The organism is Mesorhizobium sp. B1-1-6 (assembly GCF_006443035.1).
Lineage (GTDB): Bacteria > Pseudomonadota > Alphaproteobacteria > Rhizobiales > Rhizobiaceae > Mesorhizobium.
On sequence record NZ_VFWR01000003.1, the window covers coordinates 114403 to 171445 of the forward strand.

Below are 57043 nucleotides of genomic sequence, written 5' to 3' on the forward strand. Positions count from 1 at the left end.
AGACGCTGTCCAGGAAGGACATCTCGGAAGACCGCATCATCACCTCGATGGTCGGCCGTTCGCTCGACGACCGCTATCCGCCGCGCGAGCCCGATATCGGCGAGGTCGTGTTCGAGGTGAAGAACTGGTCGGTCTATCACCCGCTCCATGCCGAGCGGCAGGTGATCAAGGGCATCGACATCAATGTGCGCAAGGGCGAGGTGGTCGGCATTGCCGGGCTGATGGGCGCCGGGCGAACCGAATTCGCCATGAGCCTGTTCGGCCGCTCCTATGGGCGCCGCATCACCGGCGAGGTGCTGCTCAAGGGCAAGCCGATCGACGTCTCCTCTGTGAGCAGGGCGGTCGAACACGGCATTGCCTATGTGACCGAGGATCGCAAGACCTACGGCCTCAATCTCATCGACCATATCAAGCACAACATTACGCTGGCCAATCTCGGCGGCGTGTCGCGCCACAGCGTGATCGACGATTTGCGCGAGCTTGCCGTCGCCAACGACTATCGCAAGCAGACCAACATCCGCGCCTCCAGCGTCTATCAGATGACCGGCAATCTTTCCGGCGGCAACCAGCAGAAGGTGGTGCTGTCGAAATGGCTGTTCGCCGACCCGGAAGTGCTGATCCTGGACGAGCCGACGCGCGGCATCGATGTCGGCGCCAAATATGAAATCTATACGATCATCGCGCGCCTTGCGGCCGAAGGTAAGGCGATCGTGGTCATCTCGTCGGAAATGCCAGAACTGCTCGGCATCACCGACCGCATCTATGTCATGAACGAAGGCCGCATCGTCGGCGAAATGCCCGCGGCGGACGCAAGCCAAGAAAGAATAATGCGCGCCATCGTTCGGGGAGAAGGAAAAGCAGCATGAGCACGGAAAGCGCCCCCGCCCCGCAAAGCAACGTCGCCGAAGATGTAGGGCAGCGTCCACGCATCGCCGTATCGGCGCTGGCGACGAACCTGCGCGAATACGGCCTGATCCTGGCGCTGATCGCCATCATGGTGTTCTTCCAGTTCACCACCTCGGGAACGCTGTTCAAGCCGGTGAACCTGAGCAATCTGGTGCAGCAGAACTCCTTCATCATCGTGATGGCGCTCGGCATGCTGCTGGTCATCGTATCGGGTCATATCGACCTCAGCGTGGGGTCCGTGGCCGGCTTCATCGGCGCGCTGGCGGCGATGATGATGGTGATCTGGCCTCTCGGCATATTCAGCAACCCGCTGGTGGTCTCCATCGTCTGCCTGATCGTGGGCGGCCTCATCGGCGCGGCGCAAGGCTACTGGATCGCCTATCACCGAATACCGAGCTTCATCGTGACGCTGGCCGGCATGCTGATCTTCCGCGGCATCTGCCAGGCGCTGCTCGGCGGCGGATCTTCGGTCGGGCCGCTGCCGCCCGAGTTCAAGGCACTCAGCTCCGGCTTCATTCCAGATGTCATCGGACCGCTGACGCTGATCCCGCCAACGGTGAATGCAGCCGGCAAGACGATTATGGGCAGCGGCCTGACGCTGCACATGACGACGATCGTGCTGGGCCTGATCGCCGTGCTGGCCTATGCCTATTTCGGGCTGCGGACGCGACGCAAACGCGAACGCCACGGCTATGAGGCCGAGCCCTTTACCCTGTTCGTCATCAAGACGCTGGTCGGCAGCGCGCTGGCGCTGTTCCTGGTCTACCAGTTCGCCAGCTATCGGGGCCTGCCGGTGGTGCTGCTCGTCATGGGCCTGCTGATCTCGCTGTTCGTCTTCGTCACCAAGCGCATGACGATCGGCCGCCGCATCTATGCGATGGGCGGCAATGCCAAGGCCGCGCAGCTGTCGGGCATCAAGACCGAGCGCCTGACGCTTTACGTGTTCGTCAATATGGGCGTGCTGTCGGCGCTTGGCGGCCTGATCATCGCGGCACGCCTTGGCCAGGCCGTGCCGGCGGCAGGCCTCGGCAGCGAGCTCGACGTCATCGCCGCGGTGTTCATCGGCGGCGCCTCGGCGATGGGCGGCGTCGGTCAGGTCATCGGCGCGGTGGTCGGCGGCTTCATCATGGGCGTGATGAACAACGGCATGTCGATCATGGGCGTCAATGTCGACTGGCAGCAAGTGGTCAAGGGCCTGGTGCTGCTCGGCGCCGTGATCTTCGACGTCTACAACAAGAACAAGGCCTGAACAGGTTTCAGGCGAGGCAAGCAGGAGGCATACGGTCGCGGCGCTGCCGGCAATTCGCCGGCTTGAAGAAGTCCTTCAGGGACCGGGCTCGCGAGCGCAATCCGGACGACGAGTTCAACCCGCGGCACGGCCAGTCCGAGCCGCGCAGGTCAGGGTTTGCCAGAAGGCAGCCATGCCAAGATATGAGAGAGGACTGATCATGCTGATCTCGCAGATTCTCGACGACGCCGAGACCATCCGTGTCGTTGCACGCACGGGCGGCAAGACCCGGATCATCAACGGCGCACGCAGCGTCTATTCGCTGGCGATGGAAGCCGCTCGTACCGGCGTCGGCCTTGCCGCGTTGATCGAACGCAAGGGGCTCGGCGAGACCGTCGATCTCGACGCCGCCTACAAGAAGGGGCGGCTGCTGTCGCCGATCAATCATCCCGATCCGGCGCATCTGCATCTGACCGGCACGGGGCTAACGCATCTCGGCTCGGCGGCGACGCGCGATTCCATGCACAAGAAGCTCAGCACCGATGGCGAGGAGCAGCTCACCGATTCCATGAAGATGTTCCGCATGGGGCTGGAAGGCGGCAAACCCGCGAAAGGCCAGATCGGGGTGCAGCCGGAATGGTTCTACAAGGGCAATGGCACGATGGCCGTGGCGCCGGGTGCCGCGCTCCTGTCGCCGGCCTTCGCCAAGGATGCCGGCGAGGAGCCCGAGGTTGCCGGCATCTATGTCATCGGCGACGACGGCGCGCCGTTCCGGGTCGGCTTCACGCTGTCCAACGAATTTTCCGACCATGTGACCGAACGCGTGAACTACCTCTTTCTCGCCCATTCCAAGCTGCGCAACGCTTCCTTCGGACCGGAGATCCTGGTCGGCGACCTGCCCGCCGACATCAGGGGCTCCTCACGCATCTGGCGCGACAGCAAGTTGATGTGGGAAAAGCCGTTCCTGTCGGGCGAAGCGAACATGTCGCACACCATCGCCAATCTCGAACACCACCATTTCAAATATTCGGCTTTCCGCCAGCCGGGCGACGTGCATGTGCACATGTTCGGCACCGCGACCCTGTCCTTCGCCGACGGCATCAAGACCGAGGCCGGCGACGTGTTCGAGATCGAGGCCGGCGATTTCGGCCTGCCGCTGCGCAATCCGCTCGAAATCGAACAGCCGGTGAAGGTGGCGGTGAAGGCGCTCTGAGGGTGGCCATCATTTCCTTCTCCCCTGTGGGATCCGAAGGACGGGGCGAGACCCGTGGCTCGCCCCAGGGCAGTGGATCAACGCGCAGCGCCGAGACGGTTGAGGGGTGCTGGCCGGAGTGAGGCGTTGGCGTTCCCTGGAACACCCCTCATCCGACCTCGCTTCGCGAGGCCACCTTCTCCCACAAGGGGAGAAGGTAAGAAGCGTCTCAGATCTCAATAAATATCGAAATCGAAATACTTGTCCTGGATCTTCTTGTAGGTGCCGTCGGCGACGATGGCGTCAATGGCTGCGTTGAGCTTGTCGCGCAGCGCCGTATCCTCGAGGCGCACGGCAATGCCGGCTTCGGTCTCGGTGCCCTTGACGTCGCCGACCATCTTGCAGCAACCGTCGCTCGCCTTCTTCATCCAGTCCATCAGCACGAACTTGTCGGAAAGGACGGCATCGAGGCGGCCGTTCTGGAGATCGGTGATTGCCTCTTCCTGGGTCGGATAGAGCTTCGCTTCGGCGCCGGCCTTGCCATAGACGTCCTGGGCGTAGTTGGCCTGCGTGGTCGCCGCCTGGGCGCCGACCGTCTTGCCGGCGAGTGCCGCCGGTTCGGTCGAGGCGATGTCGCTGTCCTTCAGGGCGACGAGCGACAGCGGCGTCGTATAGTATTTGTGGGTGAACGCGACCTGCTTCTTGCGCTCCTCGGTGATGCTCATCGAAGCGATGATGGCGTCGAATTTCTTGGCCTGCAGCGCCGGGATGATGCCGTCCCAGTCCTGGGTGACGATCTCGCATTCGACCTTCATCTGCGCGCACAAGGCGTTGGCGATGTCGATGTCGAAGCCCTCGACCTTGCCGTCGGGCGTGATGGTGTTGAACGGCGGATAGGCTCCCTCGGTGCCGATCTTGATTTTCTCCGCCGCATGCGCCGACAGGGCGCCGGCACCAAGCGTCAGCATGGCGGCGGCCGCCGCCGATATGATCCATTTCGAAATCTGCATTTTCATTCCCCTTGAGCGCCGCCACGTCGGCGGCCGGCGAGGCAGCCAAGCATGGCGAGCCGGCGCAGGCAAGTATCTTGCCTGACGGTGATGAGCGTTCAGGGCGCGGCGCGAAAGTGCTTGGACAGCTTCAGGCCCTGCGCCTGGTAGTTCGAGCCGAGCTCGGTGCCGTAAAGCGCCTGCGGCCGCTTCAGCATATGCTCGTAGACCAGCCGGCCGACGATCTGGCCATGATCGAGGATGAACGGCACCTCATGGCTGCGCACTTCGAGCACGGCGCGGCTGCCGGTGCCGCCGGCCGCCGAATGGCCGAAACCCGGATCGAAGAAGCCGGCATAGTGGACACGGAACTCGCCCACCAGCGGATCGAAGGGCGTCATTTCGGCCGCGTAGAGCGGCGGCACATGCACCGCTTCCTGGCTGACGAGGATGTAGAACTCGTCCGGATCGAGCACCAGCTCGCCGGCGCCGCTCTTGTGGATCGGCTCCCAGAAGTCGACGATCTCCTGCGCCGCGCGTTTGTCGACATCGACCAGGCCGGTATGGTGCTTGCCGCGATAGCCGACCAGCCCGTCACTGTCGCCGTTGAGATCGATCGACAATGCGATGCCGCCGCCGGAGATGTTTGGCGGTTCGGTGGCGACCAGCATTTCGGCCCGGTGCAATTGATGCAACTCTGCTTCCGAGAGCAGCGCATTGCCGGTGCGGAAGCGTATCTGCGAAAGGCGCGAGCCGGCGCGCACGACGATCGGGAAGGTCCGTGGGCTGACTTCGAGATAGAGCGGACCATGATAGCCGGCGGCGATCTTGTCGAACTCGTGGCCGCGATCGGTCATCACGCGGGTGAAGATATCGAGCCGCCCGGTCGAGCTCTTGGGATTGGCGGACGCCGAAATTTCCGCCGGCAGCGCCAGGCTTTCGAGCAGGGGCACGATGTAGACGCAGCCGGTTTCCAGAACAGCGCCGTCGGCCAGGCTGATCTCGTGCAGCTTCAACCGGTCGAGTTTTTCACTGACCTTATGGTTGGGACCCGGCAGGAAGGACGCGCGCACCCGCCACGCCTTGTCGCCGAGCCTCAGATCAAGGCTGGCCGGCTGGATCTGGTCGGCGTCGAGCGCACGCGACGACTTCAGCGCGCCGGACTGGAACAGCGCCGCAATGTCCTGATCGGGAAGAATTCCTGTCTGCCGCAAAGTCTGGCTCCGCTCTGCTGGTACAAGTCTCTTAATGAAGCCGGCAATTGACGCAAGCGTGGCGCGGGTCTAAAGGGTCGTTATCCCGTGGTGATTTGGCCGGTCGGCTTGCAGCCACGTTAAACAAGTCGCTAAAGGACCGTCGGGCCGCAAGGCCGCATGGACCGGTTGCGACTTTTTCGCGGCCGGTTTTTTTGTGTTTGGATAGGACGATGACGAGCAAGACGCGCAACTGGAAGCCTCAGACCGCACTCGTGCATGGCGGGACTCTGCGTTCCGGCTTCGGTGAAACTTCCGAGGCGATGTACCTGACCCAGGGCTATGTCTATGAAACGGCCCAAGCCGCCGAAGCCCGCTTCAAGGGCGAGGAACCGGGCTTCATCTATTCGCGCTACGCCAATCCGACCGTCGACATGTTCGAGAAGCGCATGTGCGCGCTCGAAGGCGCCGAGGACGCGCGCGCCACCGCGTCCGGCATGGCGGCGGTGACGGCAGCACTCCTGTGCAGCGTCAAGGCCGGCGATCATATCGTTGCGGCGCGCGCCCTGTTCGGCTCCTGCCGCTGGGTGGTCGAGACGCTGGCGCCGCGCTACGGCATCGAGGCGACGCTGGTCGACGGCACCGACATCGCCAATTGGGAAAAGGCGGTTCGGCCCAACACCAAGCTGTTTTTCCTGGAAAGCCCGACCAACCCGACGCTTGAGGTGGTGGACATCGCCGCCGTCGCTTCGCTTGCCAATTCGATCGGCGCGCGGCTGGTCGTGGACAATGTCTTCGCCACGCCGCTGCAGCAGAAGCCGTTGCAGCTCGGCGCGCATATCGTGGTCTATTCGGCGACCAAGCACATCGATGGCCAGGGCCGATGTCTCGGCGGCGTCATTCTGTCGGACAAGAAGTGGATCGACGAGAACCTGCACGATTATTTCCGCCATACCGGCCCCAGCCTGTCGCCGTTCAATGCCTGGACGCTGCTGAAGGGCCTGGAAACGCTGCCGCTGCGCGTGCGCCAGCAGACGGAGAGCGCCGGCAAGATCGCCGATTTCCTGGCCGAGCAGCCGGAGATCGCCCGCGTGATCTATCCCGGGCGCGCCGACCATCCGCAGGCTGACGTCGTGAAGAAGCAGATGTCGGGCGGCTCCACCCTGATCTGCTTTGACGTCAAGGGCGGCAAGCAGGGTGCCTTCGCCTTGCAGAACGCGCTCGACATCGTCCTGATCTCGAACAATCTCGGTGACGCCAAAAGCCTGATCACCCATCCGGCGACGACGACGCACAAGAACCTCAGCGACGAAGCGCGCGCCGAGCTCGGCATCGGACCCGGCACGCTCAGGCTGTCGGTCGGGTTGGAAGATACCGACGATTTGCTGGACGACATCGCGCAGGCGTTGAAGGCCCGATGAGGACTGGTGGCAGACCGAGGATTACAGGCCTGCCGCTTTGCGCAACGCTTCGTTCATGCGCGTCTGCCAGCCATCACCACCGGCCCTGAAACGGTCGACAACATCGGCGTCGAGGCGCAACTGTACCGCACGTTTGGGTCGCGCAAGCGGCGGTCGGCCAACTTTGCGGCGCGAAGCGGCATCGGTCGGCTGCGCATCCGGATCGGCCTCGGCGGCGGCAGTGATCGCAGCATCTTCCTCGTCGGTCCTCGCGCCAAGCGCCTTTTTGGCGAGCCCCAAAGCATCAGCGCGCGACTGCTTTGGGGGAGTAGCCTCGCGGCGCACGATCGTCTTAGAGGTTTTCGACATAGTCCGTAATCTCCTGTCTCGTTGCCTTGCGTAGCGAAATTACGCGGATCGCATGGCTTCGCTCGACATAGACCATCACATAAACGCCAGCCTCGATCAGACCGATGGCAACAAGACGATCCTCGCCAAAATCCTCGCTGTCATCGAGCCGGATAACGGCATTGGCGAAATCGAAGGACGGAGCGATCGCGAAATCCACGCCATGCTTGGCCCTGTTTGTCTTTGCCTTGTTTCATCCCACTCGAACAGCATCGCCGTTGGGGCGCTCCATAGGTTATTTTATACACAAAAATAGAGCCTAGTTCAACAATTTTTGTATATACGATAACCTTCCTCGACATCAAGCTGAACCGCCGACATCAAGCGCGGGAGGGCGTCTCTTCGAGCTCGGCCGCCTTGGTGCCGATGGTCATGGCGTTGCCGCGCCAGTCGACGGCCCCGCCCAGCCAACCGCGCATCCAGATCGCCGGCAACATCAGGTCGCGTGCGATCATCGCGGTGACGATGCGCGGCGACAGATACCAGCCCTTTGCCGAGGCGAGCATGCATTCCGGCAGGTAGGCGAGCGCCAGCACGCAAAGCGCTGTCATGGGCAGGCTGACGCCGGCGCTGGCCGCGGCGATCAGCGCCAGCACGAGCGGAGCCGCCACGCCGGTCAGGATCTCGGGCGCGAAGAAGAGCGGAAAGGTGACGCGGCGCAGGCGCGCCCAGCGGGCCTGGCGCGACCAGATCTCGCCCGGCATGCGCTGCCCGAGCGGCTGCTCGAAGGGCGAAGCGACGAGATTGACGCGCAGGCCGAGCCTGTTGACCAGTTTGGTCGACGCGGCATCCTCCGCGATCTCGGCGGCGAGCGCACGGATGCCGCCATTGGCGTCGAGCATCTGCTTGTTCCACAACATGCTCTTGCCCTGGGCAAAGCCGAGGCCAAGCGCCTCGCCGGCATATTGCCAGCGCGCCTGCAGCGTGTTGAGGAAAGCGCATTCGACTTCTGCCCAGAAGCCGTCGGGCCGCGAACCGATCGGCGTCGAGCAAACCAGGCCGGTGTCCCGCCGCCATGCCGCCATCAGGTGCTGGACGTAGTCTTTCGGCATCAGCACGTTGGAATCGGCGAGAATGACCCAGTCGTGGCGCGCTGCCTCCCAGCCCTTGACGCAGTTGTTCAGTTTCGGGTTGGCGCTGACGCGGTCGTCGCCGGTGAGCAGGCGGGCCGGCACGGCTGGAAAGCGGGCAATCGCGGCGCGGATCGGCTTGACCGCGGGGTCGTCGGCATGGGCGACACAGAAGATCAGTTCGTAGCGCGGCCAGTCGAGCGAGAAAGCGCGCTCAAGCGTCTCATGGGTAAACGGCTCGACGCCGCGCGCCGGGATGACGATCGAGACAGGCAGCGGCTTGCCGGCCGGCGGCGCGATGGCGGCGCGCCGTTTCAGGCGCGAGCAGGCGAGCAGGATGCTGGCGAGATTTGAGGCGATGAGAGCGATCGAAAGCGAGCCGGTTATGAGAGCGAGTTCCATCGATATCCGGTCACTCCAGAAAACCCGGCCCGCTTGGCGGCCGTTTTCGACAGTTCGACAGAGCGCCCGAGTCGCCCGGCATTGCTGGTGCACACCATCATTGTCATGTGTCACTCAAATGACATTGTTTGTCGGCACCTGCCCTTCAGGGACAGCAACTCGGACGCGCACGGTTGATCGAACCGCAAAGAGCGCCGAATGTTCCACACCGGATTTGTTTTGGAGCCGCTCATGTACCGCGCCGTCACGCGCAACATCGAAGTGCAGGTCAGGCCGTTCTATCTCGAGGACCGCTCGGATCCTTCGGAAAACCGCTATGTCTGGGGCTACCAGATAACGATCGACAACCAGTCCGACGAATTCGTGCAGCTGTTGTCGCGCTATTGGCACATAACCGACGGCGCCGGCCGGGTCGAGGAAGTGCGAGGCGCCGGCGTGGTCGGCGATCAGCCCGAACTCAATCCCGGCGACAGCTATCAATACACGTCGGGCTGTCCGCTCTCGACGCCGTCGGGGATCATGGTCGGTCACTACACCATGCGCAACGAGCGGGGCGAGACATTCGACATCGCCATCCCCGCCTTCTCACTCGACCTGCCGGGGACAAGGCGGACGGTGAATTAGACCAGGCGAAATCGGCGACAGCGTCTTTCTCCCCGTCACTATACGGCGAGAAATGTCCGGCAGGACAATGAGCGGGCAGCGCCGCCCCTCATCCGCCCTTCGGGCACCTTCTCCCCGTAGAACGGGGAGAAGGTGGAACCCTACTGCGTCGTAAATTCCGCCGGGTCGAAGTCATATTGCGTCGAGCAGAACTCGCAGGCGACGTGGATCCCACCGTCCTCGGTGCTGTCCTTGATCTCCTGCGCGGAGAAGCCCTCGAGGATGCCGCGGATCTTGTCGCGGGAGCATGAGCACTGATCGGCGACGGGAACGCCGCCGAAGACGCGCACGCCATGCTCGTGGAACAGACGATAGAGCAGCCGCTCTGCGCCGATGGTCGGATCGATCAGTTCGGTCGGCTCGATGGTGCCGAGCAGCGCCAGCAATTCCTGCCAGGAATTGTCTGTGGGATCGTGGATCTCCTCGCGCGGATCGCCATCCCCGCCGGGCAGGTCAGGAACGCGCATGCGCTCGGAGGCCTGCGGCAGGAACTGCGCCAGGATGCCGCCCGCCCGCCACTGCTCGCGCGCGCCGCCGGGGCCGGGCGTCAAAAGCTTGGCGACCGAAAGCCGGAGATCGGTCGGGATCTGCTCCGACTGGCGGAAATAGGTGCGCGCGGCCTCTTCCAGGGTCTCGCCGTCGAGCTGGACGATGCCTTGGTAGCGTTGCGTGTGGGCACCTTGGTCGATGGTCAGCGCCAGCACACCGTTGCCGAGCAGCGTTTGCTGCGAGATCTCGCCGGCCGCAATCAGCGCCTCCAGCCGGTCGACATCGAAGCGCGCATAGGCACGCAGCGCCGAGGGCGTGGAAAAATCCGCGACCAGCATGTCGACAGGCCCGTCGGTGCGGGTCTGCAGGATGAACTTGCCCTCGAACTTGAGCGAGGTGCCTAGCAGCACCGTCAGCACACAGGCTTCCGCCAGCAACCGGGCGACCGGCTCGGGATAATCATGGCGGCCAAGGATCGCATCGAGCATCGGCCCGAGCTGAACGGTGCGGCCGCGCACATCGAGCGGGCCGACCTCGAAGGGCACCACGTGATCATCGCCGGCGTAACCGAATTCGCCGAGTTGGGGGTGATGTTCAGCCACTTGATGGGTTTCCAGCATGACAAAGCTCCAGGGCGCGGCCATGCCGCCCTTTGGGGAGCATGCGTCTAAACGCGCTTGATTTGCGTGATGCCGCGCAGATAGGCATCGCGCCTCCGGAGATCAAGTTCCCCGGCACGTCAAGCGCCAAGACACTTCAAGTCCACTTCAGGCCCCAAGACACCAGGCAAGCACGGCCTTCTGGGCGTGGAGCCGGTTCTCGGCCTCGTCGAAGACCACCGAATGTGGACCGTCGATGACCTCGTCGGTCACTTCCTCGCCGCGATGCGCCGGCAGGCAGTGCATGAACAGCGCGTCGGGCTTTGCCTTGGCCATCAGCTTGGCGTTGACCTGGTAGGGCGAAAACACGTTGTGGCCGCGGGCACGGTGCTCCTGGCCCATCGACACCCAGCAGTCGGTGACGACGCAGTCGGCCTGGTCGACGGCTTCCTCTGGCGAACGGGTAAAGGAGAGCTTGCCGCCATGTGCGGTTGACCAGTCGACGTGCTTCTGCGCCGGCTCGCTGCCTTCGGGCACCGCGACGTTGAGGTTGAAGCGGAACCGCGCCGAGGCTTCCAGCAGCGAATGCAGCACGTTGTTGCCGTCGCCAGTCCAGGCGATGGTCTTGCCGGCGACCGGACCGCGATGCTCCTCGAAGGTCATGATGTCGGCCATCAGCTGGCAAGGATGGGTATCGTCGGTGAGCCCGTTGATCACCGGGATGGTTGCATTCTCGGTCAGCTCCAGCAGCCGCTCATGCGAGGTGGTGCGGATCATGATGGCATCGACATAGCGCGACAGAACCTTGGCTGTGTCGGCGATGGTCTCGGACCGGCCGAGCTGCATCTCGGTGCCCGTCAGCATGATGGTCTCGCCGCCAAGCTGACGCATGCCGACATCGAAGGAGACGCGCGTGCGCGTCGACGGCTTGTCGAAGATCATCGCCAGCACCTTGCCTTCGAGCGGTTTAGAGCGCTCGCCCGCCTTGAGGCGCGCCTTGCGCTCCACCGCGTCGGTCAGCATGGAGCGCAGGTCGCCTTCTGAAACGGCGGAGAGGTCAGTGAAATGACGAAGTGACATCAGGAGCTTTCGAATTTACTTCGCGGCTTCAGCGGCAATTGCCTCGGACAGGGCCTTGGCGCCGGCGCGAATGCGCTCCAGCGCTTCATGGATCTCGCTGTCCGTGACGGTGAGCGGCGGCAGCAGGCGAATGACGTTGTCGCCGGCCGGAACCGCGAGCAGATGCTGGTCGCGCAGCGCCATGTTCACCTTGCCGTTGGGCATGGCGCATTTGAGGCCCAGCATCAGCCCCGTGCCCCTGATATCCTCGATGACCTCGGGGAATTCGTCGGCCACCCCTGCCAGCGCTTGCTTCAACAACAGCGCCTTGCGCTGCACATCCGCCAGGAAGCCCTCCTCCAGCACCACGTCGAGCACGGCATTGCCGACCGCCATGGCCAGCGGGTTGCCGCCGAACGTAGTGCCGTGGACGCCCGCGGTCATGCCGACAGCCGCCTCGTCGGTGGCAAGGCAGGCGCCCATCGGGAAGCCACCGCCAATGCCTTTGGCGATGGCCATGATGTCTGGAGCGACCCCCGACCATTCATGCGCGAACAGCTTGCCGGTGCGGCCGATGCCGCACTGGACCTCATCGTAGATCAACAGCAGGCCGTGCTGGTCGCAGAGCTGCCGCAGCCGCTTCAGCGATTGTGTCGGCACCGGGCGGATACCGCCCTCGCCCTGCACCGGTTCGATCAGGATCGCCGCGGTCTCCGGCGTGATCGCCTTTTCGGCGGCGTCGATATCGTCGAAGCCGACCTGGTCGAAACCCTCGACCTTCGGGCCGAAACCTTCGAGATATTTGTACTGGCCGCCGGCCGCGATGGTCGCCAGCGTGCGGCCATGGAAGGCGCCTTCGAAAGTGATGACGCGGAAGCGCTCGGGATGCCCCTTGACGAAATGGTAGCGCCGCGCCGTCTTTATCGCGCATTCCAGCGCCTCGGCGCCAGAATTGGTGAAGAACACCTTGTCGGCGAAGGTCGCGTCGGCCAGCCGCTCGCCGAGCCGGCTCTGCCCCGGGATCTCGTAGAGGTTGGAGACGTGCCAGAGCTTGGCAGCCTGTTCAGTGAGCGCCGCAACCAGATGCGGATGGCCGTGGCCCAGCGAATTGACGGCTATGCCGCCGGCAAAATCGAGATATCGCTCGCCCTTGTCGGTGACCAGCCAGGTGCCTTCCCCATGGTCGAAGGCCAGGGGTGCGCGAGCAAAGGTCTCGAAAAGCGCCGAACCGCTCATTATATGCGTCTCCGGAACCGGAAAATCAAAAAAGCCGCCAAAGCGGCGGCCTTTGCGGCTTATCGGGTTTTTCAGCCATGAAGTCAACGAAAACGTCGCGTAGTGGCGCGCGGCAAGCCTCCCGACGGGACGCCGGCTCATAAGTGAGCTGGCAAGTTGGGGAAAACCGAAAAAACCGATTCGTGTTGCACTTCGGACTCTTGTCACCGAGTCAGCGCATAAGGTAGTTGTAGTCGGGAAATAACTAGATTTCGTGCGGCGGACCTAATCACCAGATATATGTGGTGTCTGCCCCAGCAGTGGTGCTGGGCCGGGAATGGATTCCGATTGCCGTACGCTTAGCAGGAGCGCGGTCATGAATTGGACTGACGAGCGGGTCGAACTCTTGAGAAAACTGTGGTCGGAGGGTCTGAGCGCAAGCCAGATTGCTGCCCAGCTTGGAGGGGTCAGCCGCAATGCCGTCATCGGCAAGGTGCACCGGCTGAAATTGTCGGGCCGCGGGCGCGCCACGGCAGCGCCGGCACGCCAGAAGAAGACGGCGCAAGGGTCGGGCGCGCAGAAATCGGTGTCGCGCCCCGCGAGTGCGACCCGCCACGTCACGACATCGATCGGAGCAACGGCGCTGCAAGCGCAGTTCGATGCCGAGCCGGTGGCCCGCCACTATATCCGGCCGGTCGAGAATGTGGTGGTGCCGATCTCGCGGCATCTCCAGCTCACCGAACTCACCGAGCGCACCTGCAAATGGCCGAACGGCGATCCGCTGTCGGAGGACTTCAATTTCTGCGGCAACGAAGCCGCCGAAACCGGACCCTATTGTAAATACCATGCCCGCGTGGCGTTCCAGCCGGCAGCGGAGCGGCGGCGGAATAGATAAGGGACTAAGGCAGTAGGGCAGTATGTTTGAATTTGCGCTCCCGAGCGTTCTCTTAACCTACTGCCCTACTGTGCCCTACTGCCCTACTGCCCTACTGCCCTACTGCCCTACTGCCCTACTGCCCTACTGCCCTACTGCCCTACTCTCACAGCCATCCATTCTTGCGAAACCGCCAGTAGAGAAAGCAGCAGATCAGCGCAATCGCCAGCAGCACCGTCGGGTAGCCGTATTCCATCTTCAGTTCCGGCATGTCGCTGAAATTCATGCCGTATATGCCCGCGAAGGCTGTCGGCACGGCCAGGATTGCCGCCCATGAGGCGAGCTTTTTGGAGATCGCCGTTTCCTGGCTCTGGCCCACCAGCAGGCTCGCCTCGAAGGCAAAGGCCAGCACTTCGCGCAAGCTGTCGATCTTTTCCTGGACGGTGCGGATATGGTCGGTCACGTCGCGAAACAGCGGGTGCATGGCTGAATGGATCTGCGGCAGGTCGGCGCTGGTCAGCCGCCGGCAGACCTCCACCAGCGGCAGTGCGGCATTGCGCAGCCGCAACAGATCGCGGCGCAGCATATAAAGGCGTTCGATATCGGGGCCGGTCATCGGCTTCAGCAGGACCCGGTCCTCGATCGCCTCGACCTCATCCTCGATCTGCTCGAGCACCGGCATGTAGTTGTCGACGATGAAATCGAGAATGGCATAGAGGACGAAATCCTCGCCCTTGGCCAGTGAATGCGGGCAGCTTTCCCAGTGCTGGCGCACCACAGCATAGGATGTCGAAGGGCCGTGCCTGACGCTGACGATGTAGCCGCTGCCCACAAACAGATGCGTCTCGCCGAAGGTGACGCGGCCCTCGATCAGCTGCGCCGTGCGGGCGACGATGAACAGCGCATCGCCATACTGCTCGATCTTTGGCCGCTGGTGCGGATGCTCGGCATCCTCGATTGCGAGCTCATGCAGATGAAATTGCGCCTGCACGCGCAGCAGAAGCTCGCGATCGGGTTCAAGCAGCCCGATCCACACCACGTGCCCCGCTTTCCTTGCCCATGTGCCGGCTTCCTCGATCGGGATGTCGGCGATGCGGCGCCCGGCTGTGTAGACGCTGGAGGCGATGACGGCCGATGTCGGCGGCGCGGGCTTGAAATCCCGGACATATTCCATCGCAGCCTCCCGAAGCACTGCCTTTGCTGGGAACCAGCAGGCTTGCCTCAGGGATAGTCTAGCGCAATACGACCAAGCGTTCGAGAAAAAGTGCGTTCACTTGACCGGCTGCGTTGCGGAAAGGCCGATCTTGTCCGTCTTGTCGCCCTTCGGCCGCTCGCTCGGCATCTGGTCGCCGGTGACGATATAGTAGATCGTCTCGGCAATGTTGGTGGCATGGTCACCGATGCGTTCGATGTTCTTGGCGCAGAACAGCAGATGCGTGCAAGGCGTGATGTTGCGCGGATCTTCCATCATGTAGGTCAGCAATTCGCGAAACAGCGACGTGTACATGGCGTCGATCTGGTCGTCGCGGTCACGTACGAAGCCGATCCTTTCGACCGAGCGCGAGGCGTAGACGTCGAGCACTTCCTTGAGTTGGGTCAACGCCAGGTCGGCCAGGGCTTCGAGGCCGCGGAACAGGCTGGTCGGCTGGCGCCCGTCGGCAACCGCCACCACACGCTTGGCGACATTCTTGCCGAGATCGCCGACCCGCTCGAGATCGGCCGAGATGCGGATCGCGCCGACGATCTCGCGCAAGTCCGTCGCCATCGGCTGGCGCCGGGCGATGATGATGATTGCCCTGTCGTCGATTTCGCGCTGGCCTTCGTCGAGGACGGCGTCGTCGCGGATCACCTTCTGGGCAAGGCCGGGATCGGCATTGACCAGGGCGGAGATCGCCTGTTCGACCATGCGTTCGGCATGTCCGCCCATGGCGGCGATGCGCTTCGACAGATCTTTCAGCTCCTCGTCATAGGCGCTGACTATGTGCACGGACTGCATGACCGGATGCCTTCCCACGGATGATCTGATTTTGAGTCGTTTCCTCGAATCCCCGCTGATACGCTAACCGGATGACAGAAAAAAGAAATGGCAGCTTGGAAACTAGGGCGGCTCAGGCCGCCGGCAAATGGACCGAGAAGGCGGCGCCCTTGCCGACTTCGGACTTGATCGAAAGCCTGGCGTTGTGGCGCGTCAGGATATGCTTGACGATCGACAGGCCAAGGCCTGTGCCCTTCTGGGTTCGACTGCTCTCGACGTCGACGCGATAGAAGCGCTCCGTGATGCGCGGAATGTGCTCCTCGGGAATGCCGGGGCCAAAATCCCTGATCGTCACGTCGATGCCCGCTTCGCCCTCGGCGTCGCCGCGCTCGATCGACACCACCACGCGGCCGCCCGACTGCCCATATTTGCAGGCGTTTTCCAGAAGGTTCTCGAAGACCTGGAACAGTTCGTCGCGGTCGCCCGGCACGTAAAGAGGGCCGTCGGCGAAATCCCGCTCGATGACGACGCCGTTTTCGCGCGCCAGCGGGGCCAGCGAATCGATGACGCTGTCGACGGTCTGGCGCAAATCGACCTCGGTCCCCGGCCGCAGATAGGGCTTCATCTCCAGCCGCGACAGCGACAAAAGGTCGTCGATCAGGCGTGCCATGCGGCCGGTCTGGTTCTGCATGATCTGCAGGAACTGCTCGCGCGCCGCCGGATCATTGCGGGCCGGTCCGCGCAGCGTTTCGATGAAACCCGATATCGAGGCGAGCGGCGTGCGCAATTCGTGGCTGGCATTGGCGATGAAATCTGCGCGCATGCGGTCGATGCGGCGCGCTTCGCTCTGGTCCTTGAACACCATCACGTAGAGATCGGTGCCGTGACCGACCGAGGAGGCACTGACCCGGTAAGTCCGCTCGACCGGCAGCCTCTCGGTGTAATCGATGACATCCGACGCGACCTCGCCCGACAGCACGCCGTCCAGAAGAGCCTGCATTTCCGGCGCCCGGAATTTCAGCGACAACGATACGCCAGGCGCGATGCCGCCAAAGGCGGCGAAGGCGGCGGCGTTGGCATGAACGATGGCCGCGGCATGGTCGAAGATGATCAAGGGGTCGGCGACGGCCGCCGCCAGATATTCGCCGGACAGGCGTTGCAGGCCGATGGCCTCGATCGCCGCGCCGCTTTCGCGGGGCTGGCGCGTGGCTCCAGCCGGCATCATCGCCGCCACCAGCAGCAAAGCCAGCGCCGGCAGCAGCACATAGGCGGAAATGCCCGCAAAGGCATAAACCGCCATGACCGCAACAAGACCGGCGACCAGCAACCATCGGCTGTTCCACAGCCGCGCGGCAAGCGCTTGCGCCATGCCCTTCTCGTCTGCGCCCTGGTCAGCCATTCGCGCCTGCGCCCCGCTCCCGGTCCGGCAATTTCGCTGGACCGGCCTGGCGCATGACGCCGAAAAATCAGAATCGATTTTCGGAAAGGATCATGCGCAAAATCCAAAAGTGCAGCGCCCTTTGCGTCTGAAGCGGCGCGCGGCACTGCAATGGCTCAATAGCACGAGTCCGTAAGCTGGAAAGGTTCGCCTCGATGAAAAAAGCCAAGGAAAACACCGCCGCGCCGACCCAGGGGCCGCTGAAGCTCAGGATCAACGGCAAGGAGCGGGAGTTCGACATCGAGAATCCGGCACTGCCGGACTGGGTCGAGGAGCGCAAGCTGACCGCGGGTGGCTATCCCTACGACAAGAAGATGAAGAGCGACGAGTATGACGAGACGCTCGAGGCCTTGCAGATCGAGCTGGTCAAGGCGCAGGCGTGGCTGCAGTCGACAGGCAAGCGGATGATGGCGCTGTTCGAGGGCCGCGACGCGGCCGGCAAGGGCGGCACGATTTTCGTCCTGCGCCAGTACCTCAATCCGCGCACGGCACGCAACGTGGCGCTGACCAAGCCGACGCCGACCGAGCTGGGGCAATGGTACTACCAGCGTTATGCGGACCACTTCCCGACCGCGGGCGAATTCGTCACGTTCGACCGTTCCTGGTACAACCGCGCCGGCGTCGAACCGGTGATGGGCTTCTGCACGCCAGAACAGCACGAGAAGTTTCTCGACGAGACACCGCACTTCGAAAGGATGATCGTCAATGACGGCATCCACTTCTTCAAATTCTGGCTGAACATCGGCCGGGAAACGCAGCTCGAGCGATTTCACGATCGCCGCCACAGTCCGCTGAAGAGCTGGAAGTTTTCGCCGATCGACATTGCCGGCATTACCAAGTGGGACGATTACACCAGGGCGCGCGATACCATGTTCGAGCGCACCCACAAGGAATTCGCTCCCTGGATCATCGTGCGTGCCAATGACAAGCGCCGCGCGCGGCTGGCGGTGATGCGGCGCATCCTCCTGTCGCTGCCTTATGACGGCCGCGACCTCGACATCATAGGCAAGGAAGACAAGAAAATCATCGGCGAAGGGCCGTCATTCCTGGCAAAACAGGACTGACGGTGCCTGCGCCACGCGGCACTGGACCGCGTGGCGCAACGCCTTCGGCGCGACGCTCAGGCCGCCAACCGGGCAATCCGCTGCAGCCGCCGCAGCGTGGTGTCGTCCTGCAGCGCCTGCTGGAACAGCGAGATCTCCTGATCGATGCGTTCGCAAAGTTCCGCGGGGTTCCCCTTGAGCAGGCCCCGCGTCTGCAGCAGCGCGGCGACCGGCTTCCTGGCGAGCTGCCTTGCCCGGCCGAGGGTTGCCTCCTCGACGCTGCCTTCGGAGACAATCTCGGCGACCAGCCCGAGCGCCCTGGCGTCGTCGGCGCGCAGCGTGTCGCCGAGGCAGAAAAAGCGGAAGGAGCCGGCGTAGCCGAGCTTCTGCGGCGCCAGGATGCTGGTCGCGGCATCCGGCACTAGGCCGAAATCGACGAACGGCACCCGGAACGTGCTTTCGGCGGACGCGATCACCATGTCGCAATGGAACAGGATGGTGCAGCCAACGCCGACCGCATCGCCGTCGACACAGGCCAGTATGGGTTTGGGGAACGTCGCCAGCGTGCGGAACATCTCGGTGACGGCGGCGATCAGCTTCTGGTGCTTGGTAGCGTCGAGAAATTCGGAAAAATCGCCGCCGAGGCAGAAGCAGCCCGCCAGACCGCGCAGCACGACGACACGCACATCGTCATTGTCGGCGGCTTCGTGAAATGTCCTGGCCAGGCTTTCATAGGCCCTTCTGTCGAGCACCGGCCGGCCGTCGGTCGACGAGACCGTGACGATCAGCGTGTGGTTGCGCAGTTCGGGTTGCGGGTGCGCGTTCATGGCCGTTTCCGATCTCATGACGCCCGCCTTTGCCCGAACATATCGGGATATCCCCTGGCCAGAACGGGAGCGTGGTGATTGCGGCGCGAACGCACCACATCCAGCGTGTGCTCATTGAAGGTGAGCAGCGTCGCGACGACCTGCTGGTTGCCATAGGTGCGCTGATAGCCCAGCGGCGTGGCCAGGAAATGCAGCTGCAGCGCGCGCAGCACCCACATCGGCTCGAACTCGATGATCACCTTGTCGACGCCGCGCTTCAGCCCCCACTCGACGAAGCCGGCAATGAGCTCGGTACCGACGGTCGAAACGCCTCGGCGGCCGTCGCGAAAGCCGGGAGCGACCGCATAGCGGGTCAGTTCCCAGATGTTCGGACCCGACGGCGGCGTTCCCACGGAAAGATCGGCCAGCACCTCCGTTAGCAGATGCGGCCGCGTGGTCGGCAACATCCTCTGATAGCCCGCGACCTCGTTGCCTCTGATGACGATCTGATGCACCGCTTCGTCATGATCGAACTGGTCGATCTCGAATCCATCGGGGCGCCGCAGGTCCTCCCACCCCATTTCCTCGACAAAAATCCTGTAGCGCAGCCGATGCACGGCCTCCCACAGATCGGGATGTTCCATCAGTTCTTTTGTTGTAAGGGAAAAAATCATTTTGCCGTCTCCTGTTCAAGAGGAAGATACGGCCGTGCCCTCGCAAGAAAATTACGCGATCACGTAGGCAGGAATTTCTAGGCCGACCCGGCCGACCTAACTAATATAGCCGCGCCTTATCGCTTCAGCGACTGCCTGTACGCGGTTGACGGCGCCGAGTTTGCTTTTGGCGTTAAGGAGGTGTTTCTCCGACGTGTGTTCGGAGATGCCGAGGATTTGCGAAATCTCCCATTCGGACTTGCCGACGGCGGCCCATTGCAGGCATTCGCGTTCGCGCGGCGTCAGCTCGACATTATCGATGGTCTTGCTGGCCTTCGTGTGAAGCTGCATGGCCCGGCCCACCGCATAGGTCGACACCAGCGACACCAGACCGAACTCGGCGGCGGACAGTTCCACGGCCTCGCCACCCAGTGACACCATGACGATCTGGCCGTCGAGCGTGATGAGCGGGAAGGCCAGCCCGTCGCGCAGCTTGAACACGACGGCGTCGCCCATCACTTCGCCGCTGCTTCTGTCGATGCTAACGCCCTGGGCCGCTTCCCGCCACTGGAACGGCGCCTGCAACTGTTTCATGTGGCTGACGATCGGGTCGTGATCGACATAGTTGCGCGCCACGTAGCGCTCCAACCATTCGACAGGCCAGTCGCAAAGCAGCACATGCTGCTTTTGCTGGCCGGTCGGCGTGCCCGGTTGCGGTACGGTGCCCGCCATCAGAGCGGTCAGGCCAAAATCCGACGTTATGCCCAACAGCCTCTCGCAAACCGCAGCCGCCGTTCCGGCTTGCTGCAGGTGATCTATGTATTCCAGCGTGCGATCGAACTGACCCATCGCAACATCAAACCCCATGTTGCCTCGTTGAAATCGATGATCCGTGCCTTGTTGGCACTTCGCCACCGACCAGGGATTGCAAAGCGTTGCCTTGTGGTTGTGGTTCTCGACCCTGGTCCCCACCCGGGCAGCCACCGCTGTTTGCAAACCTGCTAAAGCATATCCTGAAATCGACGCGTTGAAATCAAAAAGCATTGTGCCTGTACTATTTTCGTACCAGAACCGATGCGAACACAGGTGCGGTGGAAGTTTATCATGGCGTTCCAGCGGAGGTCTCTCGTCCTTGCGTCGATGCTGATCGCGTCGCTGGCGTTGGGTGAGCGCGCGCGCGCGGCCGAGCCGCAGGTGCCGGTGCTGTGGGATGCCAAGGAGCGGCTACCGAAACCGGATCTCTCCGCACTGCCGCGGCTGCGGTTCCTGACCACCACCGATTTCCCGCCCTTCAACTTCCTGGACGCCGCGGGAAAGCTGTCCGGTTTCCACATCGACCTGGCGCGCGCCATCTGCGCCGAGCTCGGCATCGTCGACAAATGTCAGATCCAGGCATTGCCCTGGGCCGAGCTCGAAGGAGCGCTTGAGAAAGGCGAAGGCGAAGCGATCATCGCCGGCATCGCCGCGACGCCGCAGTCACGCCAGACATACGCCTTCTCGCGGTCCTACCTGCAATTTCCGGCGCGCTTCATCATGCCGAAGGGCGAGGCGCTGACCGAGCCGCTGTTCGCCAAGCTGCGCGGCAAGCGTGTCGGCGTGATATCAGGCTCGGCGCATGAGCGCATGCTGCGCGATTATTTCAACACCGTTCAGGTCGTCACCTTCGACAGGCCGGAAGACCTCTACGCCAACCTCAAGGCCGGCAAGATCGATGCCGCCTTCGGCGACGGCATGCGTTTCGCCTTCTGGCTGGGCGGTTCGGATGCGGCCGGCTGCTGCCGCTTTGCCGGCGGACCTTATCTGGCGCCGGAATATCTGGGTTCGGGCATGGCCGTCGCCGCCCGATCCGATGACCCGGCGCTGGCCGCCGCTCTCGACTACGCGCTGCAGGAGATTTCGCTGAAAGGCACGTTCGCCGAGTTCTACCTGCGCTATTTCCCGGTCAGTTTCTTCTGATCCGGTCCCGGTCAGCTTTTTCTGATCCGGTCCCGATCAGTTTCTTCCGGTCGGTTGAGTGTCGCCGCTCAGGTCAGCGTGCGCAGGCGCGCCTTGGCCGCACGGGCGATCGCCGCGACCGTCAGCGTGTCGAGATCGAGCTTGAGGCGAATGAGTTGGAGCACCCGCACCTCCTCCATCCGCATTTCGAGATCGACGGCCGCGACCTCGAAAGCGGCTGCATAGGCGGTGTCGCGCAGGCGCTCCGGCAGGGCCTCGGCCACGCTTGCCAGGACACCCTCCAGCCCGCCCTTTTCATGCAGCTTCTTCTGGCAGGCCTGGGCGACGCCAACCAGGCGGTCGTGGTCGAAATCCTCGAATACCGGCCATGAGCGGACGACCTCGCCGATCCGCGCCAGCTCGACATCCGTCATGTCGCGGTCGGAGGCGGAGGTGATGACCATCAGGTAGATCAGCGCTTCATGCGGGGTCGGCATTCAACAACTCCTCGATACGGGCTGCGAAGGTAGGAACGCGTTCCCTGCGCTGCAAGGAAAAAGCGCCGCGCTCGTTGACGCTCCGGTCAGGCGCGCATAGAGACCGGTTGAAAATCCTCACTTGCGGCTTTGCCGGCGTCTAATTTGGAAAACAGTGACATGGCGGGATCAAACATCATCGATCTCAATCCCGAAGTGCTGACGGCGGCGGCCGAAAGCAAGGCGTGGCCGTTCGAGGAAGCTCGCAAGATCATTGAGCGCTACAAGGGCCGCGAACTCCCGCAAACGGTGCTGTTCGAAACCGGATATGGCCCGTCCGGCCTGCCGCATATCGGCACGTTCGGCGAGGTGGCGCGCACGTCGATGGTGCGGCATGCCTTCCGCGTCATCACGCAGGACAAGGTCGCCACCAAGCTGCTGTGCTTTTCCGACGACATGGACGGCATGCGCAAGATACCCGACAGCGTGCCGGATCGCGCGGCGCTGGAGCCGCACCTGCACAAGCCGCTGTCTTCGGTGCCCAACCCTTTCGGCGGCGATTATGCGAGTTTCGCCGACCACAACAACGCGATGCTCTGCCGCTTCCTCGACACGTTCGGCTTCGACTACGAGTTCGCCAGCGCGACGCAGTACTACAAGACCGGCCGCTTCGACGCGATGCTGTTGCGCGCGGCCGAACGCTACGACCAGATCATGGCGGTGATGCTGCCGACGCTGGGAGAGGAGCGGCAGGCGACCTACAGCCCGTTCCTGCCGATCTCGCCGAAGAGCGGCCGCGTGCTCTACGTTCCCATGAAGCATGTCGATGCCAGGGCGGGCACCATCACCTTCGACGATGACGGTACCGAGACCACGCTGCCGGTTACCGGCGGCAAGGTGAAGCTGCAGTGGAAGCCCGATTTCGGCATGCGCTGGGCGGCCCTTGGCGTCGATTTCGAGATGTTCGGCAAGGACCATCAGACCAATGCGGTGGTCTATGACCGCATCTGCAACATCCTCGGCGGGCACGCGCCGGAACATTTCGTCTACGAGCTGTTCCTGGACGAGAACGGCCAGAAGATCTCCAAATCCAAGGGCAATGGGCTGACCATCGACGAATGGCTGACCTACGCGCCGACGGAGAGCCTGGGACTCTATATGTACCAGCGGCCGCGACAGGCCAAGAAGCTCTATTTCGACGTCATCCCCCGGGCCGTGGACGAATATTACACCTTCCTTGCAGCCTATCGGAGGCAGGACTGGAAGGAACGGCTGGGCAACCCGGTCTGGCACATGCACGACGGCAATCCGCCCGCCATCGATATGCCCGTGCCGTTCTCGCTGCTGCTCAACCTGGTCAGCGCCTCCAATGCGCAGAACAAGGACGTGCTGTGGGGCTTCATCTCGCGCCATGTGCGGGGCGTGACGCCGGCGACCCACCCTGAGCTCGACAGGCTGACGGGTTATGCGATCCGCTATTTCGACGATTTCGTGAAGCCGACGAAGACCTTCCGCGCGCCCGACGACGTCGAGCGGGAGGCGCTGGAAGCGTTGGATCAGGCGCTTGGCGCCCTGCCGGCGGGCTCGGACGGCGAGGCGATCCAGAATGCCGCGCTCAACGTCGCCCGCAAGGTGGAACGCTATCAGGATCATTCCAAGAAGAGCCCCGAAGGTGGTCCGGGCGTTTCGGGCGCCTTCTTCCAGATGATCTACCAGGTGCTGATCGGGCAGGAGCGCGGACCGCGCTTCGGCTCGTTCGCGGCACTCTACGGCATCGCCGAGACGCGCGGGCTCATTCAGAAGGCGTTGGCTGGTCAGCTGGCTTGAGAATGCCGCCGACCTCTTCCAAGATCGAGCCCGGCGCTTGCGGCGCCGGGGCGCGGGCGGCCGGCATCGAAGGCACGCCTGAAAGGCTTGGCGCCGATCCGAAAATGCCTTTCCTTTCGCTGCGCGCTTTTTCCCCGACTTCGACGTAAGGGCCGCCTTTGGCGGCGCGCGCCCAGCCGTTCTCGACCAGCCATCGGCCGACATCCTGCTTGCCGATCCGGCAGTCGGCGGCGATCAGGTCGCGGCCGCCTTCCGGCGGCACGGCGCAGACCACCGCCCGGCCGCGCAGGAAGGCGCGGAACGCCGTGCGCGCGCGGACGCCGCAGGGCCAGGATTTACCGTCCGAGGTGCAGGTCTCGTCCTGCCCGACAATGTCGACGCCGGAAACCGCGACAGAATAGCCCTTCGCCTCGATCAGTCCGGCGGCGGGCGCGACCGGCTGGAACAGCTTCGTCCCTTTCCAGTCGTCCGGCATTTTCGGCTTGGGCGGCATGGCCAGCGCCAGCTTGCTCAACGGCGCGCGCGGCTCCACCCGCTCCAGCTCCTTGCTGGGAAGCTCCGGCGGCGCCACGACTTGGGGATCGATCGCACGCGAGTGCGGGCTAGCGGCGGGGGGCGGCGGAGCGGCAATGGCCGATGTGGCCGGCTCCTCCGGCACACCGTCGGTGCCTGGCTGAGAGACCGTATCGGCGCTCGGATCGATCTGTTCCACCCCGACGGCAGCTTCGCCGCTCATCAGCGCGCGGCCGCCGGCGACTACCAGCGCGGCCATTCCAGGGACCATCAGAACCGCAAGGACAAGATGAGGAAGCCGCACCAGCCCGCACCCTATTGGCTTGCCCAGACGATCCGCGCCACCCATTCAACCTCGCGCATGGGAATGTCGCGGTCCGGATGATCGGGATTGAGCGAAACCAGTGCGATCGACCTGGCGGTCTGGCGATCGAGCACCTTGGCCATCACCTCGCCGCCCGTCGTCTTGACGACGACGCGATCGCCCTTGCGGATGAGGGCTGCCGGCTCGACGATGAGCACGTCGCCATTGCGGTAGAGCGGCAGCATGGAATCGCCTTGCACCTGAAGCGCATAGGAACTCTCGGTCGATTGCGCCGGCAGTTCCACCAGATCCCAGCCTTGACCGGCCGGGAAGCCGGCATCGTCGAAAAAACCGCCGGCGCCGGCCTGGGCAAAGCCGAGCAACGGAACGGCACGCCCGCGGGCGGGCATCGCGCCGTGGCCGGCCCGACCTTCTATCAGCCCGGTGAATTCGTCGAGCGAAGCGCCCGTCGCCTCGATGATCTTGGCCAGCGATTCGGTCGAGGGCCAGCGCGGCCTGCCGTCCGACGACAGTCGCTTCGACTTGTTGAAGGCAGTCGAATCAAGGCCGGCCCGCTTCGCCAGGCCGGAAGCCGAGAGCGAATACCGCTCGGCCAGAGCGTCGATGGCGGCCCAAACACGGTCATGCGAGAGCAATTCCGCTCTCCTTGCAAAAAGGAAAAAATGCCTTTCCTTTCTAGTCTTCGAATGAAGGTTTGTCCACAGACTGTGCCATCGCACCACATCTTTGCTGGCCGCGCCAATTCCGGGCTTCCAGGTCAACCGGTCCGCTTGGCCTGATCGCGCAGGTTTTGATGCGAGGCCATGAATGCCCGCTCGGCTTCGCCGGGCGGACGCGGCTGTGCGGAGCGGCCAAGCGCGGCGACGACCTCGTCAATATCGAGAAAGCGCCGGGCGTTGCGGTCGTAGACGCCGGCCGTCGTCATGATCAATGCGGCGGTCTCGCCATTGTCGAGGACGAAACGGTGCTTGCCGATAACCTGGCTGCCTTCCCAGGTCTCGATCGAAGACACCACTTCGAAACGCCGCCACAGTTTGATCTCACGCACATAGGCCGATTGCAGCCCGCCGATCATCGGCGCCCAGCCATTCGTTCTCGCCAGAGTGATGAGGCCGGCGCGGATGAAGATATCGATGCGGCCAAGGTCCGCCAGCATCATATAGCGGGCATTGTTGAGATGGCGGTTAAAATCGATGTCCGTCGGCAGGCAGCGAAAGGCCAACCGGCTTTCATCACCCATCTGGTAGGAGCCACGGCTGCCCGCCGTGGCCATCATACGCGCAAGGCGCCCCCAGACATACATTACGGCGCGGCGCGTCTTTTCGGACGCGCAAGGGACGCCGCGGCACCTTTGATTCCGACCACGCTCAGGCCGCCTGCTTCACGTCGCCCTTCGCGTAGGGGTCGAAGCGCTGGTAGAAAGTCTCGCCCTTTTCGGCCATGTCGAGCAGCAGCCTGGGCACCTTGAACTCGGCGCCGTATTTCTTCTGCAAGCCCTTTGCGATCTTGACGAACTGCCCGGCGCCGATGCCGTCGATGTAGGACAGCGCGCCGCCCGTATAGGGCGCGAAGCCGAAGGCCAGGATCGAGCCGACATCGGCCTCGCGCGGATCGGTGACGATGCCCTCCTCCATCACCCGAGCCGCTTCCAACGCGATGGTGACCAGCAGGCGCTGCTGCAATTCCGCATAGTCGACCTTCTCCGGCTTGAGCTGCGGGTAGAACTCCTTAAGGCCCGGCCACAGCTTCTTCTTGGCCGGCTTGGCCGGATAGTCGTAGAAGCCCTTGCCGTTCTTGCGGCCGAAGCGGCCGTGGTCGTCGACCATGGTGTTGATCAGCGCCATCTGCTTCGGGTCGACCGCCTTGTCGCCGAGATCCCTGATGGTCTGCTTCATGATCTTCTGGGCAAGGTCGATGGCCGTCTCGTCGGTCAACGCGAGCGGGCCGACCGGCATGCCGGCGGCCTTGGCGGCGTTCTCGATCATCGGCGCCGGAACGCCCTCGATCAACATCTTGTAGGCTTCCGACATATAGCGCAGCACGCAGCGGTTGACGTAGAAACCGCGCGTGTCGTTGACGACGATCGGCGTTTTCTTGATGGCGCGCACGAAGTCGATCGCGGTGGCCAGCGCCTTGTCACCGGTCTTCTTGCCAAGGATGATTTCGACCAGCATCATCCTGTCGACCGGCGAGAAGAAATGGATGCCGATGAAATTCTTCGGCCGCGCCGAATTCTTGGCCAGGGCGGTGATCGGAATGGTCGAGGTGTTCGACGCGAAGATCGCCGACGACTTCAGCACCGCTTCCGCCTGTTCGGTGGCGCTTTTCTTCACCGCGGAATCCTCGAACACCGCCTCGACCACGAGATCGCAGCCGGCAAGGTCGGCATAGTCCGATGTCGGCGTGATCAGCGACAGGAGCCTGTCCTTGTCCTCGGGCTTGGCACGCCCCTTCTTCACCTGATCCGAGATCAGGCCATCCGAATGGGCCTTGCCCTTCTCGGCGGACTCCATGTCGCGGTCGAGCAGCACCACCGGAATGCCGGCCCTGGCCGTGACATAGGCGATGCCGGCGCCCATGAAGCCCGCGCCAAGGACGCCGATCTTCTTGAACCTAGTTTCCGGCACGCCGGCCGGGCGGCGCGCGCCCTTGTTGAGTTCCTGCAACGACACGAACAGCGAGCGGATCATCGCCGCCGCTTCCTTGGTCTGCATGATCTCCGTGAAATAGCGCTGTTCGATCCTGAGGGCGGTGTCGAACGGCACCAACAGGCCCTCATAGACGCATTTCAGGATCCCCGCGGCGGCCGGATAATTGCCATAGGTCTCGCGGCGCAGGATGGCGATGGCCGGGGGCCACAAATTGGCGCCCGCCGCCGAATAGACCGGACCGCCGGGCAACTTGAATCCCTTCTCGTCCCACGGCGCTACCGGCTTGAGGCCGTTCCTGATCATGGCCTTCGCAGTCTCGACCAGCTTGGCCGGCTCGGCGACCTCGTGGATCAGGCCCATCGCCTTCGCCTTCTGCGGCGACAGGTTCTGGCCGGAGGTCAGCATTTGCAGCGCCTGCTGCTGGTCGGTGAGACGCGGCACCCGCTGGGTGCCGCCGGCGCCCGGGAAAATACCGATCTTCACCTCGGGGAGCGCCATCTTCACCTTGTCGGAATCGGCGGCGACGCGGCCATGGCAGGCCAGCGACATTTCGAATGCACCGCCCATGCAGGTGCCGTTGATTGCTGAAACCCACGGCTTGCCCGATGTTTCCAGCTTCCGGAACAGGCCGGTCATGGTGCCGGCGTTTTCGAATAGCGCCCTGGTGGCCTTTTCGAGATCCTTGCCCTTTTCAGCCGCGAAGGTCGTCAGCATCTTCTGGAGCATGGTGATGTCGGCGCCGCCTGAGAAGGTATCCTTGCCGGAGGTGATGACCGCGCCCTTGATGGCGGCGTCGCCCGCCACCTTGTCGACAATGGCGTTCAGCTCGCGCATCACCTCCTCGGTGAAGACGTTCATCGAGCGGTCCGGCATGTTCCAGGTGACCAGCGCAATGCCATCGGCGTCGATGTCGAGAGTGAAATTGGTGTAGCTCATCGTTTCTCTCCCCGTCAGACGCGTTCGATGATGGTTGCGGTGCCCATGCCGGCGCCGATGCACAGCGTCACCAGCGCGGTGTTCAAATCGCGGCGCTCGAGCTCGTCCAGCACGGTGCCGAAGATCATCGCGCCGGTGGCGCCCAGCGGATGGCCCATGGCGATGGCGCCGCCATTGACGTTGATCCTGTCGTGCTCGATATCGAAGGCCTGCATGTAGCGCAGCACCACGGAGGCGAAGGCCTCGTTGAGCTCGAACAGATCGATGTCCGACAGCTTCATCTTGGCGCGCTTCAACAGCTTCTCCGTGACGTCAACGGGGCCGGTCAACATCAGCACCGGCTCGGAGCCGATGTTGGCGAAGGCGCGGATGCGCGCGCGCGGTTTCAGGCCCATGGCCTTGCCGGCCTTCTTCGAGCCCAGCAGCACGGCCGCCGCGCCGTCGACGATGCCCGACGAATTGCCGGCATGGTGGACGTGATTGACCTCCTCCACTTCCGGATGCTTCTGCACCGCCACGGCGTCGAAGCCGCCCATTTCGCCGGGCATGACGAAGGAGGGATTGAGCGAGGCCAGCGACTGCATGTCGGTCGATGGGCGCATATGCTCGTCATGGTCGAGGATGGTGAGACCATTCTGGTCCTTAATCGGGATCACCGAATTCCTGAAGCGGCCATCGGCCCAGGATTTTGCCGCGCGCTTCTGGCTCTCGACGGCGTAGGCGTCGACATCGTCCCGGCTGAAGCCGTATTTTGTGGCGATCAGGTCGGCCGAAATACCTTGCGGCACGAACCAGCCGGGCAGGCCGACCGAAGGGTCCATGAACCAGGCGCCACCCGAGGCGCCCATGCCGACGCGCGACATCGATTCGACACCGCCGGCAATGACGATCTCATCGGCGCCCTGGGCTATCTTGGCGGCGCCGAAATTGATGGCGTCGAGGCCGGAGGCGCAGAAGCGCGAGATCTGCATGCCGGGCGCCGAGGTCGCGTAGCCGGCCTCGAAGGCCGCGGCGCGCGGAATGACCGACCCCGCCTCGCCGACCGGGTCGACACAACCGAAGATGATGTCGTCGACAGTTGCAGTGTCGAGCCCGTTGCGGTCGCGCAGCGCCTCCAGCGTCCTGGCGGCGAGCCGCACTGCCGGCACTTCGTGCAGCGAGCCATCCTTTTTGCCCCTGCCGCGCGGCGTGCGAACGGCGTCATAGACGTAAGCTTCGGCCATTTTCCTGCTCCTTGGGTTTGCCGATCGATGCTCAGAGCGAGCGGCCGATCAGCAATTTCATGATCTCGTTGGTGCCGCCATAGATGCGCTGGACGCGGGCGTCGCGGAACATGCGGGCGATCGGATATTCATTCATGTAGCCATAGCCGCCATGCAATTGAAGGCATTCGTCGACGACTTTGCCCTGCAGGTCGGAAAGCCAGTACTTGGCCATCGACGCCGTCACCGGATCGAGACCGCCATCGATGTGGCGCGCCACGCAATCATTGTAGAAGACGCGGCCGATCGTGGCCTCGGTCTTCAGTTCGGCCAGCTTGAACTGGGTGTTCTGGAAATCGATGACCGCCTTGCCGAACGCCTTGCGCTCCTTGACGTATTCGATGGTCAGCGCCAGCGCGCGCTCGACCATGGCAATCGCGCCGGTGCCGATCTGCAAACGCTCCTGCGGCAATTGCTGCATGAGCTGGATGAAGCCTTGTCCCTCCTCGTGGCCGAGCAGGTTGGAGGTCGGCACACGCGCATCGTTGAAGAACAGCTCCGATGTGTCATTGGCTTTCAGGCCGATCTTGTCGAGGTTGCGGCCGCGCTCGAAGCCATCGACCTCGTCGGTCTCGACGACGATCAGCGAAGTGCCCTTGGCGCCCTTGTCCGGATCGGTCTTGGTGACGACGATGATGAAATTGGCAAGCTGGCCATTGGTGATGAAGGTCTTGGAGCCATTGATCTTGTATTGGTTGCCGTCCCTCTCGGCCCGCGTCGTGACGCCTTGCAGGTCGGAGCCGGCGCCGGGCTCCGTCATGGCGATGGCGCCGATCAGTTCGCCGGTGGCGAGCTTCGGCAGCCATTTCTTCTTTTGCTCCTCCGAGCCGTAGTGGAGGATGTAGGGGGCGACGATGGAATTGTGCAGGCCGATGCCGAAGCCATCGACGCCGACATGGCCGATGGCTTCGATGATGGCGCTCTCATGGGCGAAGGTGCCGCCCGATCCGCCATATTCCTCCGGCATGGAGGCGCAGAGCAGGCCGGCGGCACCGGCCTTCAGCCAGCTCTCGCGGTCGACCATTTCGTTCTTCTCAAACTCGTCGTAACGCGGCGCGATCTCTTCGGACATGAAGCGGTGCGCCATGTCGTAGAGCATGCCGACCTCGTCCGCCGCCCAGGCGGGCTTCGGCAGGCCAAGGATTTCGGCTGGGTTGGTCATGCGATGATCTTCCTCCCAAGGTCTGCCATCGAAATTGAGATCCGCGCACTGTCGCGGCGCCCCCTCCCGGCCCCTCTGGACCGCCCTCCCCTCAAAGGGAGAGGGATTATTTCTAGAACGCTTCCGCCGGCAGTGCCATCAACGTATCGGCGCCACTGGAGATGCGGGCGAGACGCGTCGCGGTTTCCGGCATGATCCGCTCCATGAAGAAGCGCGCCGTCACCAGCTTGTTGTCGTAGAAGGACGACGCGCCGTTGGCGCCCGGCTTGCCTTGGGCGGCCCTGGCCATCCGCGCCCACATATAGCCGAGCGCCACGAGGCCGAAGAGATGCATGTAGTCGGTCGAGGCGGCGCCGGCATTGTCGGGCTTGGCCATGCCGTTCTGCAGCAGCCACATGGTCGCCGCCTGAAGATCGTTGAGGCTCTTCTTCAATGCCTTGGTGAAGGGGGCCATCTTCTCGTCGGCGCGGCTCTCTTCACAGAACTCGCCGACTTCCTTGAAGAACGCCTGCACCGCGCGGCCCCCGTTCAGACCCAGCTTGCGGCCGACGAGATCGAGCGCCTGGATGCCGTTGGCGCCTTCATAGATCATGGCGATGCGGGCATCGCGCACGAACTGGCTCATGCCGTGCTCTTCGATGTAGCCATGGCCGCCGAACACCTGCTGCGCCATCACGGCGTGATCGAAGCCCTTGTCGGTGAGCACGCCCTTGACCACCGGCGTCATCAGCCCGGTGTAGTCGTCGGCCGCCTGGCGGTCCTTGTCGTCGGCGGAGCGATGGGCGATGTCCGACTTGATCGCCGTCCACAGCGCCAGCGCGCGGCCGGCCTCGTTGAAGGCCCTCATGGTCATCAGGCTGCGGCGGATGTCGGGATGGACGATGATCGGGTCGGCCTTCTTGTCCGGCGCCTTCGGTCCCGACAGCGAGCGGCCCTGCAAGCGGTCCTTGGCGTAAGCGACGGCATTCTGGTAGGCAATCTCCGACAGTGACAGCCCCTGCAGGCCGACGCCGAGCCGCGCCTCGTTCATCATCGTGAACATCGCCTTGAGGCCGCCATTGGCCTCGCCCAGCAGCGTGCCTTGCGCCTCGTCATAGTTCATGACGCAGGTCGAATTGCCGTGGATGCCCATCTTCTCCTCGATCGAACCGCAGGAGACGGTGTTCCTCTCATCGGGATTGCCAGAAGCATCGAGCTTGAGCTTCGGCACGATGAACAGCGAGATGCCCTTCACCCCTTCGGGCGCCCCCTCGATGCGGGCCAGCACCAGGTGGACGATGTTGTCCGCCATGTCGTGCTCGCCGGCCGAGATGAATATCTTCTGGCCCGAGATCTTGTAAGTGCCGTCGCCATTCGGCACGGCCTTGGTGCGCAGCAGGCCCAGATCGGTACCGCAATGCGGCTCGGTCAGGTTCATGGTGCCGGTCCAGGCGCCCTCGACCATCTTCGGCAGCCATTTGGCTTTCTGCTCGTCGGTGCCATGGGTGATGATCGCCGCGATCGCGCCCTGCGTCAGGCCCGGATACATCATCAGCGACATATTGGCCGACACCATATACTCGGCCACGGCGGTATGCACGGCATAGGGCAGGCCCTGGCCGCCGAACTCGACGGGCGCCGCCAGCCCCATCCAGCCGCCCTCGCGATACTGATCGAAGGCTTCCTTGAAGCCCCTCGGCGTCGTCACCGAGCCATCGTCATGGCGCACACAGCCTTCCATGTCGCCGACACGGTTGAGCGGATGCATTACGTTTTCCGCGAGCTTGGCGCCCTCGGCGAGGATCGCCTCCAGCACGTCGGGCGTTGCATCAGAAAAGCCGGGGAGATTGGAATAGCGCTGGTAGCCCAGCACCTCGTTGAGCACGAACAGCGTATCCTGCACCGGCGCCCTGTAGATCGGCATGCTCTTCTCCACCCTGCGGACCTGATCCGAAACCCCCGAATTCATGTCAGGCGGCATGCGGACCCGTGTTCAGCGGGAGATAACAAAAATTGACGTTTGCGTAAACGTCAATTCAGCCGATGCGACAAAATTTCTCCTGCACCGCAGCAAACCGCACGCGATGCAGTACATGTGTTGGAACCCTTAATGACAAAAGCCGCGTGGCGCTCGCCACACGGCTTTTTTCGATCATGGATGTTGCGCCGCAAGGCGGCGGCCCAAATCAGCCGGCGACGCTCGCCTGCGGCGCCGAGCGCTCGACCAGCATCTGCCGGACGGCAGCCATGGAGGTGCTCAATTCGCTGATGGCGTCATCGATGAGCGTGCGCTGCTTCTGGAGGCGGGCAAGCTGCTTCTCCGACTTGTCCAATGCCAGCCGCAACTGCTTGGTGTTGGAGCCGGTGGGATCGTAGAGATCCATCATCTGCTTGACGTCGCGCAACGAGAACCCGACCTTGCGGCCGAGCAGGATCAGTTTCAGCCGAACCCTGTCGCGGCGCGTGTAGAGGCGGGTTGAACCGTCGCGCTGCGGGTTGAGCAGGCCCTTGTCTTCGTAGAAACGCAGCGTGCGCAGCGTCACGCCATATTTCTTGGCCATTTCGCCGATGCGGACGAGGTCCTCGCCCGAGTCAACGGATATAGTGTTGGTATTGGCCGCGGTCTCGCCGGCCGAGATAAGCTTCATGGTCACTGGCTTTCCCCGTCTGTGGCGTCGCGGTCCTGGACCAAGCGATGCCTGACTGAAAGCGGGGGCGTGCTTCCAGCCGTGGTTTCAACAAACAAATCGCAAACAGCACGCTTGATGCGCCTTTTACGTTTACGTCAATTCTATACCGATAGCCCTCTCATGACGCAAGGGCGTTGTGCGGGCGGCGCTTTATGCCGCAGCGGCCGGTTCACCGCGAACTTCGTCGCAACTTCTTAAGCTTGGTTAACGCGTTGTTTACCACGTTGGGCGAATTGTGCGCATGTCGGCTACCCGTGTTTATCCTGTATCGATTTTTTCACGGTTTTTCGGAGCGCGGGTGCACCCGGGAAGCTTGTCTTCCACCGTGGTGCGGTCGCCTTCGTTCCGGCGAGGATTTGGGGAGCTGGTCGCAAACCGGCCAATCTGAAAGACGGACGCACCGATGAACAGCAAGCGGTCCTACCTCGACACACTCAACGCCGGCAGGCAGCGCAGGCCTCAGACCACGCTCGAGCAGTTGAACCGCTCGCTGGAGACGCTGGAACAGCGGCTGGAGAGGACGCGTGAGGATACGATGGCACGTCCCGATCCCCGCCACTATGGCGCCGAACCGCGCTATCCCGCAGCACAGCCTTCGGCTCAGCCGCGCTGGTACCAGGATCCGCAGCCCGCGCCGCATCCGCAGGCTCCGATGCCGGCGCCGGCCGTCGGCCAGAACTACCAGAACCTTGCCCGCGATATCGACCGCATCCGCGGCCAGGAAGACAGCGTTGCCATGGTCGGCAAGATCGCCGGCGAGCTGCGCGGCATGCGCGAGGAATTGCGCCACCAGATGACTGCCGGGCTGCAGAGCGAATTCGAGGCGCTGCGCAAGGACATCGACCGCGCACTGCTGGCAAACGCCAAGTCAGGCGCTTCGGGCAAGGGCAGCGCCGAACTCGGCCTCGAATTCGAGCGGCTTTCCGGCGCCATCAAGACGCTGTCGGAAAAAAGCGACGACAGAAGCGTCAACATGCTGCGGCTCGAACTCGAACAGGTCAAAGCCGCGCTCGACACGCTGGCGCGCGAGGAGAGCGTGCAGAAGGTCGACCGCCGCTGGGACGATTTCGATCGTCGCTGGACAGCCTTCGAGGACCGCGTCGACGCCGACCAGCGCAACCGCTCACCGGACCCCGCCATTTCGGGCCTGACCGATCGGCTGGAGCAGATCAGCAACGCCGTCAACAACCTGCCGGAATCGCTATCCCTGCGCTCGCTGGAGGAAAAGGTCCGCACGCTGGCCAGCGCCGTGGATCATTTCGCCAGCCAGCAGGACAATCGCGGCGGCAGCACGCTGGCCATGATCGACGAGCGGCTGGACGAGATCTCCCGCGCCATCGTCGCCTCGACCGTCGCGGCACAGGCCAATACGCTCGACCATGAAGCCTTCGAGCGCATCGAGAAACGGATCGATTCGCTCGCCCGGCAGATCGAGGAAGTGGCGCAGGACCACCCCGGCAACGCCGTCGTCGACCGGCTGAACACGCTGTCGAGCCGGGTCGACGAACTCGCCGGCCGCGCCGCCCTGCCCGAGCAGGCGATGGAACGGCTGGCCAAGCAGATCGCGCTCATCGCTGACAAGATCGACCGGGCGCCGGCCATGCCCGACGCCGACTATATCTTCCACGGGCTTGAGCAACGCTTCGACGTGCTGTCGTCGATGATGGAACGGCGCCAGGGCGACGCCATCGAACAGGGCAACATGCTGTTCCGCGACCTTGAGCGCCGACTGGACGAAGTTGCCGACCGGCTCGACCAGCGCATGCCGCAAGTCGACGGCGCCGGCATCATGGAAGCCATCGATGCCCGCTTCACGGCGCTCGCCAAGCGCATGGAAACACGCATTCCCGACCCCGCCGGCGAAGCCGCGATCCGTGGCCTGGAAAGCCGACTCGAAGACATTTCGAGCCGCCTGGACTCGTCCGCCGCGCAAGTCGCCGGCATCGATCCGGCGCTGATCCGCAGCCTGGAGGCGCAAGTCGCCAGCCTGTCCGCCCACCTGTCCAGGCCCAGCGCACCGCTGCCGGAGTTCGAGGACATCAGCCCACGCCTCAATGAAATCGAGAAGGCGCTGGCGGGAACGCGCGACTCCATCCTTGGCGCGGCGCGCGAGGCGGCCGAGAACGCGGTGCGCTCGCTGGCCGGCTCGGGCGCCGACACGTCGGCGGTTTCCGGCCTTGCCCAGGACCTGAAGACGCTCGAGACGCTGACACGCCGTTCCGACGAGCGTAACTCGAGAACGTTCGAGGCCATCCACGACACGCTGCTCAAGATCGTCGACAGGCTGGGTTCGCTGGAACCAGGCGAACCGTCCGAGGCGATGAGCGAGCTCCTGGATGCACGCCCGGACGAAGCGATCGGCAAGCGCCGTGCGCGAGCCGGCAAGATGGCCGTGGACGCTCCGTCGATGGATATCGACGAGCCCATGCCGTTGACAGGGGACATGGCCGATCTCGACGGCCGCGCCGCCGCGATCATGCGCAGCCAGCCTGCTTCGCCACGCGGGCCGGGTGCGCGCTCGCCCGCGGAGGCGGCCGCCGCCGCCGCCATGGCCGCGCTTGGTTCCGATCCGATCGCCGGGAAGGGCGAGCCGACCGGCCGCCGCAAATCGATGCTGGGCGGCTTGGCGCGCGCCTTCAAGGGCAAGAAGGAAGCAGACGTTCCGCCGCTGGCGGGCTCGGTGCCGGGCCCGGAAATCCCGAGCGTCGATCTCGACGAGCCGCTCGACCCGAAAATGGCCAACCGGCCACTGGAGCCCGGCTCCGGCGCGCCCGACCTCAACGCCATCATGAAGCGCGTGCGCGACGAGCGCGGGCAACCGGCAAAGCTCAGCGACAGCGATGCCGCGAAATCGGACTTCATCGCGGCTGCCCGCCGCGCGGCGCAGGCCGCAGCCGCCGAGGCCGACGCCTTGAAGCGCCAGTCGACGATGAAGGGACCGGTGAAGGCGCTCAGGATCGGCGACCTGCTCAAGGCGCGGCGCAAGCCGATTTTGATGGCGGCCGCCGCGATCATGCTGGCGCTTGCCGGCTTGCAGCTTGGCAAGGCGTTCCTCGCCGATCCCGCCCAGGTGGCAAGCAATGACGCGCCGGCCGTTGCCTCGCAGCCGCTGCAAACCGCATCCGTCGACGCCGCGAGCCCGCCCAAGCCGGAAACCCAGTTGGCGGCAGCGAACAGCGAACCGGCCCGTGAGGTCAGGCAGGCCGAGCCCTCCGCTCCGGCGGTCAAGGACGACATGGTGGCGCAGACCGCGCTCGCCATCCCGTCGGACGGCGATGGGCCGACGAACGCCGGCCCGACGGCGGAACCGGCTCCGGCGGCGATAGCTCCCGTCATGCCTGCCGGCGCGGGTGCGGCAGGCTCCGACGCGATGGCTTCGGCAGAACCCATTTCCGCCGGTCCCGTCGCAGCGGCTCCTTCTTCTCCGGCACCTTCCGCTGCTGCCGGCGGAACGCAAACGACGGACAGCGGTATCCAACCGACAGTGGCTGCACCGGCCATGGCCAATGACAGCACCGGCGCCGTCGTGCCCGCCGGCGCTCCCGCGGCCCCGGCCAAATTCGACATTCCCGCCGATGCAGGCCCGGTCGCCCTGCGCGACGCCGCAGCCACCGGCGACGCCAAGGCGCTGTTCGAGATCGGCTCGCGCTATTCCGAGGCGCGCGGCGTCAAGGAAGACATGGCGGCCGCGGCCAAATGGTATGAAAAGTCCGCGGAACTCGGCTTCGCTCCGGCCGAGTATCGCATCGGCAATTTCTACGAGAAGGGCATCGGCGTCCCGCGCGACATCAAGAAGTCGAAGACCTGGTACCAGCTCGCCGCCGAGCAGGGCAACGCCAGCGCAATGCACAATCTGGCAGTGCTGTTCGCCATGGCCGCGGACGGCGTGACCGACAATGAATCGGCCGCGCACTGGTTCCAGGAGGCCGCCGATCTCGGCGTGAAGGACAGCCAGTTCAATCTCGGCATCCTCGCCGCCAAGGGCGTCGGCATGAAGCAGAACCTGGAGGAGTCCTACAAATGGTTCGCGCTCGTCGCCAAGACCGGCGACAAGGACGCTGCCGCCAAGCGCGACGAGATCGCCAACGCGCTGCGTCCCGAGCAACTCGAGCGCGCCCGCGCCGCCACCGAATTGTGGAAGGCCAAGCCGCTCGATCAGGCCGCCAATTCGGCCGACATTCCCGAATCCTGGCAAGATGGCACACCGCAGACCACGGCCAGCATCGATATGAAGAAGGCGGTCAAGAATATCCAACTTATCCTCAACAAGAACGGCTACGACGCCGGCGGCGCCGACGGCGTGATGGGCGCGAAGACCAAGAATGCGATCGTCGCGTTCCAGACTGACAACAAGCTGCCCGCGACCGGTGCGGTCGACGAAAAGCTGGTCAAGGCGTTGCTGGCGCGCAAATAGCGGCAGGAGCGTCGTATCCGCGACGCCCCTGCCACACATTTGCCTGTTAACTGCTTGAGATGTTTTTTGTTTCGGCGCGGCGGCGGGGTTTGACCTCGCCGCCGCTTCGGCGCAAGGAAAAATTGGCTTTTCGGTGCGATACTATCGCAACGGCGGTATTCGCCGACTGGCAAACTGATCGAGACCGACGGGTGGGCATCTATCTCCCGATTGCGGAAATTTCCGTCAACGTCTTCGTGCTGCTGGCCATGGGCGCTGCGGTGGGCTTTCTGTCGGGCATGTTCGGCGTCGGCGGCGGTTTTCTCATCACGCCGCTCCTGATCTTCTACAACATCCCACCGGCAATCGCGGTGGCGACCGGCGCCAACCAGGTCATCGCCTCATCCTTCTCCGGCGCGCTGTCGCATATGAAGCGCGGCACGCTCGACTTCAAGCTCGGCGGGGTGCTGCTTGCCGGCGGCATCGTCGGCTCCACCGGCGGCATCTATGTCTTCGCTTTCCTGCGCAGGCTGGGACAGCTCGATCTGTTCATCTCGCTGCTCTACGTCGTGCTTCTGGGCACCGTCGGCGGGCTGATGCTGGTCGAAAGCATCAACGCGCTGCGCGCCACGCGCAGCGGCGCGGCACCGGTGCTGAAGAAATCCGGCCAGCACAACTGGATCCACCGCCTGCCGCTGAAGATGCGGTTCAGGGCCTCGAAGCTGTTCGTCAGCGTCATCCCCGTGCTTGGGCTGGGCGCGGCCATCGGCTTCCTGTCGTCTATCATGGGTGTCGGCGGCGGCTTCATCATGGTGCCGGCTCTGATCTATCTCCTGAAAGTGCCGACCAACGTCGTCATCGGCACCTCGCTGTTCCAGATCATCTTTACCTCGGCCTACACCACTCTGGTCCACGCCACCACCAACCAGACGGTCGACGTGATGCTGGCCTTTCTTTTGATGGCCGGTGGTGTCGCCGGCGCGCAATATGGCGCCAAGGCCGGCCAGCGGCTGCGCGGCGAGCAGTTGAGAGCGCTGCTGGCGATGCTGGTGCTGGCGGTGGCGATAAGGCTTGCCATCGACCTCTTCGTCACACCGCCCAATCTTTATTCGCTGTCCGGCGCGGGCTTCAACTGATGAATGGCCTGAAAGCGCTCGCAACCGCCGCTCTTCTGTCATTGATCGCCGCCGCACCCGCGAAGGCGCAGACGCCGCCGACCGAAAGCATCCAGATCGGCCTTTCCACCGACAAAGTCTCGATCACCGCCGGCTTTTCCGGTGCCGACCTGACCATTTTCGGCTCGCTGGAAAATCCCGATCCGCTGGTGGCGCGCCAAGGCCGCTACGACATCATCGTCGTGCTCGAAGGTCCACCCAAGCCGGTGGTGGTGCGCCGCAAGGACCGGGTGCTCGGCGTCTGGGTCAACCTGGAATCCGAGACCTTCGAAAACGTGCCGGTGTCCTATTCGGTGGCGACGACGCGGCCGTTGCAGGACATCACCGAGCCGAACAGCTACAGGCAATTGTCGCTCGGCGCCTCCAATCTCTACATGCAGCCGGCCGATGCCGGCGACAGCCCGGCCACGATCGAGGAATTCACCGCGGCGTTGCGCGAACGCAAGGCCGCAACCGGCCTCTACAGCGAGAATGTCGGCGGCGTGCAGTTCCTGTCACAGAACCTGTTCCGCGCCACGGTGCGGCTGGCGCCGAACGTTCCGGTCGGCACCCACAAGGCGCGCGCGTTCCTGTTCAAGAGCGGCCTGTTCATCAAGGAGAGCTCGGCCCAGCTCGAAATCCGCAAATCCGGTTTCGAACAGTCGATCTTCCGTGTCGCCCACGACTATTCCTTCCTCTACGGCGTCTTCGCCATATCACTGGCCATGGTGACGGGCTGGCTCGGAAGGTTGATCTTCCGCAAGGACTAAGGCGGCTACAAAGGGGGTTCCCCTTTCCTGGATCATGCTATAGACCGCCACCTCCCGGCCCGCCGGGCAACACGCACAATTCAATTCGGCAGAGCAGTCCGGCCACCCCGGACGACAGAGAGCGCACGCTTCACAGACGGCGCCGAACCGCTGCCTTAGCAGAGATGACAGGAGGCTGCGATGCGACCAGCATTCGCCGGCATCGATTTTGGCACTTCCAACTCCACCGTGGGCGTGGTCAGGAGCGGCCAGCCGCACCTCGTCGCGCTGGAAGGCGGCGAGGTCACGCTGCCAAGCGCCGTGTTCTTCAACTTCGAGGACAACCGTACCTGTTTCGGCCGCCACGCAATCGCCAATTACACCGACAGCGTCGAAGGTCGGCTGATGCGCTCGCTGAAGAGCGTGCTCGGCAGCGCGCTCGCGCAGGAAAAGACGCGCATCAAGGCGCGGTCGATCGGCTTCATGGAGATCGTCGGCCTGTTCCTCGGCCATCTGCGAAAAAGACTGGAGGACGATGCCGGCGGCGCCGTCGAGAGCGTGGTGCTCGGTCGGCCGGTGCAGTTCGTCGACGGCGACGCCGAGGCCGATGCCAGGGCACAAAGCGAGCTCGAAGGAGCCGCCCGCGCCCAAGGCTTCAAGCATATCGCCTTCCAGTTCGAACCGATCGCGGCGGCCCTCGACTACGAGCAGAAGGTGACGCGCGAGGAACTGGCGCTGATCATCGACATGGGTGGCGGCACGTCGGACTTCTCGATCGTAAGGGTCTCGCCGCAGCGTGCCCGCTCGCTTGACCGCAAGGACGATATCCTGGCCAGCCGCGGCATCCATATCGGCGGCACCGACTTCGACCGATTGCTCAGCATCGCGCATGTGATGCCGGAACTCGGCTACCTCAGCCCGACCAAGGACGGCAAGCGCAACCTGCCGGCCAGCTACTTCATCGATCTTGCCACATGGCAACGCATCAACCTGGTCTACACGGCCAAGGCGATGACGCATCTGCGCCAGATCCGCTACGAGGCCGAGCGCGCCGATCTCGTCGACCGCTTCATCCATATCGTCGAGCACCGGTATGGGCACGCGCTGGCCGCTCTTGTCGAAAGGGCCAAGATCGCGCTGACCGACAAGGTCTCGGCCGATGTCGAGGTGAGGCTGCCGGAAGTCCAGTTCGCCGCCGAGATCACCCGAAAGGCGCTGAACGCCACGATCGCCAGGGACATCGAGCGCGTTGCCGCCACGGTCGGCCAGACCATCGGCGACGCCGGGGTCAAGTCGTCCGACATCACCGCCGTGTTCCTGACCGGAGGATCCACCGCGATCCCGCTGGCGAGACAAAAAATCCTGTCGCTGGTGCCTCAGGCTTCGGTCATCGAGGGCGATATGTTCGGCTCGGTCGGACTTGGCCTTGCGCTGGACGCGCAGCGCAAGTTCGGCTGATATCCGGACAATTCACGAACGCGCGGACGCCTTCTCGTCGGCCCCCAAATGCGCCTTGAGCGCCATCTGGGCCAGGCTTGCCTGGCGGTCGCGATGTGTAATCATGGCGAAGTCGCGTTTCGGCAGTTCGAGCGGCACGGACCGCAGGCTGCCTTCAGCAACGGCGCGTCCAACGACGAGCTCCGAAATGATGGTGGCGCCGGCACCGGCCTCGACCGCCTGGCGAACCGCCTCGTTGCTCGGCAGCACCAGAAATATCTGCAGGTCGTCAAGCGAAATCCCTTCGCGGCGCGCCAGATCCTCCAGCACCTCCCGCGTGCCGGAACCGCCCTCGCGGATGATCCAGCGCAGCCCTTTTATGTCGGGGCGGCCCGGCGCGATTTCGGCGATCTCGGGATGAGAACCGGCAACCACCAGCATCAACCGGTCGATATCGACCTTGGCGCGGCGCAATATGTCAGACTCGGTGCGCCCCTCGACCAGGCCGAGATCGGCGGTTCCATCCAGCACGCTGGCTTCGACCTGCCTGGTGTTGCCGATGCTGACGCTCAGCCTGACCGCAGGATAGGCTTCGTGGAAGGACGCCAGCCGGCGCGGCAGCCAATAGCTGGCGATCGTCAGGCTGGCGGCGATGGAGAGGCTGCCGGCAACCGTCTGCGAGACATGTTCCAGCACATTGCGTGCGGCGGCGGCTCGTTCCAGTACGGCCTTGGCTTCTGGCAGGAACCGGTGACCGGTCTGGGCAAGCTCGATGTTGCGGCCGACGCGGTTGAACAGATGGACGCCATGCTGTTCCTCAAGCGCGCGGATGGCAGCCGACGCGGCCGATTGGGAGATGCCCAGCAGCTCCGCCGCTTTGGTCATGTGGCCGCGCTCGGCGACGGCGACAAATATCCGCAACTGGTCAAGTGTCATAAGGCATTAAGAACCAATATCGATCGAATTTACAAGAACAATTGATTAGACGGGTTGATAGCTTTATTCTAAGTTTTCAATCGAAGTTAGAAAAAATTCGCTACCGATTGACAGAGAATGAAATGATCGGGCGGTTCAAGTCCCTGTTCGCGCACTGGACCCGCGGCCTGCGGCGGCGGCTGGCCGGCGATCGCTATCATCCGGAAGAGCATTACATGCGCGGTCCCGGGCCGAAAACCAGGGCCAAAGCCGCGAACCGCAGAAGCGCTCGGGGATCATGACCCAAGGATCTCTGCGCGGCGCGAATTCCGCCCCGTCCCAACGCCCGCTCGCCGACACGAACGCACCCGACGAGAACGATGGCGTCGACACCTCGCCCGCCGTCTCCGACCGCATCGCCAAGACCACATGCTATATGTGCGCCTGCCGCTGCGGCATCGACGTGCACATCAAGGACGGCAAGGTCCGCTACATCAACGGCAACAAGGATCATCCGGTCAATCGCGGCGTGATCTGCGGTAAGGGCAGCTCCGGCATCATGCAGCATTACAGCCCTGCCCGGCTGAAAAAGCCGCTGCTGCGCACCGGCTCGCGCGGCTCGGGAGAATTCCGCGAGATCGAGTGGGAAGAAGCGCTGACGATCGCCGCGGAGCGGCTTTCGTCCATCCGCCGCAGCGACCCGAAGAAACTCGCCTTCTTTACCGGCCGCGACCAATCGCAATCCCTGACCGGCTGGTGGGCAAGCCAGTTCGGCACGCCGAACTTCGCCGCGCATGGCGGTTTCTGTTCGGTGAACATGGCCGCAGGCGGGCTTTATACGATCGGCGGCTCGTTCTGGGAGTTCGGCGAACCCGACTGGGACAATACCCGGTATTTCATGCTTTTCGGCGTCGCCGAGGACCATGATTCCAACCCGATCAAGATCGGCCTCGGCAAGCTGAAGGCGCGCGGCGCCAAGGTGGTGTCGATCAATCCATGCCGCACTGGCTACAACGCCATCGCCGACGACTGGATCGGCATCCGGCCGGGCACCGACGGCCTATTCGTGTTTGCCCTCATCCACGAGCTCTTGAAGGCAGGCCGCGTCGATCTCGACTATCTCCTGCGCTACACCAACGCCCATGTGCTCGTCATCCAGGATCCGGGTGCGGCCGATGACGGGCTGTTTGTCCGCGATGGCGCCGGCAACCTGCTCGCCTGGGACAGAGTGGCGAAGGTGCCTGTCCGCGCCACCGACGCCAGCGCCAAACCGGCATTGACCGGCAGCTTCACCGTCGACGGTCGTCGCTGCGTTCCGGTGTTCCAGCTGATCGCCGATCGATACCTCGATGAGAGCTATTCGCCCGATGCGGTCGCGGAGCGCTGCGGCATTGCCGCCGATACGATCCGCAGGATCGCCGCCGAGCTCGCTCATGTCGCCTTTGAGCAGACGATCGAACTGCCGGTGGCGTGGACCGACTGGGCCGGCCACCGCCACGAGACGATTAGGGGACGGCCTGTGTCGATGCACGCGATGCGCGGCATCTCAGCCCATTCCAACGGTTTTCATTCTTGCCGAGCCATTCATCTTCTGCAGGTGCTGCTCGGTACGGTGGACGTCCCGGGCGGCTTCCGCTTCAAACCGCCTTATCCGCGTTGCGCGCCGCCAGGACCGAAGCCTGCCGGCAAGAGCGTCCGGCCGATGACGCCACTGGACGGCATTCCGCTCGGCTTCGTCTGCGGGCCTGACGACCTTCTGGTCGATGAGGCAGGGGTGCCGATCCGCATAGACAAGGCCTATTCCTGGGAGGCGCCGCTCGCTGCGCACGGCTTGATGCACACCGCCATCCGTAACGCCTGGGCCGGCGATCCATACAAGATCGACACACTGATGATGTACATGTCGAACATGGCCTGGAATTCCTCGATGAACACCGTCGAGACGATTCGTATGCTGACCGACCGCGACGAGGCGGGCAATTACAAGATCCCTTTCATCATCTATTCCGACGCCTATTATTCCGAGACCGTGCCGTTCGCTGACCTCGTGCTGCCCGACACAACCTATCTCGAACGGCACGACTGCATCAGCCTGCTCGACCGGCCGATCAGCCATGCCGACGGACCGGGCGATGCTATACGCCATCCCGTGGTCGAGCCGGACCGGGACGTGCGCCCGTTCCAATCGGTGCTGATCGAGCTCGGCGCGCGCCTCGGCCTGCCGGGTTTCGTCAGAGAAGACGGGGCGGCCAAATATGCCGACTATGCCGACTACATCGTCAATCACCAGCGCACGCCCGGTATCGGCCCGCTTGCCGGCTGGCGTGGCAAGGACGGCAATTCGACCGGCAAGGGCGAGCCAAACCCGGACCAGTTGCAGCGCTACATCGACAATGGCGGCTTCTGGCACCACGATTTCGCTGAGGACCAGCGTTACTACAAGATGGCCAACCGGTCCTATCTCGATTTCGCGGTGCAGATGGGCTTCATCCCGAAGGCCGAACCAGTCGTCTTCCAGCTCTATTCCGAACCCTTGCAGCGCTTTCGTCTTGCCGCGCGCGGCCATGGTCGGGCCGTGCCGCCCGAGAGCGAACGCCAGCGCATCGAGACCTACATGGACCCGCTACCCTTCTGGTACGTGCCGTTCGAGGAAGCGGCCGTCGACCAGCAGAAATATCCGTTGCATGCGCTGACGCAGCGGCCGATGCACATGTACCATTCCTGGGGTTCGCAGAATGCGTGGCTGAGGCAGATTACCAGCCAAAACCGGCTGTTCGTGCATGAGAGGACCGCCGCAGGTCTCGGCCTTGCCGACGACGACTGGGTGTGGATCGAAAGCATCAATGGCAAGGTCAAGGGACAGATCAAGCTGGTCGAGGGCGTGAACGAAAGCACGGTCTGGACCTGGAACGCCATCGGCAAAAGGCGCGGCAGCTGGGGGCTGAAGGACGATGCCGCCGAGAGCAATCGCGGCTTCCTGCTCAACCACATCATCGGCGACCAGACCACGGCAGACACCAACGGCAGGCGGTATTCGAATTCCGATCCGGTGACCGGCCAGGCGGCATGGTTCGATCTCAAGGTGCGCATCGTCAAATGCGCGGCGGAGGAAGCCGGTTTCACCGAGCCGCAATTCGAGCGTTTCCACCAGCCGCCGCAATTCCAGCCATCGCCGGACACACTTCGCTTTGGCGCCGAATTCCGCATGAACAGGGAAGCCGCCAAATGACCTGCGTCCCCGCCCACACGGGCAAAAAACTAGGCCTGGTCATAGACCTCGACACCTGCGTCGGTTGTCAGGCCTGCGTCACCGCCTGCAAGGAATGGAACACCGGCGGCCACATGGCGCCGCTGACCGACATCGACCCCTATGGCGGCCATGTCGACGGCGTCTGGTTCAATCGCGTGCACAGCTACGAGCACACCACCGCGATGGGCGGCCGCACGGTGAACTTCCCGCGCTCGTGCCTGCATTGCGAGACGCCGGCCTGCGTCACTGTGTGTCCGACCGGCGCCTCCTACAAACGAGCCTCGGACGGCATCGTGCTGGTCGATGAGGACAAGTGCATCGGCTGCAAGCTATGCAGCTGGGCCTGCCCCTATGGCGCGCGCGAATTCGACACCGATGTCGGCGTGATGAAGAAATGCACGCTCTGCGTCGACCGCATCTACAATGACAATCTGGCCGAGGAGGACCGCGTGCCGGCCTGCGTCGCGGCCTGTCCGACCAGCGCACGGCATTTCGGCGATCTCGGCGACCCCGCCTCGGCGGTGTCGCAACTGGTTGAGGAGCGTGGCGGCGTCGACCTGATGCCGGAACTCGGCTACCGCCCGACCAACAAATACCTGCCGCCGCGCGCGCATACCGAACGCGCAGCAAAGATTTCTGCGCCAACCCTGGAGCCGGTGAGGGCCGAGGGTGGGTTCCTCGGCTGGGTCGACCGCATGCTCTCGAACTAAACCCCATGCATCCAGCCTTCTCGGTCGTCTTCTTCACCACCGCCACCGGCGCCGGCTACGGCCTGCTGGCGCTGCTCGGCGTGCTGGCGCCACTTGGCGTCATCGCACCCGATTTCTGGCTGGGCTTCATCGGCATGGGACTGGCGCTCGGGCTGATCACCGCCGGCCTGTTGTCCTCGACCGGACATCTCGGCCGCCCCGAACGCGCCTGGCGTGCGTTCTCGCAATGGCGCAGTTCCTGGCTATCGCGCGAAGGCGTCGCCTCGGTCGCCACCTTCGTCCCGGCCGGACTGTTTGGCATTGGCTGGGTCATTCTTGGCCGCACCGATGGCTGGGTCGCCGCCGCCGGACTTCTGGCAACGATTGGCGCCGTCATCACCGTCTGCATGACCGGCATGATCTATGCCTCGCTGAAACCCATCGCTCAGTGGCACAGCCCTTACACCTTGCCCGGCTATCTCATTTTCTCGGCTATGAGCGGCAGTGTACTTCTGGCCGCGCTATGCCAAGGCTTTGCCGTCGGTTCCAAAATGCTTCTGGCAGCCTGCGTACTGCTGACCCTGCTCGGTTGGGCCTGGAAGCTTGCGACCTGGCGGTACAACGACCAATTGGAAATCCCCACCAACGCCAACACCGCAACCGGGCTTGCCGGGGGGACGGTTAGATCGCTGGAATGGCCGCATACCGAGGAAAATTATTTGCTCAAGGAAATGGGTTTTCGCATCGCGCGCAAGCACAGCGCAAAGATGCGGCGGATCACCCAGCTCCTGGGTTTCGCGCTACCCGCCTTGCTGCTGATTACGGCCTTCGCCTTGCCGTCACCTTTCGCGGCGCTCGCATCGGTGTTCGCCGCGGTCGCACAGTTTGTCGGCATGCTGGTCGAACGTTGGCTGTTCTTCGCCGAAGCGAAGCACACGGTCACTCTCTACTACGGGAAATAGCGGCTTCAGCCGGGTCGCAGCATCGAGCCTGAAATCGCAAAGATGCGGTCCGTGCCGAGCATATAGGCCATCAGCGATTCCAGGCGGAACAGGCCGGCATAGGCGCGGTCGAGCACGTTGAGTGAGCCGGTATAGGCGCCGAAGGCGGGCATGATCATGCGGCCGCCATCGCCGGCGAAGCAGCGCCGCCGCACTGAACGGCCCTGCTGGACGATGCGGGCGCAGGGATGGAGATGGCCCGATATCTCGCCCTCGACGCGCAGCTTCGACGGCTCGTGCCGGAACAGCAACGAGCCGATGGCGAGTTCGCGCACCGTATCGCCCGGCAGGTCGGCCGGCGCCTCCGGGTCATGGTTGCCGGCCACCCAGAACCAGTCGCAGCCCGCCATCAGCGCCTCCAGCCGTTCGCGGAAACTTCGATGCATGCGCTCGGCGCCGCCGCCATCATGGAAGGAATCGCCCAGGCTGATGACGATTGCCGGCTGGTAGTCTGAGATGACGGCCTGCAATCGCAGCAAGGTCGCGCCGGTGTCATAGGGCGGGAGCAGCATGCCGCGCCTTGCCAGCGATGAGCCTTTTTCCAGATGCAGATCGGAAACGGCCAGAAGCTTGAGCTCGGGAAAGTAGAGCACGCCGCGCGGATCGCAGACCGCACGTTCGCCGGCGATGCCGACCAGATCGGCGTCGGCGATCAACGATGCGCGCGCCAGCGAAAAATTCATTCCTCAGCCATCTCCGGCCCCATGGCTTCCTCAACCAGCGTGGCCGCATCCATCAGCAGCGTTTCATCGGCTTCGCCGTGCACCGGCATCTTGCCGATCTCGAGCATGATCGGCACGGCGAGCGGCGATATCTGTTCGAGGTTCTTATGCATGATTCGACCTTGAATGCGCGAGAGCATGTCCGCAAGTCTGCTGACATCGAGCAGGCCCGCCGCCGCGTCCGCGCGCGTCGCCTGGAGCAATATGTGATCCGGCTCATGGCTGCGCAGGACGTCATAAATAAGGTCTGTCGAGACAGTCACCTGACGGCCACTCTTCTCCTTGCCGGGATGACGCTTTTCGATCAGCCCTGAAATCAGCGCGCAATTGCGAAAAGTGCGCTTGAGAAGCCAGCTGTCTGCCAGCCAGGCCTCGAGATCGTCGCCAAGCATGTCCTCATCGAAAAGCGCGCCGAGCGAAGGTTTTCCGGCTTTGAACATCGCCCCCATGTCGCCCAGCGACCAAATGGCCAAGGCATAGTCGGTGGCGACGAAGCCAAGCGGCCTGGCGCCCGTCCTGTCCAGACGGCGGGTAAGCAGCATGCCGAGCGTCTGGTGGGCCAGCCTGCCCTCGAAGGGGTAGGCGACCAGATAGTGGCGGTTGCCGCGCGGAAAGGTCTCGATCAGCAGGTCATCGCGTTTGGGCAGCACCGATTTGTCGGCCTGGAAGCGCAGCCAGTCGGCCACCTGCTCGGGCAGTTTCTTCCACCGCTGCGGATCGTCCAGCATGGCGCGGACCTGTTCGGCGAGATAGGTCGAAAGCGGGAACTTGCCGCCGCCATAGTAAGGCACCTTCGCATCGCTGCCGGGCGCGTTCGAGACGAAGCACTCATTCTCGCGAATGCCTTCGAAGCGAAGAACTTTGCCGGCGAACATGAAGGTGTCGCCATGCGTCAGCGTCTCGAGGAAAGCCTCCTCGATCTTGCCTAAAACCCTGCCGCCGCGCGACACGGAACCCTTGCTGCCGGCCTGGACATAACGCACGTTGAGCGCCGGCACCTCGATGATAGTGCCGACGTTCAGCCTGTATTGCTGGGCCACGCGCGGATTGGATACCCGCCACAATCCCTCCTTGTTGAGGCGGATGCGGGCGTATCGCTCATAGCTCTTCAAGGCGTAGCCACCCGTGGCGACGAAATCGACGACGCGGTGGAATGTCGGCCGACCCAGCCCGGCATAGGGGGCCGCCGACCGCACCTCCTCGTAAAGATCGTCCGCGCGGAACGGTGCGCCGCAAGCACAGCCAAGGACATGTTGCGCCAGCACGTCCAGCCCGCCATCGACCAGTGGAGGCGTATCCTGCGCGCCGAGATAGTTGGCGTCCAGCGCTGCCCGGCATTCGAGCACCTCGAAGCGGTTGGCCGGAATGAGGACGGCTTTGGACGGTTCATCCATGCGGTGGTTGGCGCGGCCGATGCGCTGCGCCAGCCGGCTCGCTCCTTTCGGTGCGCCGACATGGACGACGAGGTCGACGTCACCCCAGTCGATGCCGAGGTCGAGCGTCGAGGTGGCAACGATGGCGCGCAGCGCATTGTCGCCCATCGCCTTCTCGACCCGCCGCCGCTGCGCGACATCGAGCGACCCATGATGCAAGGCGATCGGCAAGGTATCTTCGTTGACGCGCCACAGTTCCTGGAACAGCAACTCCGCCTGGCTGCGCGTATTGACGAACAGCAGGGTAGTCTTATGGCGCTTGATCTCGCGGTAGATCTCCGGCGTCGCGTAGCGCGCCGAATGCCCCGCCCACGGTACGCGCTCTTCCGAGTCAAGGATGGATATTTCGGGCTTTGCGCCGCCGGTAGCGACGATCAGTTCGGCCATATCGCCGGGTGGATTCTGGCCGACCAGCCAGCGGCGCAATTCGTCCGGTTCGGCCACCGTGGCGGAAAGTCCGATGGTCTGAACCTCGGGCACGAACTGGCGCAGCCGCGCCAGGCCAAGCGCCAGGAGATGACCGCGCTTCGAAATCACCAGCGAATGCAACTCGTCGAGCACGACATAGCGCAGGTCTTCGAAGAAACGCCTTGCATCGGGAGCCGCGATCAGCAGCGCAAGCTGCTCGGGCGTGGTGAGCAGGATGTCGGGCGGCACCAGCTTCTGCCGCTGGCGTTTGTGCGCCGGCGTGTCGCCGGTGCGGGTCTCGATGGTGAGGGAGAGCCCGATCTCCTCCACCGGCTTGCCAAGGTTGCGCTCGATGTCGACAGCCAGCGCCTTCAGCGGCGAGATGTAGAGTGTGTGGATGCCGCGATGGGCCTGACCCGGTTTTCGCCTGGCCCTGACGGCCAGTTCGGTCAGCGAAGGCAGGAACCCGGCCAGCGTCTTGCCGGCGCCGGTCGGTGCGATCAGCAGTACCGACTGCCCTGCCTGAGCCCTCGCCAGCAATTCGATCTGGTGCGCGCGCGGCGCCCAGCCCTTCTCGCCAAACCATCTGAGGAATGGGTCGGGCAGAATGACGGCGGCATTCTGGTCGGCAAGGCGCGGCTTCTCTGTCACGCGTCAGAGTTAGCGCGACGGCGCGCTAACGCCAAGAACAATCGGAACAAAAGGTGATCGAGCAGTTTTTCTCTCCCTGGGAGAAGGGAGGATTGGCGCTAGGGCCGCCGGAACCCCGTCGGCCCGCCGTAGAGATAGCCGATGCGGGCGACGGCTTCCTTCAGGCCTTCGCGCGACACCAACATGGTGTGGCCGTTGGCGTGGATCATGGTCTCGGCATCGGTCATGATGGCGACATGGCCTTTCCAGAAAACGAGATCGCCGCGGCGCAGGCCGGAATAATCGGGGCCTGGATCGAGCGGCTCGCCGATGCTCTGCGCCTGCATGTCGGAATCGCGCAGGACATCGGCGCCGGCCATGCGCATCGCCAGTTGCACGAGGCCGGAGCAATCGATGCCGAAGCCGGAGACACCACCCCAGAGATATGGCGTGCCGAGAAACATCTCGGCCACCGAAACATAGTCGGCGGCCACATTACTGAGCGGCCGCAGGTGACCCGCTATGATTGCCTCACCGGAGGGCAGGACGGCATAGTGGGTGCCGCGCGTTTCGGCGGACCCGGTCACCGTGACGGTGGACCCCATCGACAGCTGTCCCGCGATCGGAAGGCGCAGATCCGGGCCGGGATAGAGGAAAGTTCGGGGCACGGAGACGATATGGGTGAGCGCATGATCCCGCCCGCCCAACATGGCGTCGGCGACATAGCCGACATAACCGTCCCGTTCGGCCTGGATCCAGGCCCAGCCCTCTCTGTCCTCGAAAACGAGCACGTCATCGCCGAATAGCGCTTGCGTGTTGACACCAGCGTCTGGACGCGGAGCCTTGCGGATATCGGCAACCGGGATCGAAATCCGCGCCGGCCGGCCGGCGACAAAGCGGTCGGCAGCGACCTCTCCTTTCAATCTCGCATCGGCAAGATCGGGCCGAAAGGCGTGGAGGCGGGCATCCCTGGCGGTCAAATCAGTTCATCCATTGAAGCGGCTGGTCGTCAGATGGGCAGCTCTTGTGCCTTGGCGATGATACCATCGCCGAAGCGCTCGACAAAGAGGGCGCCCTCGACCGTGCGCTTGATCAGCACGTTGCGCTTGTCGAGCTCGTCACGATGGCGCGACACCAGTTTGAGCGCGCCCATCGTGTCGAGCGCCCTGGTGATGACCGGCTTGGTGACGTTGAGACGGGCCGCCAGCCCGCGCACCGTGTGCGGCGGCGGATCGAGATAGATGGTGAACAGGATAGCCGTCTGGCGCATGGTGAGGTCGGGCGCGTCGTCGCGCACCTGCGACAGCATCACTTGCTGCCACAATCGCAAGGCCTGGCTCGGGCGCATCGAAATCGACATCGCACGAGAATGACGGCAAATTGTTTCGGTTCCGTTTCAGTTTCAGCAATCTGCCGGCCCTGAAAGTCGCCGCCACATCAGCCAAAACGCTTCGAGATGACGTGCTCCAGTGCCCGGATGCCTTGCGCCTCGCCGCCGGCAGGTCCGTGCGGACGATCGGCGGGGTTCCAGGCGAAGATGTCGAAATGCGCCCAGCTTGCCGTCTTCTCGACAAAACGCTTGAGGAACAGCGCCGCGGTGATCGAACCGGCGAACCCATCGGTGGTGACGTTGTTGATGTCGGCGATCTTCGACGACAGCTTCGCATCATAGGGCCGCCACAGCGGCATGCGCCACAGCGGATCCTCGACCGCCAGCGAGGCGGCCGCCAGGTCCGAGGCCAGCGCCTCGTCGCCGGTGTAGAAGGGCGGCAGGTCCGGACCGAGCGCGACACGGGCAGCCCCGGTCAGTGTCGCCATGTCGACAAGCAACTGCGGCTCCTCCTCGTCGGCCAGCGCCAGCGCGTCGCCCAGAACCAGTCTCCCCTCGGCGTCGGTGTTGCCGATCTCGACTGACATGCCCTTACGGCTCGCCAACACGTCGCCAGGCCTGAAGGCGTTGCCGGCGATCGAATTCTCGATGGCCGGGATCAGCACGCGCAGCCGCACGTTCAATCCGGAGGCCATGATCATCGAGGCCAGACCCAGCACATTGGCGGCGCCCCCCATGTCCTTCTTCATCAACAGCATGCCGGACGACGGCTTGATGTCGAGGCCGCCGGTATCGAAACAGACGCCCTTGCCGACCAGCGTCACTTTCGGCGCGCTCCTTGGCCCCCAGCCCATGTCGATAAGGCGCGGTGCACCGGACGAAGCGCGGCCGACGGCATGGATCATCGGGAAATTCTGCTTGATGAGGTCGTCGCCCTTGATCACCGACACTTCGGCCTTGTGAATTTCGGCCAGGGCTCGAACCGCCTTCTCCAGCTCGTCCGGCCCCATGTCGCTGGTCGGCGTGTTGACAAGATCGCGCGTCAGGAAGACGCCTTCGACGATGCGGCGAACGCGTTTTGCCTCTACGCCGGCCGGCAATTCGAAGCGCAGCGCCTTGCCCGGTTTCTTGCCATAGCGGGTAAAGACATAGCCGCCGAGGGCCAGCGCGATCGCCGCCAGCTCCGGCTCGGCCGGCGCGGAGGCGAAATGCCAGTCGCCCTCCGCCAGGCTTTTCGCCAGCGCGCCGACGGCCAGCGCGCCCTCGCCGTCGCCAATGCCGAACAAGGCACCGCCGAGCGCGCCGTTTTCCGCAGGCACGATGAGCGTCCTGCCCGCTTCGCCGGAGAAGCCGTTGGCCCTGGCCCACGCCACGGCTGATGACGTCAGACCGGCCGTCTCCAGACCGTCCTTAGCCACCAGATGGACAGGAAGCGGGTTGTTCAGCTTGTTCTCGACCAGTTCCACTGACATTCGATGTTCTCCTGCCGACGTCCGTCGATTCGGCGCTTCTTAACTGTCCGTTAGGGTTAACAGAATATTTCTTCGAGAGGGAAGATGGTCACGCAATGGCCACGCGCACGAATGGAGGCCCAGGGTGCCGATGTCGACGAACCGCACGATGAACGCCAGCGGAAAGCGGCTCATCACCACGGCCTTCATGCTCGCGCTGGCCGCAGGCGTTGCCGGCTGCGGAACCGACAAGATCAGCACAGGCTCGATCGGACGCACCAGCGGCAAGCCGCTGGAGACGATGTCGGCGGGAGAATTGCACAATGCGACGGCAGCGCTTGGCCAGTCCTATTCCAGGAATCCCAACGATAAGCGGATAGCGACCAACTTCGCCGCGGCGCTGCAGATGGATGGCGATGCCGACCAGTCGCTTGCCGTGATGCGCAAGCTGGCGATCGCCTATCCCAAGGATCGCGACGTGCTTGCCGCCTACGGCAAGGCGCTGGCCGCCAACGGCCAGTTCGAGGCGGCGCTTGATGCCGTGCGCCGGGCGCAGACGCCGGAATATCCCGACTGGAGGCTGGTGTCGGCGGAAGCGGCCATTCTCGACCAGCTCAGCCAGAAGGACGACGCGCGCCAGCTCTACCGCAAGGCGCTGGAGCTCAAGCCGAACGAACCTTCGGTGCTTTCCAACCTTGGCATGTCCTATGTGCTGGGAGGCGACCTGCGCACCGCCGAAACCTATATGCGCTCGGCCGCACAGCAGCCGAATGCCGACAGCCGCGTGCGCCAGAACCTGGCGCTGGTCGTCGGCCTGCAGGGCCGCTTCGACGAAGCCGAGAAGATCGCCTCGCAGGAGCTGTCACCCGAACAGGCGCAGGCCAATGTCGCTTATCTCAGGCAGATGCTGGCTCAGCAAAATGCCTGGAGCCAGCTCAAGGATCAGGACAAGGCGAAAGCCGCAACCAACTGAGCGGCACGCGGCCACCGAACCCTGCATAAGAGAACCGCGCTGCGTCAGCCGCGCGGTTTTTCTTTGGATCGGTCAGATTCACCTACTGGCTGCTGGTTTCGTGCGCCTGGCCGAAGATGCCGCGCTGGCTGACCTGGATGCCGGCAGGGCCGAGGATGATGGCGAACAGCACCGGCAGGAAAAACAGGATCATCGGCACGGTGAGCTTGGGCGGCAAGGCGGCGGCCTTCTTCTCGGCAGCGTTCATGCGTTGGTCCCGGCTTTCACCCGCGAGCACGCGCAACGCATGCGCCACAGGGGTGCCGTAACGCTCGGCCTGGACGAGTGCCTGCGACACCGACTTGACGGATTCCAGGCCGGTGCGGCTGGCGAGGTTCTCATAGGCCTGCTTGCGCTCCTGCAGATAGGAGAGCTCGGCGTTCGTCAGGATGAATTCTTCCGCAAGGGCCACCGATTGGGCGCCGATCTCGTCGGCGACCTTGCGCAATGCCGCTTCCACCGACATGCCAGATTCGACGCAGATCAGCATCAGGTCAAGCGCGTCCGGCCATGCCATCTGGATCGATTGCTTGCGCTTGGTGGCGCGGTTGTTGACATAGACGACCGGTGCGTAGAAGCCGCCATAGGCAACGAGGACGCAGACGAACAGCCGGATGAACAATGGCTGCTGCGGCAGTCCTCCGAGCACGAATATGTAGATCACGCCCAGTGCGAAGCCGACAAACGGAAGCACGAGGCGGAAGAAGAGAAACCGCGTCAGCGGGTTCTGTCCACGGAAACCGGCAACCTTGAGCTTCTGCAAAGTACCCTCGTCGGCGAGGGCGCGCCGCAGGTCGAGCCTGTCGACGATGTTGCGCATGCCGATCGACTGTTCTTCGCGCAGGCCCTTGCGGCGGCGATCCGCCTCGCTTGCAAGCCGCGCGCGCTGCTTGGCGCGCAATTCGTCGCGTTCCAGCGCGACCGACTTCATGCGCGCCTTGAGCTGGTTTCCGCCAAATGCCGGCAGCAAGGTGAAGACCGTCGCGAACACGGCAATGCCGACCAGCAGCGCGATCAGGAGGCCGGGATCCGTCAGTGATTTGACGACTTGTTCGGTCATGCCGCGGCCCTAGACTTCGAAGTTCATCATCTTGCGCATCACGAAGATGCCGATCGACATCCAGACGGCCGAAACCCCCAGGATCAGGTTACCGATGCTCGTGGTGAACAGCGGCATCAGGTAGTTGGGGCTGGAGAGATAGACGAGAAACGCGACGATGAAAGGCAGCGCGCCGATGATGGCGGCGGACGCCTTGGCTTCCATCGACAGCGCCTGGACCTTGGCCTTCATCTTCTTGCGGTCGCGAAGCACGCGCGAAAGATTGCCCAGCGCCTCGGAGAGATTGCCGCCGGCCTGCGACTGGATCTGAATGACGATGCCGAAAAAGCTCGCCTCGGTGCATGGCATGGTTTCGGGCATGCGCAAGGTGGCATCCGGGATCGACAGGCCCATCTGCTGCGAATCGACGATGCGGCGAAACTCGGCCTTGACGGGCTCGGGAGATTCATTGGCGATCAGGCGCACCGCATCGTTCAGCGGCAGGCCGGATTTGACCGCGCGCACGATGATGTCGAGCGCGTTGGGAAATTCGTTGAGGAATGCCTTGACCCGCCGCGCGCGGCGAAATGAGACGAACCAGCGCGGAAGGCCCAGCGCACCGGCCAGCAGCACACCAGGCAAAACAAAAAGCGGCGCCCCCACCACAAAGGCGATGATCGTCAGGGCTAGGCCGCAAATGGCGGAATAGATGTAGAAGCGTTCGATGGAAACCTTCAGGCCGGCTTGGCGCAGTTGGGCTTTCAGCGGCGGTTTCTTGACCGCGCTGTCCTTGGATTTCTGCTTCTCGTCGAGTTCCTTCAAGGAATCCTGGACCGACTTGCGTCTTTTGGCCGCCTCCGCCACGCGATCGCGCGAGGCCTTGACGACGGAGCGATCCGTCTCCGCGGTCTTGATCGTTTCCAGCCGCTTGCCGGCCTGCTTTTCGTTGCTGATCCGGGTGAACAGGAATGCATAGGCGACCGCGCCGGCGCTGAAGCCGGCGAGCACGACAAACGCCAATACGGTGCCGTCAATTCCAAACATCGACCAGAACCCTTACGCCTGCAGCAGCGTCAGTCAGCGCGTTTCTCCATCGCCTCAAGCGCTATTGCGAGGCGCTGCTCCTCGCCATAGTAACGGGCGCGGTCCCAGAAATGCGGGCGACCGATGCCGGTCGATACATGCTCTCCCAGCAGCCGCCCATTCGCGTCCTCGCCCTTGATGTTGTAGAGGACGATGTCCTGCGTGATGATGACGTCGCCTTCCATTCCGATCACCTCGGTGATGTGAGTGATGCGGCGCGATCCGTCGCGCAGGCGTGCCGCCTGGATAATCACGTCGATGGAGCCGACGACGATTTCGCGCACGGTCTTCTGCGGCAGCGAAAAACCGCCCATTGCGATCATGGATTCGATACGATTCAGGCATTCGCGCGGGCTGTTCGAGTGGATCGTTCCCATCGAGCCGTCATGGCCGGTGTTCATCGCCTGCAGAAGGTCGAACACTTCGGGTCCGCGCACTTCGCCGACGATGATGCGCTCGGGCCGCATGCGCAGGCAGTTCTTGACCAGATCCCGCATCGTCACCTCGCCTTCCCCTTCGAGGTTGGGCGGGCGGGTTTCCAGACGGACAACATGCGGCTGCTGTAGTTGCAGTTCGGCCGAGTCCTCGCAGGTGATGACGCGTTCCTCGCGATCGATGTAGTTGGTCAGGCAGTTGAGGAGCGTCGTCTTGCCCGAGCCGGTGCCGCCGGAGATGACGATGTTGCAGCGAACACGGCCGATGATCTTGAGAACCTCGGCTCCTTGCGGCGAGATGGCGCCGAACTTCACCAGCTGATCGAGCGTCAGCTTGTCCTTCTTGAATTTGCGGATGGTGAGCGCGGTGCCGTCGATGGCGAGCGGCGGCGCGATGACGTTGACGCGGGAGCCGTCGGGAAGACGCGCATCGCAGATCGGGCTGGATTCATCGACGCGGCGGCCGACCTGGCTGACGATGCGCTGGCAGATGTTGAGAAGCTGCTGGTTGTCACGAAAACGAATGCCGGTCTGTTCGACCTTGCCGTTGACTTC

49 protein-coding genes and 1 riboswitch (2 of these 50 running past the window's edge) are annotated in these 57043 nt (G+C 63.7%); of the genes, 17 read left to right on the forward strand and 32 right to left on the reverse strand.

Going from position 1 to position 57043, the window contains the following annotated elements; genetic code table 11:
* The 3 genes from mmsA to araD1 all read left to right on the forward strand — a co-directional run.
* Positions 1 to 866, forward strand: partial view of a multiple monosaccharide ABC transporter ATP-binding protein gene (gene mmsA, locus FJ979_RS07210; protein WP_140496613.1) — the 3' portion only. 667 nt of this gene lie to the left of the window's left edge; 866 of the gene's 1533 nt are visible here — the last part of the coding sequence; its start codon lies off the left edge, out of view; its stop codon occupies positions 864 to 866.
* The gene (gene mmsB, locus FJ979_RS07215; protein ID WP_140496616.1) at positions 863 to 2155 is read left to right on the forward strand and encodes a multiple monosaccharide ABC transporter permease; all 1293 of its coding nucleotides are present in this window, start codon (positions 863 to 865) and stop codon (positions 2153 to 2155) included. The genes mmsA and mmsB overlap by 4 nt, the downstream gene beginning before the upstream one ends.
* Before the next feature lie 199 nt (positions 2156 to 2354).
* Positions 2355 to 3347 carry an AraD1 family protein gene (gene araD1, locus FJ979_RS07220; RefSeq protein WP_140496620.1) on the forward strand — a complete coding sequence of 331 codons (993 nt, stop codon included), beginning with the start codon at positions 2355 to 2357 and terminating at the stop codon, positions 3345 to 3347.
* 215 nt (positions 3348 to 3562) lie between these two features.
* Here the strand turns inward: araD1 and FJ979_RS07225 are convergent, their stop codons facing one another.
* Positions 3563 to 4336 carry an ABC transporter substrate-binding protein gene (locus FJ979_RS07225; RefSeq protein WP_140523972.1) on the reverse strand — a complete coding sequence of 258 codons (774 nt, stop codon included), beginning with the start codon at positions 4334 to 4336 and terminating at the stop codon, positions 3563 to 3565.
* 98 nt (positions 4337 to 4434) lie between these two features.
* On the reverse strand, positions 4435 to 5529 hold the full coding sequence (locus FJ979_RS07230) for a 2'-deoxycytidine 5'-triphosphate deaminase (RefSeq protein ID WP_140496624.1): 1095 nt from the start codon (positions 5527 to 5529) through the stop codon (positions 4435 to 4437).
* A 77-nt stretch (positions 5530 to 5606) separates the two neighbouring features.
* A riboswitch (SAM riboswitch) is annotated at positions 5607 to 5684 on the forward strand.
* A gap of 57 nt (positions 5685 to 5741) precedes the next feature.
* Here FJ979_RS07230 and FJ979_RS07235 point away from each other — a divergent pair.
* Positions 5742 to 6929: an O-succinylhomoserine sulfhydrylase gene (locus tag FJ979_RS07235; protein ID WP_140560866.1), complete on the forward strand. Its 1188-nt coding sequence runs from the start codon at positions 5742 to 5744 to the stop codon at positions 6927 to 6929.
* Positions 6930 to 6950: 21 nt separating this feature from the next.
* Here the strand turns inward: FJ979_RS07235 and FJ979_RS07240 are convergent, their stop codons facing one another.
* From FJ979_RS07240 to FJ979_RS07250, 3 genes are all read right to left on the reverse strand, one after another.
* Complete coding sequence (locus FJ979_RS07240; RefSeq protein ID WP_140580386.1) at positions 6951 to 7277, reverse strand: BrnA antitoxin family protein; 327 nt, start codon at positions 7275 to 7277, stop codon at positions 6951 to 6953.
* Positions 7261 to 7476: a BrnT family toxin gene (locus FJ979_RS07245; protein WP_140496630.1), complete on the reverse strand. Its 216-nt coding sequence runs from the start codon at positions 7474 to 7476 to the stop codon at positions 7261 to 7263. The genes FJ979_RS07240 and FJ979_RS07245 overlap by 17 nt, the downstream gene beginning before the upstream one ends.
* A 160-nt stretch (positions 7477 to 7636) precedes the next feature.
* A complete protein-coding gene (locus tag FJ979_RS07250; RefSeq protein ID WP_140557635.1) occupies positions 7637 to 8788 on the reverse strand; it encodes a ceramide glucosyltransferase in 1152 nt (383 codons plus the stop codon).
* A gap of 231 nt (positions 8789 to 9019) precedes the next feature.
* Here FJ979_RS07250 and apaG point away from each other — a divergent pair, with 231 nt between their 5' ends.
* The gene (apaG, locus tag FJ979_RS07255) at positions 9020 to 9412 is read left to right on the forward strand and encodes a Co2+/Mg2+ efflux protein ApaG (RefSeq protein ID WP_140496634.1); all 393 of its coding nucleotides are present in this window, start codon (positions 9020 to 9022) and stop codon (positions 9410 to 9412) included.
* A gap of 140 nt (positions 9413 to 9552) precedes the next feature.
* On the opposite strand, the gene FJ979_RS07260 is transcribed toward apaG, so the two are convergent.
* From FJ979_RS07260 to FJ979_RS07270, 3 genes are all read right to left on the reverse strand, one after another.
* Complete coding sequence (locus FJ979_RS07260; protein WP_140580387.1) at positions 9553 to 10584, reverse strand: Hsp33 family molecular chaperone; 1032 nt, start codon at positions 10582 to 10584, stop codon at positions 9553 to 9555.
* Positions 10585 to 10707: 123 nt separating this feature from the next.
* Positions 10708 to 11619, reverse strand: a complete 912-nt coding sequence (gene argF / locus FJ979_RS07265) for an ornithine carbamoyltransferase (protein WP_140580389.1) — start codon at positions 11617 to 11619, stop codon at positions 10708 to 10710.
* Between the two features lie 15 nt (positions 11620 to 11634).
* Complete coding sequence (locus FJ979_RS07270) at positions 11635 to 12834, reverse strand: aspartate aminotransferase family protein (RefSeq protein ID WP_140580390.1); 1200 nt, start codon at positions 12832 to 12834, stop codon at positions 11635 to 11637.
* 355 nt (positions 12835 to 13189) lie between these two features.
* Here FJ979_RS07270 and FJ979_RS07275 point away from each other — a divergent pair, with 355 nt between their 5' ends.
* Entirely contained in the window at positions 13190 to 13708 is a 519-nt protein-coding gene (locus FJ979_RS07275) for a GcrA family cell cycle regulator (protein WP_140496642.1), read from the forward strand.
* A gap of 145 nt (positions 13709 to 13853) precedes the next feature.
* On the opposite strand, the gene FJ979_RS07280 is transcribed toward FJ979_RS07275, so the two are convergent.
* From FJ979_RS07280 to FJ979_RS07290, 3 genes are all read right to left on the reverse strand, one after another.
* Entirely contained in the window at positions 13854 to 14861 is a 1008-nt protein-coding gene (locus tag FJ979_RS07280; RefSeq protein WP_140580392.1) for a magnesium and cobalt transport protein CorA, read from the reverse strand.
* Positions 14862 to 14957: 96 nt separating this feature from the next.
* Positions 14958 to 15683, reverse strand: coding sequence for a phosphate signaling complex protein PhoU (phoU, locus tag FJ979_RS07285; protein ID WP_140513249.1), 726 nt, complete (start codon positions 15681 to 15683; stop codon positions 14958 to 14960).
* A gap of 112 nt (positions 15684 to 15795) precedes the next feature.
* Entirely contained in the window at positions 15796 to 17061 is a 1266-nt protein-coding gene (locus tag FJ979_RS07290; protein ID WP_140580394.1) for an ATP-binding protein, read from the reverse strand.
* A 194-nt stretch (positions 17062 to 17255) separates the two neighbouring features.
* On the opposite strand from FJ979_RS07290, the gene ppk2 reads away from it, so the two are divergent.
* Positions 17256 to 18164 carry a polyphosphate kinase 2 gene (gene ppk2 / locus FJ979_RS07295; RefSeq protein ID WP_140580395.1) on the forward strand — a complete coding sequence of 303 codons (909 nt, stop codon included), beginning with the start codon at positions 17256 to 17258 and terminating at the stop codon, positions 18162 to 18164.
* A 56-nt stretch (positions 18165 to 18220) separates the two neighbouring features.
* On the opposite strand, the gene FJ979_RS07300 is transcribed toward ppk2, so the two are convergent.
* The 3 genes from FJ979_RS07300 to FJ979_RS07310 form a co-directional block, all read right to left on the reverse strand.
* Positions 18221 to 18970 carry an enoyl-CoA hydratase-related protein gene (locus FJ979_RS07300; protein WP_140580397.1) on the reverse strand — a complete coding sequence of 250 codons (750 nt, stop codon included), beginning with the start codon at positions 18968 to 18970 and terminating at the stop codon, positions 18221 to 18223.
* Between the two features lie 14 nt (positions 18971 to 18984).
* Complete coding sequence (locus FJ979_RS07305; protein WP_140496654.1) at positions 18985 to 19623, reverse strand: acyl-homoserine-lactone synthase; 639 nt, start codon at positions 19621 to 19623, stop codon at positions 18985 to 18987.
* 96 nt (positions 19624 to 19719) lie between these two features.
* Positions 19720 to 20646 carry a LuxR family transcriptional regulator gene (locus tag FJ979_RS07310; protein ID WP_224647240.1) on the reverse strand — a complete coding sequence of 309 codons (927 nt, stop codon included), beginning with the start codon at positions 20644 to 20646 and terminating at the stop codon, positions 19720 to 19722.
* A gap of 60 nt (positions 20647 to 20706) precedes the next feature.
* Here FJ979_RS07310 and FJ979_RS07315 point away from each other — a divergent pair, with 60 nt between their 5' ends.
* Positions 20707 to 21558: a transporter substrate-binding domain-containing protein gene (locus tag FJ979_RS07315; protein WP_140496656.1), complete on the forward strand. Its 852-nt coding sequence runs from the start codon at positions 20707 to 20709 to the stop codon at positions 21556 to 21558.
* A 68-nt stretch (positions 21559 to 21626) separates the two neighbouring features.
* Here the strand turns inward: FJ979_RS07315 and FJ979_RS07320 are convergent, their stop codons facing one another.
* Positions 21627 to 22034: a tellurite resistance TerB family protein gene (locus FJ979_RS07320; RefSeq protein ID WP_140496659.1), complete on the reverse strand. Its 408-nt coding sequence runs from the start codon at positions 22032 to 22034 to the stop codon at positions 21627 to 21629.
* A 159-nt stretch (positions 22035 to 22193) separates the two neighbouring features.
* On the opposite strand from FJ979_RS07320, the gene FJ979_RS07325 reads away from it, so the two are divergent.
* Complete coding sequence (locus tag FJ979_RS07325; RefSeq protein ID WP_140523947.1) at positions 22194 to 23840, forward strand: lysine--tRNA ligase; 1647 nt, start codon at positions 22194 to 22196, stop codon at positions 23838 to 23840.
* Here the strand turns inward: FJ979_RS07325 and FJ979_RS07330 are convergent.
* The 8 genes from FJ979_RS07330 to FJ979_RS07365 all read right to left on the reverse strand — a co-directional run bounded on the left by FJ979_RS07330 (position 23806) and on the right by FJ979_RS07365 (position 33316).
* Positions 23806 to 24657: a thermonuclease family protein gene (locus FJ979_RS07330; RefSeq protein WP_348640414.1), complete on the reverse strand. Its 852-nt coding sequence runs from the start codon at positions 24655 to 24657 to the stop codon at positions 23806 to 23808. The genes FJ979_RS07325 and FJ979_RS07330 overlap by 35 nt on opposite strands.
* An 11-nt stretch (positions 24658 to 24668) precedes the next feature.
* Entirely contained in the window at positions 24669 to 25313 is a 645-nt protein-coding gene (locus tag FJ979_RS07335; protein ID WP_140496665.1) for a helix-turn-helix transcriptional regulator, read from the reverse strand.
* Between the two features lie 122 nt (positions 25314 to 25435).
* On the reverse strand, positions 25436 to 25981 hold the full coding sequence (locus FJ979_RS07340) for a thioesterase family protein (protein ID WP_140580400.1): 546 nt from the start codon (positions 25979 to 25981) through the stop codon (positions 25436 to 25438).
* A gap of 64 nt (positions 25982 to 26045) precedes the next feature.
* Positions 26046 to 28265 (reverse strand): 3-hydroxyacyl-CoA dehydrogenase NAD-binding domain-containing protein, encoded by a 2220-nt coding sequence (locus FJ979_RS07345; protein ID WP_140580402.1) that lies wholly within the window; start codon positions 28263 to 28265, stop codon positions 26046 to 26048.
* Positions 28266 to 28279: 14 nt separating this feature from the next.
* A complete protein-coding gene (locus FJ979_RS07350; protein ID WP_140523939.1) occupies positions 28280 to 29488 on the reverse strand; it encodes an acetyl-CoA C-acetyltransferase in 1209 nt (402 codons plus the stop codon).
* Between the two features lie 31 nt (positions 29489 to 29519).
* Complete coding sequence (locus tag FJ979_RS07355) at positions 29520 to 30689, reverse strand: acyl-CoA dehydrogenase family protein (protein ID WP_140580403.1); 1170 nt, start codon at positions 30687 to 30689, stop codon at positions 29520 to 29522.
* Positions 30690 to 30801: 112 nt separating this feature from the next.
* Positions 30802 to 32592, reverse strand: a complete 1791-nt coding sequence (locus tag FJ979_RS07360; protein WP_140580405.1) for an acyl-CoA dehydrogenase — start codon at positions 32590 to 32592, stop codon at positions 30802 to 30804.
* Positions 32593 to 32854: 262 nt separating this feature from the next.
* On the reverse strand, positions 32855 to 33316 hold the full coding sequence (locus FJ979_RS07365; protein ID WP_140497287.1) for a MerR family DNA-binding transcriptional regulator: 462 nt from the start codon (positions 33314 to 33316) through the stop codon (positions 32855 to 32857).
* A gap of 445 nt (positions 33317 to 33761) precedes the next feature.
* Here FJ979_RS07365 and FJ979_RS07370 point away from each other — a divergent pair, with 445 nt between their 5' ends.
* From FJ979_RS07370 to FJ979_RS07385, 4 genes are all read left to right on the forward strand, one after another.
* Positions 33762 to 37772 carry a peptidoglycan-binding protein gene (locus tag FJ979_RS07370; RefSeq protein ID WP_140580406.1) on the forward strand — a complete coding sequence of 1337 codons (4011 nt, stop codon included), beginning with the start codon at positions 33762 to 33764 and terminating at the stop codon, positions 37770 to 37772.
* 191 nt (positions 37773 to 37963) lie between these two features.
* Positions 37964 to 38887, forward strand: a complete 924-nt coding sequence (locus FJ979_RS07375) for a sulfite exporter TauE/SafE family protein (RefSeq protein ID WP_140496679.1) — start codon at positions 37964 to 37966, stop codon at positions 38885 to 38887.
* The gene (locus FJ979_RS07380; RefSeq protein ID WP_140496681.1) at positions 38887 to 39675 is read left to right on the forward strand and encodes a TIGR02186 family protein; all 789 of its coding nucleotides are present in this window, start codon (positions 38887 to 38889) and stop codon (positions 39673 to 39675) included. The genes FJ979_RS07375 and FJ979_RS07380 overlap by 1 nt, the downstream gene beginning before the upstream one ends.
* Positions 39676 to 39855: 180 nt before the next feature.
* On the forward strand, positions 39856 to 41112 hold the full coding sequence (locus FJ979_RS07385) for an Hsp70 family protein (RefSeq protein WP_140560875.1): 1257 nt from the start codon (positions 39856 to 39858) through the stop codon (positions 41110 to 41112).
* Positions 41113 to 41124: 12 nt separating this feature from the next.
* On the opposite strand, the gene FJ979_RS07390 is transcribed toward FJ979_RS07385, so the two are convergent.
* The gene (locus FJ979_RS07390) at positions 41125 to 42027 is read right to left on the reverse strand and encodes a LysR family transcriptional regulator (protein WP_140496685.1); all 903 of its coding nucleotides are present in this window, start codon (positions 42025 to 42027) and stop codon (positions 41125 to 41127) included.
* Positions 42028 to 42304: 277 nt separating this feature from the next.
* Here FJ979_RS07390 and FJ979_RS07395 point away from each other — a divergent pair, with 277 nt between their 5' ends.
* From FJ979_RS07395 to FJ979_RS07405, 3 genes are read left to right on the forward strand one after another with little or no spacing between them, the layout of a single operon-like run.
* Positions 42305 to 45235, forward strand: a complete 2931-nt coding sequence (locus FJ979_RS07395; protein WP_140580408.1) for a molybdopterin oxidoreductase family protein — start codon at positions 42305 to 42307, stop codon at positions 45233 to 45235.
* Positions 45232 to 45966, forward strand: a complete 735-nt coding sequence (locus FJ979_RS07400; RefSeq protein ID WP_140496689.1) for a 4Fe-4S dicluster domain-containing protein — start codon at positions 45232 to 45234, stop codon at positions 45964 to 45966. The genes FJ979_RS07395 and FJ979_RS07400 overlap by 4 nt, the downstream gene beginning before the upstream one ends.
* A gap of 5 nt (positions 45967 to 45971) precedes the next feature.
* Positions 45972 to 46907: a DmsC/YnfH family molybdoenzyme membrane anchor subunit gene (locus FJ979_RS07405; RefSeq protein ID WP_140560877.1), complete on the forward strand. Its 936-nt coding sequence runs from the start codon at positions 45972 to 45974 to the stop codon at positions 46905 to 46907.
* 5 nt (positions 46908 to 46912) lie between these two features.
* On the opposite strand, the gene pdeM is transcribed toward FJ979_RS07405, so the two are convergent.
* From pdeM to FJ979_RS07430, 5 genes are all read right to left on the reverse strand, one after another.
* On the reverse strand, positions 46913 to 47629 hold the full coding sequence (pdeM, locus tag FJ979_RS07410; protein WP_140580409.1) for a ligase-associated DNA damage response endonuclease PdeM: 717 nt from the start codon (positions 47627 to 47629) through the stop codon (positions 46913 to 46915).
* Positions 47626 to 50160 carry a ligase-associated DNA damage response DEXH box helicase gene (locus FJ979_RS07415; RefSeq protein ID WP_140580411.1) on the reverse strand — a complete coding sequence of 845 codons (2535 nt, stop codon included), beginning with the start codon at positions 50158 to 50160 and terminating at the stop codon, positions 47626 to 47628. Before FJ979_RS07415 ends, pdeM begins: the two co-directional genes overlap by 4 nt.
* A 98-nt stretch (positions 50161 to 50258) precedes the next feature.
* Positions 50259 to 51119 (reverse strand): NlpC/P60 family protein, encoded by an 861-nt coding sequence (locus FJ979_RS07420; RefSeq protein WP_140496697.1) that lies wholly within the window; start codon positions 51117 to 51119, stop codon positions 50259 to 50261.
* 29 nt (positions 51120 to 51148) lie between these two features.
* Complete coding sequence (locus FJ979_RS07425) at positions 51149 to 51499, reverse strand: MarR family winged helix-turn-helix transcriptional regulator (protein WP_140513216.1); 351 nt, start codon at positions 51497 to 51499, stop codon at positions 51149 to 51151.
* Between the two features lie 77 nt (positions 51500 to 51576).
* Positions 51577 to 52941 carry a leucyl aminopeptidase family protein gene (locus FJ979_RS07430; RefSeq protein ID WP_140580413.1) on the reverse strand — a complete coding sequence of 455 codons (1365 nt, stop codon included), beginning with the start codon at positions 52939 to 52941 and terminating at the stop codon, positions 51577 to 51579.
* A gap of 130 nt (positions 52942 to 53071) precedes the next feature.
* Here FJ979_RS07430 and FJ979_RS07435 point away from each other — a divergent pair, with 130 nt between their 5' ends.
* The gene (locus tag FJ979_RS07435; RefSeq protein ID WP_140523904.1) at positions 53072 to 53893 is read left to right on the forward strand and encodes a tetratricopeptide repeat protein; all 822 of its coding nucleotides are present in this window, start codon (positions 53072 to 53074) and stop codon (positions 53891 to 53893) included.
* 82 nt (positions 53894 to 53975) lie between these two features.
* Here the strand turns inward: FJ979_RS07435 and FJ979_RS07440 are convergent, their stop codons facing one another.
* The 3 genes in view from FJ979_RS07440 to FJ979_RS07450 are tightly spaced (at most 29 nt apart) and all read right to left on the reverse strand, a layout consistent with a single transcriptional unit that may run on beyond the window.
* The gene (locus FJ979_RS07440; RefSeq protein WP_140496706.1) at positions 53976 to 54992 is read right to left on the reverse strand and encodes a type II secretion system F family protein; all 1017 of its coding nucleotides are present in this window, start codon (positions 54990 to 54992) and stop codon (positions 53976 to 53978) included.
* A 9-nt stretch (positions 54993 to 55001) separates the two neighbouring features.
* Positions 55002 to 56015 carry a type II secretion system F family protein gene (locus tag FJ979_RS07445; protein WP_140496708.1) on the reverse strand — a complete coding sequence of 338 codons (1014 nt, stop codon included), beginning with the start codon at positions 56013 to 56015 and terminating at the stop codon, positions 55002 to 55004.
* A 29-nt stretch (positions 56016 to 56044) separates the two neighbouring features.
* Positions 56045 to 57043, reverse strand: partial view of a CpaF family protein gene (locus FJ979_RS07450; protein ID WP_140496710.1) — the 3' portion only. 510 nt of this gene lie beyond the right edge of the window; only the last 999 of its 1509 coding nucleotides appear in the window; its start codon lies beyond the right edge, outside the window; its stop codon occupies positions 56045 to 56047.

What these genes read in the sequence shown, in the direction of transcription:
- mmsB (WP_140496616.1), top strand. Translation starts at nt 863, where the DNA reads ATGAGCACGGAAAGCGCCCCCGCCCCGCAAAGCAACGTCGCCGAAGAT.
- araD1 (WP_140496620.1), top strand. Translation starts at nt 2,355, where the DNA reads ATGCTGATCTCGCAGATTCTCGACGACGCCGAGACCATCCGTGTCGTT.
- FJ979_RS07225 (WP_140523972.1), bottom strand. Translation starts at nt 4,336, where the DNA reads ATGCAGATTTCGAAATGGATCATATCGGCGGCGGCCGCCGCCATGCTG.
- FJ979_RS07235 (WP_140560866.1), top strand. Translation starts at nt 5,742, where the DNA reads ATGACGAGCAAGACGCGCAACTGGAAGCCTCAGACCGCACTCGTGCAT.
- FJ979_RS07240 (WP_140580386.1), bottom strand. Translation starts at nt 7,277, where the DNA reads ATGTCGAAAACCTCTAAGACGATCGTGCGCCGCGAGGCTACTCCCCCA.
- FJ979_RS07250 (WP_140557635.1), bottom strand. Translation starts at nt 8,788, where the DNA reads ATGGAACTCGCTCTCATAACCGGCTCGCTTTCGATCGCTCTCATCGCC.
- apaG (WP_140496634.1), top strand. Translation starts at nt 9,020, where the DNA reads ATGTACCGCGCCGTCACGCGCAACATCGAAGTGCAGGTCAGGCCGTTC.
- FJ979_RS07260 (WP_140580387.1), bottom strand. Translation starts at nt 10,584, where the DNA reads ATGGCCGCGCCCTGGAGCTTTGTCATGCTGGAAACCCATCAAGTGGCT.
- argF (WP_140580389.1), bottom strand. Translation starts at nt 11,619, where the DNA reads ATGTCACTTCGTCATTTCACTGACCTCTCCGCCGTTTCAGAAGGCGAC.
- FJ979_RS07270 (WP_140580390.1), bottom strand. Translation starts at nt 12,834, where the DNA reads ATGAGCGGTTCGGCGCTTTTCGAGACCTTTGCTCGCGCACCCCTGGCC.
- FJ979_RS07275 (WP_140496642.1), top strand. Translation starts at nt 13,190, where the DNA reads ATGAATTGGACTGACGAGCGGGTCGAACTCTTGAGAAAACTGTGGTCG.
- FJ979_RS07280 (WP_140580392.1), bottom strand. Translation starts at nt 14,861, where the DNA reads ATGGAATATGTCCGGGATTTCAAGCCCGCGCCGCCGACATCGGCCGTC.
- phoU (WP_140513249.1), bottom strand. Translation starts at nt 15,683, where the DNA reads ATGCAGTCCGTGCACATAGTCAGCGCCTATGACGAGGAGCTGAAAGAT.
- FJ979_RS07290 (WP_140580394.1), bottom strand. Translation starts at nt 17,061, where the DNA reads ATGGCTGACCAGGGCGCAGACGAGAAGGGCATGGCGCAAGCGCTTGCC.
- ppk2 (WP_140580395.1), top strand. Translation starts at nt 17,256, where the DNA reads ATGAAAAAAGCCAAGGAAAACACCGCCGCGCCGACCCAGGGGCCGCTG.
- FJ979_RS07300 (WP_140580397.1), bottom strand. Translation starts at nt 18,970, where the DNA reads ATGAACGCGCACCCGCAACCCGAACTGCGCAACCACACGCTGATCGTC.
- FJ979_RS07305 (WP_140496654.1), bottom strand. Translation starts at nt 19,623, where the DNA reads ATGATTTTTTCCCTTACAACAAAAGAACTGATGGAACATCCCGATCTG.
- FJ979_RS07310 (WP_224647240.1), bottom strand. Translation starts at nt 20,646, where the DNA reads ATGCTTTTTGATTTCAACGCGTCGATTTCAGGATATGCTTTAGCAGGT.
- FJ979_RS07315 (WP_140496656.1), top strand. Translation starts at nt 20,707, where the DNA reads ATGGCGTTCCAGCGGAGGTCTCTCGTCCTTGCGTCGATGCTGATCGCG.
- FJ979_RS07320 (WP_140496659.1), bottom strand. Translation starts at nt 22,034, where the DNA reads ATGCCGACCCCGCATGAAGCGCTGATCTACCTGATGGTCATCACCTCC.
- FJ979_RS07325 (WP_140523947.1), top strand. Translation starts at nt 22,194, where the DNA reads ATGGCGGGATCAAACATCATCGATCTCAATCCCGAAGTGCTGACGGCG.
- FJ979_RS07340 (WP_140580400.1), bottom strand. Translation starts at nt 25,981, where the DNA reads ATGTATGTCTGGGGGCGCCTTGCGCGTATGATGGCCACGGCGGGCAGC.
- FJ979_RS07345 (WP_140580402.1), bottom strand. Translation starts at nt 28,265, where the DNA reads ATGAGCTACACCAATTTCACTCTCGACATCGACGCCGATGGCATTGCG.
- FJ979_RS07350 (WP_140523939.1), bottom strand. Translation starts at nt 29,488, where the DNA reads ATGGCCGAAGCTTACGTCTATGACGCCGTTCGCACGCCGCGCGGCAGG.
- FJ979_RS07355 (WP_140580403.1), bottom strand. Translation starts at nt 30,689, where the DNA reads ATGACCAACCCAGCCGAAATCCTTGGCCTGCCGAAGCCCGCCTGGGCG.
- FJ979_RS07360 (WP_140580405.1), bottom strand. Translation starts at nt 32,592, where the DNA reads ATGCCGATCTACAGGGCGCCGGTGCAGGATACGCTGTTCGTGCTCAAC.
- FJ979_RS07365 (WP_140497287.1), bottom strand. Translation starts at nt 33,316, where the DNA reads ATGAAGCTTATCTCGGCCGGCGAGACCGCGGCCAATACCAACACTATA.
- FJ979_RS07370 (WP_140580406.1), top strand. Translation starts at nt 33,762, where the DNA reads ATGAACAGCAAGCGGTCCTACCTCGACACACTCAACGCCGGCAGGCAG.
- FJ979_RS07380 (WP_140496681.1), top strand. Translation starts at nt 38,887, where the DNA reads ATGAATGGCCTGAAAGCGCTCGCAACCGCCGCTCTTCTGTCATTGATC.
- FJ979_RS07385 (WP_140560875.1), top strand. Translation starts at nt 39,856, where the DNA reads ATGCGACCAGCATTCGCCGGCATCGATTTTGGCACTTCCAACTCCACC.
- FJ979_RS07390 (WP_140496685.1), bottom strand. Translation starts at nt 42,027, where the DNA reads ATGACACTTGACCAGTTGCGGATATTTGTCGCCGTCGCCGAGCGCGGC.
- FJ979_RS07395 (WP_140580408.1), top strand. Translation starts at nt 42,305, where the DNA reads ATGACCCAAGGATCTCTGCGCGGCGCGAATTCCGCCCCGTCCCAACGC.
- FJ979_RS07400 (WP_140496689.1), top strand. Translation starts at nt 45,232, where the DNA reads ATGACCTGCGTCCCCGCCCACACGGGCAAAAAACTAGGCCTGGTCATA.
- FJ979_RS07405 (WP_140560877.1), top strand. Translation starts at nt 45,972, where the DNA reads ATGCATCCAGCCTTCTCGGTCGTCTTCTTCACCACCGCCACCGGCGCC.
- pdeM (WP_140580409.1), bottom strand. Translation starts at nt 47,629, where the DNA reads ATGAATTTTTCGCTGGCGCGCGCATCGTTGATCGCCGACGCCGATCTG.
- FJ979_RS07425 (WP_140513216.1), bottom strand. Translation starts at nt 51,499, where the DNA reads ATGTCGATTTCGATGCGCCCGAGCCAGGCCTTGCGATTGTGGCAGCAA.
- FJ979_RS07430 (WP_140580413.1), bottom strand. Translation starts at nt 52,941, where the DNA reads ATGTCAGTGGAACTGGTCGAGAACAAGCTGAACAACCCGCTTCCTGTC.
- FJ979_RS07435 (WP_140523904.1), top strand. Translation starts at nt 53,072, where the DNA reads ATGTCGACGAACCGCACGATGAACGCCAGCGGAAAGCGGCTCATCACC.
- FJ979_RS07440 (WP_140496706.1), bottom strand. Translation starts at nt 54,992, where the DNA reads ATGACCGAACAAGTCGTCAAATCACTGACGGATCCCGGCCTCCTGATC.
- FJ979_RS07445 (WP_140496708.1), bottom strand. Translation starts at nt 56,015, where the DNA reads ATGTTTGGAATTGACGGCACCGTATTGGCGTTTGTCGTGCTCGCCGGC.